We start from the raw sequence: 57,671 nt of genomic DNA on the forward strand, positions 1-57,671 counted from the left end.
AATCACAGGCAACTCTTGGCATAAGCCTTCGTCAAATATCCCTGTTACTACAAGCCGACCCGCATGTATTTAATCGCAAGGAGACGTTAGAGCAGGACGGCACTTGGCCTTTGCTCAAAGACCTTGAGGCCAAGGGATTCGTGGAAATCCATGAGCCGCATACGCTGCCAGACGGCGATACAAATATGCTGGGTGCTTCAGTCGTTCAGTATCGCGCAACAGTTAAAGGACTAGCAGTAGTCGCCGCCATCAACACTAAGTAACCTAACATTTCGTTCAAGGCGGACGGCTTCGCCAGTCGTTCAGTATCGCGCAACAGTTAAAGGACTAGCAGTAGTCGCCGCCATCAACACTAAGTAACCTAACATTTCGTTCAAGGCGGACGGCTTCGCCGCCGCTTAACTCCAGCGTTAGGCCTCAAGTGAGGGATGCCAAAACATGAGAAAGATTCTCAACGCGTGTGTGGCCATTGTTGTTGCGATGTTCGTGTTGCCCGCAGTAGGTGCGGACGCACCCGTCGCCGCATCGCCAGCACGCACGCTGGTACTACCTGCTTCACTTTTTCCCGCGGGAGATGCTCTTCAAGAGCTGAAAGTAACGGTAGCTTGTGGGTACATATCTGGCTTGCGCGATATCCCAGAGCTTTGGGACATAAAAATGGGCTTTGATATTCCTTCCGTGCAGCTGTTTCACGCCACTGTCCGGTTAGGGTCTGCTGCAACCGAAGGGTTGGGTTCTTGGGCGAGTTCCATCCGAATTGTGTCAATCGAAAATGACTGCTTCTCTGTAAAAGTTGTGGCGTCCGGACGCGACCAGGAGTATCGCTGGTCGGGTGCTCAGCTCCATTGGACGCGTTGATGCCTAACATCTCGTTCAAGGCGGACGGCTTCGCCGCCGCTTAACTCCAGCGTTAGACATCGCAATGACTTTATCGCCAAAAACGAAAGCTAAAAGGCGCGTCATGTGGTTCGTGGCCCTTCTGCTTGGCTTGGGGATCGTCATCGCTATATGTAACGATCGCTCCGTCATTGGCCTTAGCGTCGTCATTGTTGCAATTCTTGGCGTCCCTTTCCTCCTGCTCTCGCTCATCGACCTAGGCAAGGCACTCAGAGACGAAAGCGGCGGGAATTTCCGTGCAACAAAGTCAACATGGCTGCTGGCTCGGCTTCAGGCGGTTTTCGGGGCCGTATGTATGGCGGCTGCAGCGTTTACTCTGTATCAAAATATTCCCGCATGGTTTGCAAGTCCCTTAGGTTTTCATGGCGTCTTGCTAGCGGTGTGGATTTTTAGCGCGGTGTTGCTTGTCGTCGTCGGCTTCTTTTACATCTACTCTGCGTTTGCACGCCCTCACAGGGGCCAGTCTAGCGAGGGCGATGTCTAACATCTCGTTCAAGGCGGGCGGCTGCGCCGCCGCTTAACTCCAGCGTTAGGGCGCTCATGAAATTTTCGAGGCACTTAGTAAAAGCTGAATTGGTGGCGCTCGCCTCACTGGTTGTGGTTACCGTGGTTCTGGCTATTTACGCGGGAATTTGGACGTCACTGCACCCCAGCCCCGAATTCAGCGTTACCGACTCAGTCGAAGTTGTTTTCGGCTACATGCTGGCCATGGGTTGCGTTCCGGTTGCTGTATTTGTAGCTCCGCTATATTCAACCTTGCTGTACAACGGCTGGGCGTCCTGGCCAGTGGCCTTTGTCGTCGGTGCTATACCGGGAGCAGTTCTCCTCTTTTTTTCAATTTTCTTTGGGCTCGTATCATTGGCTTGCGGTGCAGTCGTCGCGCTGGTAACTCACGCGATTTGCACGTCAGATCCTAGCTACTCGTCCAAGCGATAGTTCCTTCGCTTTAGTGGGCACCCTGAGCTAACTCTTCAGGGGTGCCCCATGCCCATGCCATGTCCGCGAACCACCGCCCGCTACAGTCAGGCATTCAAGGCGACTGCCATGCACTTGGGTGAGCTCCCCGGCCTGCGGCGGCACACGTTCGATGGGGCGGCGAGTTGTTCGTGTGTGCGGGCTGAATGTTGTCGGGCCTATCGGAGAATCCCATGCTGCAGATGCGTCCGAATTGCGAGTGCTGCAACTGCGACCTGCCGGCGGATGCCGGTGGGGCGATGATCTGTTCGTTCGAGTGCACGTTCTGCACGTCGTGCGTGGAGACGGTGCTGCACGGGACGTGCCCGAATTGCGGCGGCGGTTTCAGCCCGCGCCCGCCGCGTGCGGCGGAGCTGCTCGGCAAGTACCCGCCGTCGGCGGAGCGCGTGTACAAGCCGGGTGGCTGCGCGAAGGCCGGTTGAGTCCGGCGCTCACAGCAGGCGCAGCAACTCCTTCATCAGCGGCAGCCGGCGCACGCGCACGGCGCTGGCGCGGAATACCGCGTTGGCCAGGGCGGGGGCGGCGGTGGGCATGGCGAGGAAGCTGGCGCCGGCCGGTGCGCGGTCGTCGGCGACGGTGATGACTTCGACGTCGTTCGGCAGCTGCGCCATGCTGGCCAGCGGGTAATCCTTGTAGTTGCGCTGCTGTACCTGGCCGCCCTTGATGGTGATCGCCGCATTCAGCGCGATGGACAGCGCGTCCAGCGTGGCACCGGCCACCTGGCCTTCCAGTCCCAGCGGGTTGATCACGCGACCGACGTCGACGGCGCAGACGACACGCTGGATGACCAGCTGCTCGCCCTGCATCGCCACCTCGATCGCGTGCGCCACGTAGGCGCCGTCGACGTGCCAGCAGGCGATGCCGAGGCCGTTGACGGTGCGCAGCCAGTTCTTCCATTCGACGCGGTCGGCGACCAGCTTGAGCACGTTGGCCAGGCGGCCGGTGTCCAGCGTGCCGCCGCTGCCCAGCGGCAGCTGGCGCGGTTCGCCGAGGATGCGCAGGCGCGTCTTCAGCGGGTCCTCGCGCATCTGGTGCGCGATCTCGTCGATGAAGCTTTCCACCGCGAACGCGTTGCTGAGGTGCGGCATGCCGCGGGCGGGGCCGCGCGGGATCGCCGACTCCAGCGCGTACCAGTCGCTGCGGTAGTTCGGCACCAGCGCGGCGGGCAGCTGGTCGGCCTGCAGTTCGGACGTCCACAGGCGGTCGTCCGGCAAGCCGCGATGGGTCAGTGCCGAAGCGCTGGCCATGCGCTGGTTCCAGGCCAGTAGCTGGCGCTTGCGGTCGATGATCGCGCTGATCTGGTGCACGCTGCCGGCGCGGTAGTAGTCGTGGCCGAAGTCCTGTTCGCGCGTCCACAGCAGGCGCACCGGCTTGTTGACGGCCTTGGCCAGCATCACCGCTTCGGCGACGTAGTCGTGATCGAGCCGGCGACCGTAGCCGCCGCCGACGCGCGGCACGCGGATGTCGATCTGGTCGGGACCGAGGCCGGTCAGGCGCTGCACCACGGCCCAGGCTTTCTGCGGCGCCTGGGTCGGCACGACCAGGCTGGCGCGATCCTTGTCCAGCCGCACCAGGCAGTTCATCGGTTCGGCGGTGGCGTGTGCCAGCCACGGCTGGATGTAGGTGGCGTCGAGCCGGCGCGCGGCTTTCCGGCCGGCGGCGTCGACGTCGCCGTCGTTGCGCACGCGGCTGGTGGGGGCGGTGTCGCCGGCGAGCAGGGCGAGCGCCTCCTGCTCCAGCGTGGCGCTGTTCTCGCTGCCGCTGGCGCCGGGTTTCCATTCGAGCTTGAGTTTGTCGCGACCCTGCAGCGCGGCCCAGGTGTTCTCGGCCAGCACCGCCACGGCCGGGGCGATCGCCGTGTTGCCCGGCGACTGGCCGGGCTCGGGTTTCAGTTGCACCACTTTCAGCACGCCCTGGACGGCGAGCGTGTCGGTGGTGTCGATGCGCGCCAGCGTGCCGTCCGGCCACGGGCAGTGCGCCAGCACGGCGACCCATGCGTCGCCGTAGTGGTGGTCGATCGCGTAGCGGGTCTGGCCGGTGACGATCGCGCGTGCGTCGACGTCGCCGGCGCTCTGGCCGATCAGCTTGTAGTCGGCCGCATTCTTCAGCGGCGGCAGGTTGGCGGGCAGGGCGATCTTGCTGGCGTCCGCGACCAGGCTGCCGTAGCCGAAGCGGCGGCCGTCCGGCGCGATCACCGTGCCGGCGTCGCAACGCAGGCGGCTGGCCGGTACGCCGAGTCGGCGTGCCGCTGCCTGCAGCAGCAGCCAGCGCGCCACCGCGCCGACCTGGCGCAGGTCGTTCCACGCGGCGGGGATCGAGCCGCCGCTGCCGCCGAGCTGGCGGCCGTAGGTCCAGCGTGGCTTGCCGTTGTCGTTGCCCACGCCGAGACCGAGCGGCGTCACGCGGACATTTTTCCAGTCGGCGTCGAGTTCCTCGGCGATGATCCGCGGCAGCGCGGTGGCCACGCCGGTGCCGGTGTCCGGGTCGCGCGCGCCGATCAGCACGTTGCCGTCGGCGTCGATGCGCACGTAGGCGCCCAGGTCGTAGAGGTTGTCGCCGAGCAGGGCCGGCGGCAGCGGCGCGTCGGCGGCGTCGGCGAAACGGATGCCGACGACCAGCGTGCCGGCGGTGCCGGCGAGTACCTGCAGGAAGCGGCGGCGCGAAAGACGGATGCCGTTGCCGTTCATGGCCGGCCCGCCTTGCCGGCGGCGGCGCGCTTGATCGCGCGGCGCACGCGGGCCTGGCAGCCGCAGCGGCACAGGTTCGGCAACTGGTCGATGTCGCCGTCGTTGGGGTGGGGCTTGTGCAGCAGCAGGTCGACTCCGGCGATCAGCCAGCCCGGCGTGCAGTAGCCGCAGCCGATCGCGTCTTCGTCGATGAAGGCCTGCTGCAACGGATGCAGGCTGCCGTCGTTGGCAGCCAGGCCTTCCACCGTGGTCACCGCCTTGCCGGCCAGCTTGGCGATCGGCACGGTGATCGCGGAGACCGCCTTGCCGTCGAGCAGCACCAGGTCGGCGCCGTTCCCGCCATGCTCGCCGCCGTACTTGGTGCCGGTCAGCTGCAGCACGTCGCGCAGGTACCACAGCAGCGGCATCTGCGGGTCGCCGATGTGGCGGAAGCGCTCGCCGTTGACCTGCAGGTCGATGCCGTCACGTACCTTCTCGGCCACGATGCCGCTTTCCGGACTGATCGGCAGAACCTGGGCTTGCACGGGCGCCATCCATCATCTCCTTGAAGTCGATCCGCACATTGTGGCATTGCTGCCGCCCGCTTAGGGCAGCGTGCGGCTGAACAGGCGGCGCCAGACCGCGTAGACAGGCACGCCGGCGGCCATGATCAGCAGGCCGATGCCGGTGTTGCGCGGGTTGTCGCGCAGCGACAGCACCACTACCACGGTCACCGCGGCGATGAACAGCAGCGGCAGCCACGGGTAGCCGGGCACGCGGAAGCCGCCGGAGGCGCGGTCGTGGCGGCGATACCAGAACAGCGTACCCACGCCGACCGCGCAGGCCAGCCAGTCGCCGAACGTGGCGTAGTCCAGCAACTGGCCATAGCTGCCCGACAGCGCCAGCACGATCGCCCAGCCGGAGAGCAGCAGCAGCGCGGTGTTCGGCGTGCGCCAGCGCGGATGCAGCCGCGCCACCGCGCGGAAGAACAACCCGTCCTCGCCCATCACCTGCAGCACCCGCGCGCCGGCGACCAGGGTGATGTTGCAAAAGCCCAGGGTGGAGATCGCCACGCCCAGCGCGATCACTTTCGCGCCGACCGGACCAGCCACCTGCTGCATCACGTCCGCCGCCGGCGCGCTACTGGCGGCGAGCCCGGCGTGGCCGAGCACGGCGAGGTAGGCCACGTTGACCAGTGCGTAGGCGCCGATCACCACCAGCATGCCCAGGGTCAGCGCGCGCGGCAGCGTGCGCTGCGGGTCGCGCACTTCGCCGGCCAGGTTGTTGAGGTAGGTGAAGCCGGAATACGCGAACAGCACCGGCAGCGCCGCGCCCATGAAGCCGACGCCGCTGCGCGCCGGATCGGCGGCCAGCACCTGGCCGTGCCCGGCGCCGGCGAGGAACAGACCGCACACCACCAGCACCGCCACCGCCAACAGCTTGAGCAGGGCAAACAGGTTCTGGATCTGCGCGCCGAGGCGGATGCCGAACAGGTTGATGCCGCCGACGAAGACCAGCGCGCCGACGGTCAACGGCAGCGCCCAGGCCGGCGGCAGCCCGAACAGCGCGGCGGCGTAGCTGGCGAAGATCGTCGCCACTGCCGCGCTGGAGCCGGAATAGATCACCAGCAGCATGGTCCAGCCGAACAGGAAGCCGGCCAGTGGCCCGAACGCCTCGCGCAGGTAGACGTAGGTGCCGCCGGCACGCGGCCGGCGTGCGCCCAGCTCCGCGTAGCAGAGTGCACCGATCAGGGTGAGCACGCCGGCGGCCACCCACATCAACAGCAGCGCCAGCCCTGACTCGGTGCGCTGCGCCACGATGCCGGGGTTGAGGAAGATGCCGCCGCCGATGATGCCGCCGACCACGATCAGGGCGGCGTCCCACGGGCGCAGGCTGCGCACGTAGCCGGGAGAAGTGTCGTTCATGCAGGGGAGGCCGCTGGCGGAAGGAGCCGTAGCTTGGCGGGCGCCGCGTGGACGGACAAGCCCGGAGCCTGTTGGAACAAGCACTCAGTCCAGCTGAAGCTCGCCGCGGATGCCCACGGCACAGGCACCGCCGATGCTGATGCTGCCGTCCATCGTGTCGCGCACCACCTCGACGCAGCCGTCGCGGCCCACCTCGCGGCCCTGGCTGGCGCGATAGCGCAGTCCGTAACCGGCGGGGTCGCCGATGTCGGCGAGGAAGGCCATGATCGCGGCGTTGGCGCTGCCGGTGACCGGATCCTCGGGGATGCCGTCGGCCGGGCAGAACGCGCGCACCGCCATGCTCGCCTCGCCCGCGCGCTGCCGGCCGAACACGCTGACACCGACCGCGCCGGTGGCTTGGCAGAGCGCGCCGATTGCGGCCAGGTCGGGTTGCAGCTGGCGCACCGCGGCCTCCTCGCGCAGGTCGCAGACGAACCACAGCGGCCCGTTGTCGACCAGACGCAACTGGCTTTCCGCGAGCTCGGCATGCACGGCCCGACCGAGCAGGACGCGCTGGTGCGCCGCCACGGCTTGCAGTTCGGCTTGCGGCGCCTGCACGTGAATGATCCGCCCGCTGCCGCTGCCCTCGATGCGCACCGGCAGCAGCCCGGCCGCACACTCCTGCAGCAGTTGCCGTTTGTCCGACGGCACCAGCCCGGACTCGATCGCGGCATACGCGCTGCCCACGCTGGGGTGGCCGGCGAACGGCAGTTCCTGGCGCGGGGTGAAGATGCGCACGCGGTAGTCCGCCGCGGCGCTGGTCGGTGGCAGCAGGAAGGTGGTTTCGGAAAGATTGGTCCAGCGCGCGAACGCCTGCATCGTGGCGTCGTCGAGGCCGTCGCCGTCGACCACCACGGCCAGCGGATTGCCCAGCAGCGGCTTGCCGGAGAACACGTCGAGCTGGATGAAGCGGCGGCTGCGGGGCATGGCCATTTCCGGGCGGGCAACCGCGCGACGATCGCACCGGCGGGCGTTCCCGGCAAGTGGCCGGGCCGCGCGTGCGACAGAGCGCGCCGGCGCGGTTTTCGGGGGGTGGGGCGATTTACGGCACAATAAGAGGGTTGCGCGCCGTGAACAGCCGTTCGCCGGCGCCTGAATTCCCGAGTCGAAGCCGCCTGTCCAGACCCATGACCACCATCAAGCAAGAAGACCTGATCCAGTCCGTCGCCGATGCGCTGCAATACATCAGCTATTACCACCCGGTCGACTACATCAAGAGCCTCGCCGACGCGTACGAGCGCGAAGAAAGCCCCGCCGCGAAGGATGCGATGGCGCAGATCCTGATCAACTCGCGCATGGCCGCCGAAGGCCATCGGCCGTTGTGCCAGGACACCGGCATCGTCACCGTGTTCCTGAAAGTGGGCATGAACGTGCGCTGGGACGACGCCACGATGGGTCTGGAGGACATGGCCAACGAAGGCGTGCGCCGCGCCTACCTGAACCCGGACAACAAGCTGCGCGCCAGCGTGCTGGCCGACCCCGCCGGCAAGCGCATCAACACGAAGGACAACACGCCGTCGGTGGTCAACATGTCGATCGTGCCCGGCGACACCGTCGAGGTGATCGTGGCCGCGAAGGGCGGCGGCTCCGAGGCGAAGTCGAAATTCGTGATGCTCAACCCGTCCGACTCGATCGTCGACTGGGTGCTGAAGACCGTGCCCACGATGGGCGCCGGCTGGTGCCCGCCGGGCATGCTCGGCATCGGCATCGGCGGCACCGCCGAGAAGGCGATGCTGATGGCGAAGGAAGCGCTGATGGAGTCGATCGACATCCAGGAGCTGATCGCGCGCGGCCCGGCCACTCGCGTCGAGGAATTGCGCATCGAACTGTTCGAGAAGGTCAACGCGCTCGGCATCGGTGCGCAGGGCCTGGGCGGCCTCACCACCGTGCTCGACGTCAAGGTGAAGGATTTCCCAACCCACGCGGCGAACCTGCCGGTGGCGCTGATCCCGAACTGCGCCGCGACCCGCCACGCACACTTCGTGCTGGACGGCAGCGGCCCGGTGATGCTGGATCCGCCGTCGCTGGAAGACTGGCCGAAGCTCACCTACGATGCGTCGAAAGGCCGCCGGGTGAACCTCGACACGGTGACACGCGAAGACGTGGCGAGCTGGAAACCGGGCGAGACCCTGCTGCTCAACGGCAAGCTGCTCACCGGCCGCGACGCCGCGCACAAGCGCATGGTCGAGATGCTCAACAGGGGCGAGCCGCTGCCGGTGGATTTCAACGGCCGCTTCATCTACTACGTCGGCCCGGTCGACCCGGTGCGCGAGGAGGTCGTCGGCCCGGCCGGCCCCACCACCGCCACCCGCATGGACAAGTTCACCGAACAGGTGCTCAGCGAAACCGGCCTGCTCGGCATGGTCGGCAAGGCCGAACGCGGCCCCGCCGCGATCGAGGCGATCAAGAAACACCGGTCGGTGTACCTGATGGCCGTCGGTGGCGCCGCGTATCTGGTGTCGAAGGCGATCAAGGCTTCGCGCGTCGTCGGCTTCGCCGACTTGGGCATGGAAGCGATCTACGAATTCACCGTCGAGGACATGCCGGTCACCGTGGCGGTCGACTCGGGTGGTAGCTCGGTGCACCAGACCGGTCCGCGCGAGTGGCAGGCAAGGATCGGCAAGATCCCTGTAGTTATCCAATAACGATGTGCGCGCAGCGCACGCCTTCGCCTCCTCCCCCTGTGGGGGAGGATTGAGGAGGGGAGGTCAAGTTGACCCTGACTCTCAACAAAGCCACGCGCGTCATCCCTGCGAAAGCAGGGATCCAGTGACTTTGATCCTCCGAGTGCAAGGCACTGGATTCCGGCTTTCGCCGGAATGACGAGCTTGAGACAACGTCTCCATCACTGAATCAAGAACAGCAGTCTAGACGTCCAAACGAATAGCCATCGCAAAACCATTTGCAATTCCAATGCCGCAGCGCAACACTGACCGGATATCCACCCCCTGACAGCGAACCCCCGTGACCTCGCCAATCTCCGCGCCGTTGCCTCCCGACGCTCCCTGGATCGTGATGAAGTTCGGCGGCACCAGCGTCGCCACGCTGCCGCGCTGGCAGAACATCCGTGAGCTGGTCGCCAGCCGCCGCGCGGAAGGCGCGCGCGTGCTGGTCGTCGTTTCCGCGCTGACCGGTGTTACCGACGCGCTGAAACAACTGTGCGGCGAAGGCGAGCAGGACAAGCGCAAGGCGGCGGCCGGCGCGATCGCGCAACGCCACTACGACCTGCTGGAACACATGCAGCTGGCGTTGCCGGACACGCTCGGCGAGCGGCTGGGCGAGCTGGCCCGGCTGGCCGAGGCCGGCCCCGCTGCGCGCGGCGAACTGGCCTGGCAGGCGCAGGTGCAGGCGCACGGCGAACTGATGTCCAGCGCGCTCGGCGCGGCCTTCCTCAGCCACAGCGGCCTGCCCACGCAGTGGCTGGACGCGCGCGACTGCCTGTTGGCGGTGGCGCTGCCGAACCAGAACGAACGCACCCGACTGCTGTCGGCGATGGTCGAGGCGAAGCCCGACCCGGCGCTGAACGCACGCCTGGCCGCACTCGGCGAGGTGTTCATCACCCAGGGCTTCATCGCGCGCGAAACGCATGGCCGCACCGTGCTGCTCGGGCGCGGCGGCTCGGATACCTCGGCCGCGTACTTCGGCGCGCTGCTGAAGGCGGCGCGGGTGGAGATCTGGACCGACGTGGCCGGCATGTTCACCGCCAACCCGCGCCAGGTGCCGGGCGCACGCCTGCTGCAGCGGCTGGATTACGAGGAGGCGCAGGAAATCGCCTCCACCGGCGCCAAGGTGCTGCACCCGCGCTGCCTGTCGCCGCTGCGCGAGCCGCGCGTGCCTCTGCTGATCAAGGACACCAACCGTCCCGAGCTGGAAGGCACCGTGATCGGCCCGGAGGTGCGCGCACACGCGCCCAGCGTCAAGGCGATCAGCGCGCGCAAGGGCATCACCCTGGTCTCGATGGAATCGGTGGGCATGTGGCAGCAGGTCGGCTTCCTCGCCGACGTGTTCGCGCATTTCAAGACGCACGGCCTGTCGGTGGACCTGATCGGTTCGGCCGAGACCAACGTCACTGTGTCGCTCGACCCCACCGAGAACCTGCTCGACTCCGACGCGATCGCCGCACTGGCCAGCGACCTGGCCAAGGTGTGCCGGGTCAAGGTGATCGCGCCGTGCGCGGCGATCACCCTGGTCGGTCGCGGCATGCGCTCGCTGCTGCATACGCTGTCCGGCGTGCTGGCCGAGTTCGGCCAGTTGCGCGTGCACATGATTTCGCAGTCGTCGAACAACTTGAACCTCACCTTCGTGGTGGACGAGGAAGTAGTCGACCGGCTGCTGGCACACCTGCACGACCTGCTGGTGGCTGCCGGCGCCCTGCGCACCGACGACAGTGCCTTGTTCGGCCCCAGCTGGCAGGCCTTGTACGGCACCGGCGAAGTGCCCGGCGCCGTGCCGGCGTGGTGGCGCGAGGCGCAGCGGCAACGCCTGCTGGAACTGGCGGCCGAGGCCACGCCGCGCTACGTCTACCACCTGCCCACGGTGCGCCAGCAGGCGCGCGAACTGAAATCGCTGGCGGCGGTGGATCGGCTGCACTACGCGGTGAAGGCGAACACCCATCCGGCGATCCTGCGCGCGCTGGCGGCGGAGGGTTTCGCGTTCGAGTGCGTGTCGCCGGGCGAATTGAAAGCGGTCGGCGCGGTGGTGGCGGAATCGGTGCCGCTGCTGTTCACGCCGAACTTCGCGCCGCGCGAGGATTACGTCTACGCGCTGGGTACCCGCGCCACCATCACGCTCGACGCGCTGCACCCGTTGCAGCACTGGGGCGAACTGTTCCGCGGCCGCGAGATCGTGCTGCGGATCGACCTGGGCCGCGGCCTGGGCCATCACGAGAAGGTGCGCACCGGCGGCAGCGGCAGCAAGTTCGGCCTGCCGCTGGACCAGCTGCCGCTGTTCCTGCAGCTGGCCGAAACGCATGGCGTCAGCGTGCGCGGCCTGCATGCGCACCTGGGCTCGGGTGTGCTGGATGCCGCGCATTGGGGCGAGGTGTATGCGCAACTGGCCAGCCTGGCCGAGCGTATCGGCAGCGTGGTGTTGCTCAACATCGGCGGCGGCCTCGGCGTGCCGGCGCACCCGGGCGAAGCGCCGCTGGACATCGCCGCGCTCGACCGCGCGCTGCGCGAGGTCAAGGCGGTCTATCCGCAGTACCAGTTGTGGATGGAGCCGGGTCGTTACCTGGTGGCCGATGCCGGCGTGCTGCTGACGCGGGTGACCCAGCAGAAGGACAAGGGTGGTTTCCGCTATCTCGGCGTGGACACCGGCATGAACAGCCTGATCCGTCCCGCGCTGTACGACGCCTGGCACAAGATCGTCAACCTCAGCCGGCTCGGCGAACCGGCCACCGCGCTGTACCAGGTGGTCGGCCCGATCTGCGAGAGCGGCGACGTGCTGGGCACCGACCGCCGCCTGCAGGAGGCGCAGGAGGGCGACGTGATGCTGATCGCGCAGACGGGCGCCTATGGCAAGGTGATGTCCTCGCACTACAACCTGCGCGACGAGGCCGATGAAGTGGTGATCGACACCTGATTTAGAACGCGCCTGTTCAAGGGTGCGAACAGGGCGAAGGTCGCGGGATCGTCGTCTGGCCCGCTCTTTGCCCGCCGAAAGCCATCGAGCTGGCACTGCTCGAAGCTAGAATCAGCCTGTTCGCTCCCGTGATGCGGGCGATGGAGAACGATGTGAGCAACACGATCCAACCGCGCCTGACCCAGGTATTCCGCTTCGTGCGTTGCAGCTACGCCGATGGCGTGGCCGAGCTGGCGTACGCGTTCGACGACGGCGAGGAACTGGTCGAGCGGATCCGTTTTCCGCATGCGCCAGCGGTACCGGCTGCACGCGCGGCGGCGTTCGACGCCGCCTTGAAACTGCTGCACCTGATCGCCGGCGTCAGCTACTACAAGGCCGGCGTGCCGCCGCGGATCGAGCTGGCCGATGGTCCGCTCGACGACGCCACCGCCGAGCTGCTGGATCAGCTGTACCTGCACGGCCTGGCCGAGTTCGCCTATCGCAACGGGCTGGATCTGCGTGGGCGGATTTCGTTCCCACGTGGCGGTGTGGCGCCGGTGGTCGGCGCACTGGATCTGCCAAAACGCACCCTGGTGCCGATCGGCGGCGGCAAGGATTCGCTGGTCGCGGTGGAGGCGATCAAGTCGATCGGCGGCGAGGCGACCGCGGTGTGGGTCGGCAATTCCGCGCTGATCGCGGCCTGCGCCGAGCGCACCGGCCTGCCCACCTTGAACATCCAGCGTGAGCTGGCGCCGGGCCTGTTCGAGCTTAACCGGCTCGGCGCGTGGAACGGGCACATCCCGGTGACCGCGGTGAACTCGGCGATCCTCGCCGTGGCCGCGATTCTGTACGGCTACGATTCGATCGCGTTCGCCAACGAGCGTTCCGCCTCGGCCGCCACGCTGGAGTACGACGGCCAGCAGGTGAACCACCAGTGGAGCAAGAGCCTCGCGTTCGAGCGCCTGCTCGGCGACTGGCTGCACACGCATGTGGCCGCCGATCTCGACTACTGCTCGGTGCTGCGGCCGTACTCGGAACTGGCGATCACCCGCGCGTTCGCGAAGCTGACGCCGTACTTCGACGTGTTCTCCAGCTGCAACCGCAACTTCAAGCTGCTCGGCCCGAAGCCGGTGGACCGCTGGTGCGGGCAGTGCCCGAAATGCCACTTCGTGTTCCTCGCGCTGGCGCCGTTCCTGCCCAAGCCACGGCTGCTGACGATCTTCGGGCGCAACCTGCTCGATGACGAGACGCAGGCCGCCGGCTTCGACGCGCTGCTGGAATACCAGGACCACAAGCCGTTCGAGTGCGTGGGCGAGGGTGCCGAGGCGCGCGCCGCGATGGTCGCGCTGAGCCAGCGGCCGGAATGGCAGGAAGATGCGCTGGTCGAGCGCTTCCGCAACGAGATCCTGCCGCAGCTCGATGTCGCGCAACTGGCGCTGGAGCCGTGGCTGCAACCGTCGCCCGAACACCGCGTGCCGGCGCGATTGCAGGCTGCGCTGGCGGCGATCGGTTGATGCGCCTCGCCGATCTGGCCGGCCGCCGTGTCGCGGTGTGGGGTTTCGGTCGCGAGGGACGGGCGGCGATCCACGCGCTGCGTCGGCATGCCGGCGAACAGCCGCTCACCTTGTTCTGCAGCGCGGCCGAAGTCGACGCGGCGCGCGCGTTCGATGCCGCGCTGGAAATCGTCGCCGGCGAACCGGACGCCACGAGACTGAGCCGCTTCGACGTGGTGGTGAAATCGCCGGGGATTTCCGCGTACAAGCCGGCGCTGCTGGCCGCGCAGGCGCAGGGCACGCAGTTCACCTCCGGCACCGCGCTGTGGTTCGGCGAGAATCCCGACGCACGCGTGATCGCCGTCACCGGCACCAAGGGCAAGAGCACCACCAGCGCGCTGATCGCGCATCTGTCGCGCGCGCTGGGTATACGCACCGCGCTGGCCGGCAATATTGGCCTGCCGCTGCTGGAACTGCTCGGCCAGCAGGCGGACCTGTGGGTGATCGAACTGTCCAGCTTCCAGACCGGCGAGGCCGGGCCGCTGGAGCTGGGCGTGATCACCAGCCTGTACGAAGAACACCTGGACTGGCACGGTTCGCGCGAGCGCTACGTGGCCGACAAGCTGAAACTGGCCGATGCCGCGCGCACGCTGCTGGTCAATGCGTTGCAACCGGCATTGCTGGAACGCACGCAGAATCACTCGCAGCGGCTGCTGTTCGGCACGCCGGAAGGCTGGCACGTCAGTGACGGCTTCATCTGCCGCGGTGAGCAGGCGGTTTTCCCGGTCGCGCAACTGGCCGCACCGGGCCTGCACAACGCACTCAACGCCTGCGCCGCGCTCGCTGCACTGGAAGCCGTCGGCATGGATGCGCTGGCGGCCGCGCCCGCGCTGGCGCGCTTCCGCCCGCTGCCGCACCGCCTGCAGCCGCTGGGCGCGCACGATGGCTGGCACTGGGTCAACGACTCGATCAGTACCACGCCGTTGGCCACGCTGGCCGCATTGGAAAGCCTGCACGGCCGCGCGGTCACAGTGCTGGTCGGCGGCCACGACCGCGGCCTGGACTGGGCGCCGTTCGTCGATGCCATGCACAGTGCGCCTGCCCACGCGATCGTCTGCATGGGAAGCAACGGCGGCCGTATCGAGACCGCCTTGCTCGTCGCCGGCGTGGCTTGCCCAATCATGCATGTCGCGGATCTGGCCAGCGCTGTAGCCGAGGCGAAGACGCATACCCCGCATGACGGCGTGATCCTGCTCTCTCCCGGCGCGCCCAGCTTCGACCAGTTCAAGGACTACGCCGAACGCGGCCGCCGCTTCGCGGCGCTGGCTGGTTTCGACGTCACGATTACCGGCATCGAAGGTCTGGGCATCGGCTGATCTCGCATGAGTGCATCGGGCGATACGGTGATCGCCAGCGCGTAGCGGGCAGGCGCGATGGAGCGATCTGCGCGGGCGAACTCGCTTCGAATGGGCGTCGCCGCTTTTATGCGCGATTCGAGAGCGTGGAGCGGTAGCCTGGCGGTTTCAGCGCGCGTAGCGTGCACGCGGCTCGTTCACGCGTTTTTTGGCATCGAGGCTGATGTGCTGGCGCAGCCAGGCGGCGAACTCGGCCTCGGACAGGCTGCCTTCGGCGAGGGCGATCATGCTGACGTACTTGTCCTCGTCGCTGGCGACGAGGTTGGCGCCGTTGAGGGTGAGGAAGACGCGGTAGCAGACATGCGCCGTGCGCTTGTTGCCGTCGACGAAGGGGTGGTTGCGGGCCAGGCCGAAGGCGAGGCTGGCGGCGAGGTCGGCGAGATCCGGCGGTGGGTCGCCGTAGGCGTGGCTTTGCTGCGGGCGGGCGAGTGCGGAATCCAGCAGATTCTCGTCGCGCACGCCGATGCCACCGCCGTGTTCGGCCAGCTGGCGTTCGTGGATGGCGATGGCGAGCGGCCTTTCGATCCAGATGATCATGGCCATGACCTATTGCGCCAGCTTGCGCAGTACGTTGCGATCCTTGCGCATGACTTCCTCGGCCACTTCCATCTGCTTGGCCAGGGTAGGGTCGTAGGTGGTGAGGCGGATGCCGTCGGGGGTTTCCAGCGCGAACAGTTCGTCGCCTTTTTCCAGGCGCAGACGGGCCAGCAGTTCGCGCGGCAGGATGACGCCGGCAGAGTTGCCGATGGTGGTGATCTTCAGTTTCATGGCGGCCTCCAGGGCAAGTTATAACGTATGTTATACGTTATTGCCTGCCCTGGAGGCAATGCGTTTTGAAAAGGTGCCGGGGGCAATAGCTGGCGCAGCAGCCTCAAGCGTCAGGCTTGTTCCTGCGCCATCGCCACCGCGGAATCCCTTACCAGATCTTCACCCGCTCCTGCGGTGCCAGATACAGCTTTTCGCCGGGCTTCACCCCGAACGCCGGGTACCACGGGTCGAGGTTGCGCACGGTTTGTGCGCGGAAGTCGGCGGGGGCGTGCACGTCGGTGGCGAGGCGTTGGCGCTGGGCGGCGTCGCGGATCTTCGAGCGCCAGGCCTGGCCGTAGGCGAGGAAGAAGCGCTGGTCGCCGCTGAGGCCGTCGATCACCGGTGCCGGCTTGCCGCCGAGCGACTTGTGATAGGCCAGGTAGGCGATGGTCAGGCCGGAGACGTCGGCGATGTTTTCGCCCAGCGTCTGTTCGCCGTTGACGTGCAGGCCGGGCAGCGCCTCGTACTGGTCGAACTGTTTCGCCAGCTGCTTGCCGGCGGCCTTGAAGTGGGCCAGGTCTTCCGGCGTCCACCAGTTCGCGAGGCGGCCTTCGGCGTCGAATTCGGCGCCCATATTGTCGAAGCTGTGGCTGATCTCGTGGCCGATCACCGAACCGATCGCGCCGTAGTTGGTGGCGGCGTCGACGTTCAGGTCGAAGAACGGCGGCTGCAGGATCGCGGCGGGGAAGTTCAGCGCGTTCTGCAGTGGCAGGTTCACGGCGTTGACGGTCTGCGGGGTCATCCACCATTCGGCGCGATCGACCGGCTGGCCCAGCTTGGCGCGCTGGTGTTCGTACTCGAACTTTTCTGCGCGGCGCTGGTTGCCGAGTGCGTCGTCAGCGCGGATGTCCAGCGTGGCGTAATCGCGCCAGGTATCCGGATAGCCGACGCCGACGCGTATCGTGGCGAGCTTGGCCTTGGCTTTTTCGCGCGTGGCCGGCGTCATCCAGCCGAGCGTGTCGATGCGTTGATCGAACGCAGCGAGCAGGTTCTTCACCAGTTGCTCCACTTCCGCCCTGGACGAAGCCGGGAAGTAATGCTTCACGTAGAGCTGGCCCACGGCGTCGCCGAGGTCGTTGCTGGTGGCGCCCACCGCGCGCTTCCAGCGCGGCCGTTGCTCGGGCGTACCCTGCAGGGTGCGGCCGTGAAAGTCGAAGCCGAGGTCGGCGTAGGCCTTGGGCAGCAGGCCCGCACTCTGATCCAGGGTGTGGAAGAGCAGCAGGTCCTTCCAGGCCTGTAGTGGCTCGCTGGCGGTCAGTGCGGACAGGCCGGTAACCGCGGTCGGTTGCCACACGTCGATCTGCGGCTGGCCGTCCAGGCCGGCGGCCTTGAAATACGCGGCCCAGTCCAGCCCCGGCGCCTTCTGCGTGAAGTCGGTCGTGCGCCACAGGTTGTTCGCCTTGTGCACGTCCTCGCTGTCGAGCAGGCTCGCCTGCGCCGTGGCGATCTTCGTCTCCAGGTCGAGGATGGTCTTGGCCTTCGCCTCCGCGTCGGCCATGCCGGCCTGCTTCAGCAGCGCGCCGATGTAGGTCCGGTACTTGGCGCGGGTCGCGACCATGTGCGCGTCGTCGGACAGGTAGTAGTCGCGGCTGGGCATGACCAGGCCGCCCTGCAGCAGGTAGGCGAAGTTGCGCGAGGGATCTTCCAGGCCCTGCGTCACAAACAGGCCGAACAGATTTGCGGTGTGGTAGTTGGTGGCGTTGACCGGATCGACGTCGGCGCGCAGGCGGCTGCCCAGTACGCGTGCCAGGTCGGCGCGCGAGGCGATCGCGTCGATCTGCGCCAGCTCCGGCTTGAGCGGGACCAGGCCGTGCTGCTCGATCGCGGTGGTGTCCATCCAGGCGGCGTAGTAGTCGGCGATCTTGCGCGCGTTGCTGCCGGCGGCCGGGTGGCTGGCGCCGGCGTTGCGGATCAGCTCGGCGGTGTTCTTCTCGGCCTGCTCGAACACCTTGAGGAAGGTGCCGGTGCTGGAGCGGTCGGCAGGAATCTGCGCCGTCTTTAGCCAGCCGCCGTTGGCGTAGCGAAAGAAGTCGTCGCCCGGTTTCACGCCATGGTCGATCCCGGCCAGGTCGATGCCGGAAGGCTGGCTCGCCGGCGTCGCCGCCCATGCCGCCGGACTGCACAGGATCGCCGCCGTCAGTACCCATCGCATGCGTTGCATGGTCGTTCCTTTGCGCTTGGAAGCGCCCACGATAGTCCGCCATCCCGGCCTTGTGTGCATGACCTATGGGCTATCACCCGCGTTCGCCGACGCCTGCGCAATCATTTCTCGATGCGGTAGTTGAAGCTGGCGCGGCTGAACTCGGTGGCCTGCTGTGCCTCGAAGTTCCAGCGCTTGCTGAGGCGGTAGCGCAGGGTGATCACCTCGCCCGGCTCGAACAGGCCCACGCCGTAGCTGAGGTACAGCCGCGGCGACAGGTACTTGCCCACGGTGAACGCCGAGCTGCCGCCGAGCGCCTCGTTGCTGGACACGCCGACGTCGTCCACGCCCAGCTTCGAGCCGATGCTCTTGGCCAGCAGGTCGCCGGCGGCCGAGCCGAGCGCTTGCGCGGCGGCGCCCACCATGTCGCCTTCGCCGCCCTTCACCTGCGACAGCGGCTTGCCGGTGACCAGGTAGGACAGCGCGTCGGACTGCTCCATCACCGGGTTGGAGAACACGGTGAGGATCGGTCGCTGCGCGGTGCCGGAGACCAGCAGGCCGACTTCCTGGCCTTCGTCGATGGTGGCGTTCGGGTTGAGCTTGCGCACGGCGCGGATGTTGAGGCCCGGGTTGTCGATCGGCGTGCTGGCGAACAGCAGCTGGCCGCGCTGGATCTGCAGGTTCTGGCCGTAGGCACGATAGGTGCCGTTCACCGCGATCTGGCCCTGGCCCGTGGTGGCGCGGCCGGGGCGCTCGACCACCGTGAGCACGCCGCTGACGCGGCCGTCCAGACCCATGCCGACGACGTGTGTCTTGCGGCCGAGATCCACCTTGACCAGGGCGCGGATCGGCAGCTTGCTGGCCGCCTGTTGCTGCTGCTTCTCATCGACCACCACCACGTCGGGCGAGGCCTGGGTGGCGCCGGCGCCGGGCAATTTTTCGGCATTCACGTCGGCGCTGTCGATGCTGAGCGCGCCGCCGATGTCGATGCCGTTGGCGTCCTGTGTCACGGTGAGGTCGGGCGAGATCACCACCTTGGCCGCGGGGATGTCGGCGGCGGTGAACTGGCTGCCCTTGAGCGTGAGGCTGGTCCGGGCGTCGGCACCGAGGGCGGCGCTGCCGTCGATCGCCACGCTGCCCTTGCCCGATTGCACGCTGCCGCGGATCAGGAACTGCCGCGCGTCGGTGGTGCTGACCGTGAGCTGGCCCTCGCTCAGTTTGAGTCCGGCCGACGGCACCTCGGCGGCGAAGCCGCGCACGTTCGCCTGGCCGGTGACCGCGGGTTGCTTCAGCGTGCCGGCGAAGCGGAAATTGCCGTCGACGCCGCCCTTGACGCCGGCCACTTCGCTGCTGAACAGCTCGACGAAGGCGAGGTTGTTCAGGCGCAGGTCGAGCTGGCCACCCAGCGTCTGCTGCGCGCCGCTCATCGTGACCTGACCGTCGATGCGGCCGCCGTCGTCGAGCCCGCCGTGCACGGCGATGCGCTGGCCGGTGGGCACAAGGTCGGCGTCCACGCGCAACTGCTCGTAGCGCAGCAGCGGTTCGTCGGCGCGGTCGGTGTAGCTGACGCTGCCATGCGCGGAGCTGAGCGAGGCGTTGCCGCTGAGCGCGCCGGCGGCGCTGCGGCGGATCTTGCCGCTGCCCTCGATGACGCCATCGGCGCGCATCGGCAGGTCGGCGTTGCCGGTGGCGTTCAGCAGCAACGCCAGCGGCAGTGCCTGCAACCGGTAACTGGCGTCGAGGTTGCCCGGCTTGTCCCGTTTCGCGGCCGCGCACAATTGCGGGTCGCCGGCGCTCAGGCACAGCTCGGACAGGCTCATCGCGCCATCGTTGTAGCTCAGTCGCGACGGCTGCAGCAGGCGCCAGCCGGGCATGCCCTGCGGTTCGAGGTTGAGGGTGGACAGCGTGCCGTTCCAGGCCGATCCCTTCAACGCGCCGTGCAGGGCGAGCTCGCCGGAAAGCTGGGTACCGCGGGCATCCACGCGCAATTGATGGTCGCCCTGGCTGCCTTCGGCCAGCAGGTTGATATGCTGGAACAGCAGGCCCTGCAGGTACACGTTGCCGGTTTGCAGATCGAGTTTTCCGGCCGGATGGCTGATGTCGGGAATGCCCACGATCAGTCGCAGCGTATCCGCCTTCTGTTGCTGCCAGGCCAGTGTCTGGCCGTGCAGCTGGCCGTTGATGGCAAGCTTCGGTAGCCGGCCGCGGATGTTGAAATGGCCGTCCAGACGGCCGCTTGCATCCGGTAACCAGTCGCCCAGCGAGGCGATCGCCAGTTGCAAGTCGGCATCGTTGCTGGCGCCGGGGCGGGCATCCAGTTTCACCGTGCTGCCGCCGGAGGCGAGATCGAGCTGGCCGTCGACCACTTCGTCCGGCGACAGGTGCAGCTTGCCGTGGCCGCTGACCGCGCGCTCGCGCAGCTTGCCCGCCAGCCGGCGGATCTCCAGCGTGGCGTCGGGGCCGTCTTTCGGCAGGCTGCCGCTGCTGGCGACGTCGAAATCCAGGGCACCGTTCCAACCGGCGAACAGCTGGCCGGGGTCGAACCTATCGGCGGTCGCTTCGGCCTGCCACGCCAGGTTCGGCTGCAGGGTCAGCGTGCCGTGCGCCTGCAAGCCGCCTTGTGCCTGTTTCAGTTGCAGCGTGTGCAGGGTGATCAGCTGCGCGGTACCGTCCAGGTTCAGCGCCAGCTTCGCGAGCTTGCCCGGCGGACCGATGTCGACGTCGCCTTCGACATGGTATTTGTCGGCGCTGCCGCTGGCCTTGATGTCGCCGCGGCTGGCCAGCGCCTGGCCGGCCAGATCCGGTGGCAGCAGCAGGTCGTTCCAGCGGATGTTCAGTGCGGCGCTGAGTGGCTTGGCGGCGAGTTGCACGGTGCCGCTGGCTTCCACGCTGCCCTTGATCTGCGGCGAACCGAGCTTGAGTTGCTGCAGGGTCAGCGTGTCGTAATCGTGGCTGAATTGCGCGCGCAGCGGTTGCAGCAGCAACTGGTAGTCGTTGAGATCGAGCCGGCCATCGAGCGTGCCGCCGTAGCGGTCGCCATGGCCTTGCACGGCCATCGCCAGTGCCTTCAGCGAGCTGCCGCCGAGCAGCGGTTTCGGGTCGAAGCGCGGCGCGTCGAGCCGGCCGGTCCAGGCGTGGTCGCCGGACTGGATCAGGTCCATTTGCAATCGGGCCACGGCCGGCGCAGTGAGCTTGAGGTCGAGCTGCGCGCGCTTGCCATCGCTGCGTGCGTCGAGGCTGCCGGCGTAGCGGGTCTCGCCGATTTTCCAGGCAAAGGCGGCCTTGCCGTTGCCCTGGTAACGCGTGCCGATCGCCAGCTTGCCATCCAGGTTGGCGTGGCCGTCGGGCGCCTGCAGCACGAGCTGGCGCAGTTCGATGCCGCGGCCGGTCCAGCTGCCGGCCAGGTCGAACTGATTGGAGGCGAACAGCGGCTGGCCGTCCTGCGTCAGCTTCACCGTGCCCACGTGCACGCGGTCGAGGATCAGTTCGATCGGCGGCTGCAGCGAGAAGCTGCCGGGGCGGGAGGTGTCATCCGGTGCGGACTTCGGCAGGGCGACCTCGACGCCATCGACGTCCAGCGCGAGCACATGCAGGCGTTTGGTCAGCAAGGGCCAGAAGCGCAGATCCAGATGCGCCTTTGCCACGGTCGCCACGGTGCCCTTGCCGTCGTCGTAGCGGATACCGGCCAGGTCGAGCGGGCCGAGCAGACGGCCTTGCGCCTGTTGCACATGCAACGCGCCGTCGGTGGCGGCCTGCGCCCACGCCAGCGCAAAGCGCAGGCCGGAACCGGTACCGAGCAGCCACCACAGTGTCGCCGCCACGAGTAGCAGCAGTGCGGCGAATGCGATGGCGATGCGCTTGAACCACTTCATGAATCCGATGCCTTCCGTTTTTCCTCAGTGATTGCGTTTTTTGCTTTTCGGGATCCCATCTTTTACTCAAAGTTGCAAAAGGGCAGTCCTGCCCTTTTGCAACTCGCCGAGTCCGTTGCACGGACCCGGCTCCGCCGCATCGACCACGCCGTGGTCGATGCGCGTGCGATCCATCCGTGGATCGCCTGTGAGCAGCCGCCTGCGGCGACCGCTCACAGATCCGGTCCGATCACCAGATGCAGCTGGATGCCGTGCGCGCGGTCGTCGTGGATCGGCGTGCCCAGGTCGACGCGGATCATGCCCACCGGCGAGCGCCAGCGCAGGCCGAGGCCGGCGCCGATCTTCGGGCGGTAGTCGGTGCCGCTGAACGCGTTGCCGGTGTCGACGAAGGCGGCCATGCCCCAGTTGCGCGTGAAGTAGTGTTCGACCTCGGTGCTGGCGACCAGCAGGTTGTGGCCGCCGATGACGCGGTCGGCGCTGTTGCGCGGGCCGATCGCTTGGTAGCCGTAGCCGCGCACCGAGCGGTCGCCGCCGGCGAAGAAGCGCAGTTGCGGCGGCAGCGCGGCGAAGTCGTTGGTCCAGGTCGTGCCGGCGCTGCCGCGCAGGATCAGCCGGTTGCGGCTGCGCGTGCCGAACGCGCGGATCCATTTCGCGTCGGCGATGACCTGGCTGAAGCTGGCGTCGGACAGCAGGCTGCCGGCGGTGCTGCGCGCGGCCACGCTGAGCAGCCAGCCGCGCCGCACGAAGTCGGGGTTGTCGGCCTGCTTGCGCGTCAGCGCGGCCTCGCCGAACACCAGCGTGCTTTGCCCGCGTTCGATGCCCGGCGTGTTGTCCGGCTCGCCGCCGCGCTTGCCCACGGTGAACGTGCCGGACAGCGCATGCACGCCCAGGGTGCGGGTCCAGCCGTGCCACTGGCGGGTCTCGTTGCCGACCAGTTCCAGCGTGCGCGATTGCGAGGTGGCGGTGTTCGCGTCGCGGAAGTTCGCGCCGACGTTGTAGCTGCGCTGGTTGTCGCCGGGCAGCGGAATCGAGTACAGCGTGGACAGCGTCTTCAGCTTCTGCGCCACCACCAGTTCGTTCTTCCACTTGTGCCCGCGCCGGTTGACCCAGCGCCGCTCCATCCCGCCGCGCACGCCGAAGCCGGTGTCGGTGCCGATGAACGGGCCGCCGGTGTAGATCGTGCGCTTGGCCGGCGCCAGCTGCACGCTGATGTCGACCACGCCGCCCTTCGCCGCGTCCATGTCCGGCAGCACGTTGACTACCGCGAAATAGTCCGCGCCGTTCAGTGCCTGCTGCAGTTCCAGCAGCTGGTTCTGCGAAAAGTAGTCGCCGGATTTGAACGGCACGTAGCGGTCGAGGAAGCCGTCGTTGAACTGCGAGCCGTCGAAGTGCACCTGGCCGTAGCGGTAGCGCGGGCCTGCCTGCCACGCCAGCTTGATCGCCGCGCTGTGGTCGGCGCGGGTGACTTCGACCCGGTGGGTGAGCAGGCGGGCGTCGAGGAAACCGTTGGCGGTGAGCTGCGCGCTCAGCGCGTCGCGCGCCGCGTCGTAGGCGCCGTGGTTCAGCGGCTTGCCCTTGAGCCGTTCGAGCGCGCGTTTCGCGCGGCGCAGCGGGGCGAGCTGCGCCGCCTCCTTGTCCAGTTGCACGTCGACCGCGGTGACCTTGACCGGCTCGCCCGGCTGCACGTGCAGGGTCACCTGCCAGTCCTTGCCGACTTGTTGCAGGTCGCCGGTGACGCTGGCGTCGTAGTAGCCGTACGGCTCCAGCGCGGACTTTACCTGGCCGGGCGCGCGCTCGTACAGGCGCCGCACCTGCGCATCGCTGACTTCACGGGTCGCGTATTGCGACAGCTCCACGCCGGCGATGGCCGCCGTCTTCAGCGGATCCTCGACGCCATCGACCGTCAGCCGCACGCCGGCATGGGCTTGTGATGCCAGCAGCAACAGCAGCAAAAGGCTCAGGCGTCGGCGGGGGCGGCGCATGCGTGGGGTTCCATCCTCTGGGGCGTCTACACGGGGCGAGGGAAGCTTACCCAAGTCGTTGTTGGCTGGGTATGAATGCCGCTCATTACCTTGGCACCAGGGCCAAAGCGTCGTGCTTGATTTGTTGACATCGCCGAGGCGATATCAACCGGCCTTGTCGCCCGCCTTGTGCGCGATCCATGCGCCGGTCACCGCCGAGACGTACGGGATCGACTGCGCGGCGAGGATGAACATCCACAAGGTGCCTTCGATGTAGCGCGTGCCGTAGCCTTCGGCCATGCCGACGATGCACAGCATCAGCGCCAGCGCCATCAGCAGCTCCTCGCGCACCGGCGCGAACGCGGCGAAGTTGCTGCCGCCCAGGCGCCGGCTCTTGGCGGTGACCACGAACGAGGTTTTCTCGCGGGTCAGCCCGTGCAGGATGCCGCGCGCGATCGCGTGCGACAGGCCCATGCTGGCCAGCGAGGCCATCAAGGTGTCGTACCAGCTGCACGGCACGCGGGCGCGGTACAGCACGATGCCGAAGATCGCCTTGGCGAAGAAGAAGCCGATCACCGGGATCAGGAACAGCTGCATCGGCAGGCTGAAGTACTGCGGGAAGGCGACCATGCCGGCGGTCCAGAACAGCGCCATCAGGGTGAACACCAGGTGCAGCGCATCGGCGAACCAGCTGAACCAGCCGGTGAGGAAGTGGAAGCGCTGGCCGGCCGACAGCGGCCCCTTCTTCGTCATCCAGCTCCAGCGGCCCTTGAGGATCTGCATCGCGCCGAACGCCCAGCGGTAGCGCTGGCTCTTGTACGCCTTGAAGTCGGCCGGGGTCAGGCCCTTACCCATCAGTTCGTCGACGTAGACCAGCTCGTAGCCGGCGTGCATCAGGCGCAGGCCCAGCTCGGCGTCCTCGCAGATGGTCCACTCGGACCAGCCGCCGGTGCCTTCCAGCGCGCTGCGCCGGACCATTGTCATGGTGCCGTGCTGGATGATCGCGTTGCGCTCGTTGCGATGGTGCATGCCGATGCGGAAGAAGCCGTCGTATTCCCACGCGGTCATCCGGCGGAACGTGTTGTGCGCGAACTCGCGGTGCGCCTGCGGGCACTGCACCACCGCCACCTTCGCGTCATGGAAGTAACCGGTCAGCGTGGCCAGCCAGTCGGCACGCACTTCGTAGTCGGCGTCGATCACCGCCACCACGTCGGCCCGCGGGTCGGTTTCCTTCAAACCGAAGTTCAGCGCGCCGGCCTTGTAGCCGGGCCACGGTGCCAGGTGGAAGAAGCGGAAGCGCTTGCCCAGTTTTTCGCAGTACGCCTGCACCGGTTGCCACACCGCCGGGTCCTTGGTGTTGTTGTCGATCACCAGCACTTCGAAGTTGGCGTAGTCGAGTGCCGCCAGCGAATCGAGCGTGATGATCACCATCTCCGGCGGCTCGTTGTAGCAGGCCAGGTGGATCGACACGAACGGCTGCTTCTCGGGCGGATCGGGTTTCAGCATGCCGGCATGGCGCATCCACTCGCGCCGCCACAGCACCTCGGTGAACTCGAAGCCGTTGATCAGCAGGATCGCCAGGATCGCGATCTGCGCCGGGAACAGCAGCGTGAGCATGGTCCAGTCGATCCAGCTCAGGTAGAAGTTGAACGGCAGCGTGGCCGACCAGGTGATCAGCCCGCAGGCCAGCTGGATCAGCATGCAGAAGAACAGCCGCCCCATCAGCTTGAAGCGGCTGAAGCGGCGGGCGAAGAGGATCATCGGCAGCAGTGCCAGCAGGCTTGCTGCGATCGCCTTCCACGGCCACGCGGTGTCTTCGGTGACCGGGCCGGTCAGCGGGAACTTCATCTGGCGGTCGGCGTTGAACATGCCCCAGTACGCGCCGGTGCGGCCCTCGCCCAGGTTTTCCTTCCACGGCTGATCGAACGCTTCGAGCAGGAAGTAATCGATGTGCTGAGCCTTGGCCGCGTTCATCCAGTCGCGGATGAAGATCGCCTCGTTGGAGACCGAGGGGTCGGCGTACTCGTGGCGGTCGCCGTTCGACGGCCAGCCGATCTCGCCGACCACGACGGGCTTGTCCGGATAGCGCTGGCGGATCTGCTGGTAGGCACCGAGCGCGGCGGGCACGGCGTCCTTGCGCGCGATGCCGTTCCAGAACGGAAACAAGTGGATGGTGACGAAATCCACGTGCTGAGCCAGTTCGGGATACTTCAGCCAGATGTAGTCCGGCTCGGCGATCGATACCGGCTGGTGCACGGCGGCGCGCACCCGATCCAGGTAAAGCATCATCTGCTCGGGCGGCAGATCGTTGCGGAACAGCACCTCGTTGCCCACGATGACGCGGGTGATCGTATCGGGGTAGGCGCGCGCCTTGGCGATCAGCAGCTCGATCTCGCGCTCGTTGTTGTCCAGGCGCTTGTCGATCTCGGCGCCGGCCATCACCTTCAGGCCTTCCTTCTGCGCCAGCCGGTACAGCTGCGGGTTCTGCTGCATCGTATAGGTGCGCACCCGGTCGGTGTACCGATGCAGCAGCTTCAGGTCGGCAGCGATGTCGTCGCTGCTGGGATAATCCTGCTTGAACGGGCTCTGGTAGCGCTGGAAGACCGACAGCGAGAAACCACCGATCTTGCCGTGCCAGTCGTCCGGGCCATGCGGCAGGTTGCCGTACCACCACAGCCCGATGTTCATCGCGGCCACGATCAGGGCGAGCACGATCGCCGTGAGCAGCGGGTACCGGCTGTTGTGGTTTGCTGCGGTGGCGCTCAAAAAAATCCCCGGAGGAAGCCTGCGCAACAGGCGGTAAAGCCCGAGGAGCTTAACCAATCCATGGCATCGGGCTCAATAAAGATCGTCGGGCGCGGTCAGCGCAAGGTCAGCCGGGGCGGTAGTTTCGGGTGGGCAGGGCTCGCTGGCTGCGGTAGCGGGAGCGGCGAGCCGGGAGCCGATGGTGACCCTCCGCCGGGCAGTCGGCAGGTCTTTTGGGCTAGAGTCGTGCCGGTTGCCCGCGCCGAATCGACGGCGTCGCGGCGACCGCTCGGTCTCGGGGGCCAGGCGTTTCCTGTTTGGGGTCACTTTTGCGACAGCTTACCTGGCGGTTCCTGCTACTCACCTTCGTTTTTCTCACCTTGAGCCGGTTTGGTCTTTGCCTGTGGCTGTGGCCGCGGGTGCAGCCGACGGACGGTCTGTGGCCGGTCCTTTTCGGCGGCTGGCGCATCGACCTGTGCCTGCTGGCGATGGTCTGCGCATGGCCGGCCCTGCTGTCGCCGTGGCTGGGTCACCGGCGTTGGCCCACGCGCATCGCGGCTTGGTGGTATCGGTTGTGGTGGCTGCTGTTCGTGCTGCTGGAGGTGTCGACGCCGCAGTTCATCCTCGAATACGACACCCGCCCGAACCGCCTGTACGTCGAGTACCTCAACAGTCCGCATGAGGTGTCGGCGATGCTGTGGCACGGCTACAAGGGCGTGCTGCTGGTCGGGCTGGTCGCGCTGGCGCTGCTGGGCTGGCTCGGTTTCCGGCTGCTGCGCACTCACCTGGTCGATGCGCGGATGAAGTTCCGGCTGCGACCGCTGGTGACGGCGGCGGCGTTCGTGGTGCTGTTTCTGGCTGCGCGCGGCACGCTCGACCATCGGCCGCTGAACGCTTCGGTGGTGGCGTTCAGCGACGACAGCATGGTGAATTCGCTGCCGCTGAACTCGCTCTACAACGTGATCAACGCGATCCGCGGCATGAGCAACGAGCGTTCGGCAGCGACGGTCTACGGCCCGATGCCGGAGCCGGAGATGCAGCGCCTCGTGCGCCAGGCGGCCGGCCTGGACGGGCCGATGCTGGACCCGCAACACCCCAGCATGCATCGCCAGCAGGCCGCGGCGAAACCGGCAAAACCGCTGAACCTGGTGATCATCCTGGAGGAGAGCCTGGGTGCGCAGTACATCGGCACGCTGGGCGGGGACAAGCTTTCGCCGCAGTTCGATGCGCTGGCGAAAGAGGGCTGGCTGCTGGCGCGGGCCTATGCCACCGGCACGCGCTCGGTGCGCGGACTGGAGGCGGTCAATACCGGCTTTCTGCCGACCCCGGCCGAGGCGGTGCTGAAATTGCCGCGCAGCCAGCACGGCTTCTTTACCCTGGCCGGCCTGCTGGGCGAATTCGGTTATCGCTCGCGCTTCATCTACGGCGGCGAGGCGCACTTCGACAACATGAAGTCGTTCTTCCTCGGCAATGGCTTCGACGAGGTGGTCGATCAGCCGAAGTTCGAGGTGAAGCCGACCTTCGTCGGCTCGTGGGGTGCTTCCGACGAGGACATGTTCAACGAACTGCACCATCGGCTGATGCAGGATGGCGACAAGCGCCAGTTCACGCTGGCCTTCAGCGTGTCCAACCACACGCCGTGGGAATATCCCGCCGGGCGCATCCAGGCCAGCACGCCGGCGGCCAGCGTGCAGAACACCGCGCGTTACGCCGACTGGGCGATCGGCCAGTTCTTCGCCCGCGCGAAGCAGTCGCCGTACTGGGATCACACCGTATTCCTGATCGTGGCCGACCACGATTCGCGCGTGTTCGGCGCCAGCCTGGTGCCGGTGCGGCACTTCCATATTCCGGCGCTGATCCTCGGTGCCGGCGTGCCGGTGCAGCGGGACGAACACATCGTCAGCCAGATCGATCTGGCGCCGACGCTGCTGTCGCTGATCGGCATCAGCAGCGTGCACCCGATGCTGGGCGCCGACCTCACCGTGCACTATCCCGACCGCGCCATCATGCAGTACGGCGATAACTACGGTTATCTCCAGCGCGACCAGTTGCTGGTGCTGCAGCCGGGACAGCCGGCCGAGCAGTTCCACTACCAGGCGGACGGCGAAACGCTCACGCCGGTGCCGGTGGATCCCGCCCTGGACCGGCTGGCGCTGGCCCATGCGCTGTGGTCGAGCTGGGCGTATTTCAACCAGCGCTACGTGCTGCCGCCCAAGGCCATGCAACCCGCGCCGGCGCCAGCCGCGAGCGTGTCCAGGCCGGTGGAACCGGTGCCATGTTGCGTGACGCGCCAGCTGTAAACGAAGAAACCCGGCGCGATGCCGGGTTTCCTCATGGTGTTGCCGGCGGCGCTCAACGCAGCAGCGAGCGCAGCATCCACGCCGTCTTCTCGTGCTCCTTCAGGCGTCCGGTGACCATGTCGGCGGTGCCGTCGTCGCCGGCGGCATTGGCGGCCTTGAGCACGTCGCGGGCGGTAGCGGCGGCGACTTCGTGGCCTTCGACCAGCTGACCCACCATCTCCTTCCATTCCGGCACGCCGGACTCTTCCTTGATCGAGCTGAGCTTGGCGAACTGGCTGTAGGAGCCGGGGGCGAACACGTCCAGCGTGCGGATGCGCTCGGCGACCTCGTCGGCGGCCAGCCACAGTTCGTTGTACTGGGTCTCGAACATGATGTGCAGGCTGTTGAACTGCGGGCCGGTGACGTTCCAGTGGAAGCTGTGGGTTTTCAGGTACAGCGAATAGGTGTCGGCCAGCAGCTTGGACAGATGCTTGGCGACCTGCTCGCGATCTTTTTTGGCGATACCGATGGAAATGGCCATGTGCTGCTCCTTCCTGTGATGGGTTGACGGCGTGGGCAAACAGTAGCGGGTCGGTCGGTGACGGTGAAATGAATCCTTCCGATGCGGCCGATAGCCGGGGGCTATCAAGTCGGCGGGTCGCCAGCGGCTATCATGTGCGGTCCGATGAACGATGCTCACCCGCCCGCTACCGATCCCGCCGCCGATCCCGGCCTGCGCAAGCTGCGCCGGCAACTGGATGCGGTGTCCAGCCGCGACTTCGGTCGCCTGCTGGGTCGCTGGCGTGCGTTGTCGCGCCGGCCGGACGAGAACAAGTTGGGGGCGCTGGTCGCGGATATCGAGCGCTCCGCGGCCAAACGCCGCGCCCGGGTGGCTGCCAAGCCGCCGATCCGGCTGGACGAGTCGCTGCCGATCAGCGCGCGCGGCGAAGACATCGTCAAGCTGATCCGCGAACACCAGGTGGTGGTGATCGCCGGCGAGACCGGCTCGGGCAAGACCACCCAGCTGCCGAAACTGTGCCTGGCCGCCGGCCGCGGCGAGGCCGGCATGATCGGCTGCACCCAGCCGCGCCGGCTGGCCGCGCGCTCGGTGGCGCGCCGCGTGGCCGAGGAACTGGGCACGCCGCTGGGCGAGATCGTGGGTTTCCAGGTGCGCTTCAACGATCAGGTGTCCGAGCGCAGCCTGATCAAGTTCATGACCGACGGCATCCTGCTGGCCGAGACCCAGGGCGACCCGTGGCTCTCCGCGTACGACACCATCATCATCGACGAGGCGCACGAGCGCAGCCTCAACATCGACTTCCTGCTCGGCTACCTCAAGCGGCTGGCGCTGAAGCGGCCGGAGCTGAAGATCATCGTCACTTCGGCGACGATCGACACGGCACGCTTTGCCGAGCACTTCGACGGCGCGCCGGTGGTCGAGGTGGAGGGGCGCGCATATCCGGTGGAGCTGCGCTGGCGTTCGCTGGACGAGATCGCCGCGCGGCAGGGGCGTGGCAAGGACATGCAGCAGGGCAGCGCCGAACACATCGCCGCCGTGCTCGACGAGATCACCCACGACGACCCGCGCGGCGACGTGCTGGTATTCCTGCCCGGCGAGCGCGAGATCCGCGACGCGCACCAGTTGCTGTCGCGTCGGCAGTACCGCGAGACCGAGATCATGCCGCTGTACGCGCGGCTTTCCGCCGGCGACCAGGACCGCGTGTTCAAGCCCGGCGTGAAGCGCCGCGTGGTGCTGGCCACCAACGTGGCCGAGACCTCGCTCACCGTGCCGCGCATCCGCTACGTGGTCGACACCGGCACCGCGCGGGTGAAGCGCTACAGCCAGCGCAGCCAGCTCGAGCGGCTGCACGTGGAACCGGTCTCGCAGGCCGCCGCCGACCAGCGCAAGGGACGCTGCGGCCGTGTGGGGCCGGGCGTCTGCTATCGGCTGTACGACGAGGCCGACTTCGCCGGCCGCGCCGCGTTCACCGATCCGGAACTGCTGCGCTCGTCGCTGGCCAACGTGATCCTGCGCATGCTGGCGCTGCAGCTGGGCGAGGTGGACGAGTTCCCGTTCCTGGAGGCGCCCGACCCGCGCGTGGTCGCCGACGGCTTCCGCCGGCTCACCGAAATTTCCGCGATCGACGACGCGCGCAAGCTCACGCCGATCGGCCGCACCCTGGCGCGGTTGCCGATCGACGTGCAACTGGCACGCATGCTGGTGGAAGGCGAGAAGCTGCACAGCCTGCGCGAACTGCTCACCATCGTGTCCTTCCTCAGTATCCAGGATCCGCGCGAGCGCCCGGGCGATGCGCGCCAGCAGGCCGACGCCGCGCACGCCGTGTTCGCCGACCCGAAGTCCGACTTCGTCGGCGTGCTGAACCTGTGGCGCGCCTATCACGACGCGCACGAGGAACTGACCCAGTCGAAGCTGCGCGACTGGTGCTCGCGGCATTTCCTCAGCTTCATGCGCATGCGCGAATGGCGCGAGCTGCATCGGCAGTTGCTGCTGGTGGTGCAGGAGCTTGGTTGGAAGCTGGATATTTCATCTCCCGTGGGGGACGAAGTGCGGAATGCAGGATCTGCTCCTCCCCCTGCTCGCAGGGGGAGGCTGGGAGGGGGTGAAGCTTTTCGCTCTGTTGCACAAAGTCAAAAGCGAACCCCACCCCAGCCCTCCCCTGCAAGCAGGGGAGGGAGTCAGGACGATGACACTGCTGCGCGTCTCTACGAATCCGTGCATCGCGCCTTGCTCTCCGGCCTGCCCACCCAGGTCGGCCGCAAGGACGAGAAGGGCGTCTACCAGAGCACGCGCGAACGCAAGTTCCAGGTATTTCCCGGTTCGGCCTTGTCCAAGGCGCCGCCGAACTGGCTGTTTTCCGCGCAGATCCTCGACGTGGGCGGGCGCGTGTGGGGCATGGCGAATGCGCGCGTGGAACCGCTGTGGATCGAGCAGCAGGCGGCGCACCTGCTGCGCACGAGTTGCCGCGACGCGCATTGGTCGAAGAAACGCGGCTGCGTGGTGGCGTACGAACAGGTCAGCCTGTTCGGCCTGGTGCTGGTGGAGAAGCGGCCGGTCACGTTCCAGCCACAGGATCCCGCGTTGGCCCACGCGATCTTCCTGCGCGAGGCGCTGGTGCGCGGAGACATCGACAGCCGCGTCGATTTCGTGCGCGCTAACCAGCTCGTGCTGGAGGAGGCGCTCGGTATCGAGGCGAAGCAGCGTCGCGAAGGCCTGATCCGCCATGAGGACGATCTGGTCGCCTTCTTCGAAGGCAAACTGCCCGAGGAGATCGCCAGCAGCCGCGCGCTGGATGCGTGGTACCGCAAGGCGCGCCCGGCCGAGCAGGCCGCGCTGCGCTGGTCGCTGGACGATGTGCTGGTCGGCGGTGCGGGGCTGGACGCGAAGGCGTTTCCCGCTGCACTCGAAATCCCACCGCAAAGGTACAAGCTCGAATACCGCTTCGTCCCCGGCGACGAAGCCGATGGCGTCACCCTGCACCTGCCGCTGGCGATGTTGAATGCGCTGCCGCCCGCCCGCTGCGAATGGCTGGTGCCGGGCCTGCTCGCCGACAAGGTGGCCGAACTGATCCGCGGCCTGCCGAAGGCGCTGCGGCGCAACTTCGTGCCGGCGCCGGATTTTGCGCGCGCCTTCGTCGAGGCCGAGTCGCCGCGCGACGAACCGCTGGCGAAAGCTTTGGCCACGTTCCTGAAACGCGCCACTGGCGTCGACCTTGCCGCGAGCGAATTCACCGCTGTCGAACTGCCACCGCACTTGCTGATGCGCTATCGCCTGCACGACGAGCGCGGCAAGACGCTGGCCAGCAGCCGCGACCTGGCTGCGCTGCGCGGTCAATGGGAAGGCCAGGCGCGCGAGGCGTTCTCGCGCAAGACCGACATCGAGCTGACCCGCGAGGACGTGGCCAGCTGGGATTTCGAGGAGATCCCGGCGCAGGTGCGTTCCGACGGTGGCCTCACCGCGTTCCCGGCGCTGGTCGACCTGGGCGAGACGGTGGCGCTGCGCGTGTTCGAGCGCAGCGACGAGGCGCGCGCGGCACATCGGCAAGGCGTGGTGCGGCTGCTGCGCAATGCGCTGGCCAGCGACGCCAAACAGGCGCGTCGGCGGCTGCCGCTCGGCAACGCGCTGGCCTTGCAGTACGCGCCGCTTGGCGGCGTGGACGGGCTGCGCGAGGACCTGCTCGAAGGCGGCTTCGGCGACCTGCTCGAACAACATGAGCTGGACGTGCGCACTGCCGCTGCGTTCGAGAAGCTGCGCACACAGTTTTCGCGCGAGCTGTTCGGCGCCGGTGTCGAACGGCTGGAACTGGCCGAACCCGTGATCGAAGCGCAGGCCGAACTGAAGCCGTGGCTGCAGCCGCCGCTGCTGGGCTTCGCCCGCGCCAGCTACGACGACCTGCGCGAACAGTTCGACGCGCTGCTGACGCCGGGCTTCCTGCGCGAGCTGCCGGCGGCGCGGCTGGCGCATTACCCGCGCTATCTGAAGGCGATGCGCCTGCGCGGCGAGCGGTTGCGGCAGGACCCGGCGAAGGACCAGCAGCGCATGCTGCAAGTGATGCCGTATTGGCGCGCGTACCTGCAGCAGCGCGCCGCCGGTGCCGATGCGGCGGACCTGGCCGAGCTGCGCTGGTTGATCGAGGAATGGCGCGTATCGCTGTTCGCGCAGGAACTGAAGACCGCCGAACCGGTCTCGGCGAAGCGGCTGGCGAAAGCGCTGGCGGCGCTGGGCTGAACCTTCCGGTCAGCGCACGCGTTTGACGTGGGCAGAATCGTTGCAGCCGTCCACATACATCAGCCAGTTGCCGAGCATCGACGGCTTGACCTTGGCCGCAGGGTTGTCCGAGCTCATGCACGAAGGCGTGTCCGTGCCGACCTGCTCCCACACCTGGCCGTTGTCCAGCGTGAACTGGCTGTGGCCATGCCAGCCGTCGAAATGGCCGGCGATATGCGCGTTGATCTTGCTGCGCTTTTGCGTCTCGGGATAGAACACCGGCTTGCCGCTGGCGTCGACCATCTTGGTGACGGCCTTGCCGTGCTTGCGCAGCCAGTCGTCGAGGTTCTGCAGTTCCTGCGGCGACAGCTTGTCCAGCCCGGCCGCCTTGAATTCGGTGCTGCTCATGCGCTGCTGCAGGTCGTCGGCCTGCTGTGCCTGCACGGACAGGCAGCACAGCGGCAGCGCCAGCAGCAACGACCGGATCAGGTGACGCGGACGGATCGGCATGGGTGCATCCTTCAGGCAGGGAAACGGGCGGGACGATTCTGCGCGATAAACCGCTCCCCGGCCAGACACCGCGGTGGCCGTGGCCGCTGGTTCATGATGCGAATCCGTGAGGCGGCATGCCGCGGGCGAACGCCGATTCTGCGCGGTAAGCTGGTCGTGCGCCAGGCGTTGGCGGAACGTGCCAACCGGTGACGGCGGATGCAATGCGTGCCGTAGCGCCGGCCGACGAGGAAGATCGCTTCATGGTTCAAACCGTTTTCATTGCCGCCACCAGCTTGCAACCATGGCGCGACCGTGCCGGCACGTTGCCGCCGGTGCTGGCCGATGCGCTGGATGCCTGCGCCACCCGTGTGGTGAATCAGGCCGAGTGCACCGACGTGCTGGATCTGCTCGGCGTGCTCGGTTGCGATGCGCAAACCCAGGCGGCGGCGGTGTGGTTCGAGCTGGCGCGGGTCGACCCCGCGTTGTGGGCGGAGCGCCGCGCGAAGCTGCCGGCCGAATTGCAGCGGCTGGTCGATGGTCAGCAGGCGGCCGAGCAGGTGTGGGCGCTGCATGCGCAGCGGCCGCCGCAGGGTGCGGCCGAGGGTCTGCGCCGGTTGTTGCTGGCGATCGTGCGCGACCTGCGCGTGGTGTTCGTGCTGCTGGCGCGGCAGCTGGCGCGGATGCGCGCGGTGGCGAGCGCGCCGGAGGGCGAGCGCCAGGCGCTGGCGCGGCTGACCCGCGACATCCACGCGCCGCTGGCGAACCGGCTCGGCATCTGGCAGCTGAAGTGGGAGCTGGAAGACCTGGCGTTCCGCTACCTGCAGCCGGACACCTACCGCCGCATCGCGAACCTGCTCGACGAGCGCCGCACCGATCGCGAGGTGTTCATCCGCGACTCGCTGGACGAACTGCAGCGCGCGCTGGAAGCGGCCGGCATCCACGCCGAGCTGGCCGGGCGGCCGAAGCACATCTATTCGATCTGGAAGAAGATGCAGCGCAAGTCGCTGGACTTCTCCGACCTGTACGACATCCGCGCGGTGCGCGTGCTGGTCGACAACATCACCGACTGCTATGCCGCGCTGGGCGTGGTGCATTCGCTGTGGCCGCACCTGCCTGGCGAGTTCGACGACTACATCGCGCGGCCCAAGGCGAACGGCTACCAGTCGCTGCACACCGCGGTGCTGGGGCCATCCGGCAAGACCCTGGAAGTGCAGATCCGCACCCACGAGATGCACCGCGCGAACGAACTGGGCGTGGCCGCGCACTGGCGTTACAAGGAAGGCGGCAGCAGCGACGCCGAGTTCGAGGCGAAGATCGCCTGGATGCGCAAGCTGCTGGAGCCACGCGGCGAGGACGACAGTGCGCTGGCCGCCGAACTGCAGACCGAACTGCTGGAAGACCGCGTCTACCTGCTGACCCCGAAGGGCGAGGTGTTCGACCTGGCGCGCGGCGCCACCGTGCTGGATTTCGCCTACCTGGTGCACACCGAGGTGGGCCATCGCTGCCGCGGCGCCAAGGTCAACGGCCGCATCGTGCCGCTGACGTTCCAGCCGCAAAGCGGCGACCGGGTGGAGATCCTCACCGCCAAGGTGGCCGAGCCCAGCCGCGACTGGCTGTCGCCGCACCACGGCTACCTCAACACCGCGCGGGCGAAGGACAAGGTGCGCGCGTGGTTCCGCCGGATCGCCCACGACGCGAACCTCGCCGTGGGCCGCAGCATGTTCGAGCGCGAGCTGAAGCGGCTCGCTCTGTCGAACGCGGACGTGGGCAAGCTGCCGACTCACTTCCACCTGAAGAACCAGGACGAGCTGCTGATCGCGCTGGCGCTGGGCGAAATCACCCCCGGCCAGATCGCCCGCGTGCTGCAGGAAGCGGCGCAGCCGCCGGAACCGGCGGTCACCCAGTCCAGCGCGCCGGTAGCCTCGCGCCACGCCACGCTCGACCACAGTGCGCTCAGCATCGAGGGCATCGGCAACCTGCTGACCACGCTGGCGCGTTGCTGCCAGCCGCTGCCCGGCGACCCGGTGCGCGGCTTCATCACCAAGGGGCGCGGCGTCTCGGTGCATCGCACCGACTGCGGCAGCCTGGCACGGCTGGCGCGGCGCGACCCGGACCGGGTGATCGAGGTGAGCTGGGGCAGCGCCGCCGCGCAGGCGTACGAGGTCGACATCGAACTGCGCGGCTACGATCGCAAGGGCCTGCAGAAGGACGTCACCAGCGTCGTCAGCAATGCCGGCACCCACATCATCGCCTCGTCCAGCCGGCTGTTCGTGCACACCGGCGAGGTGGAAATGCGCTTCACCCTGCGGGTGCGCGATTTCGAACAGCTGTCGACCCTGCTCGGCAAGCTGCTGGCGCTGCCGAACGTGATCGACGTGCGCCGGGTCGGCGTCGGCTGAATGACCGCGCAATGCCCGCCGGTGGGCGAGCCGGTGGCTGGCGGCCCGATGTTAAGCTGCGTCGACTCCCTTCACAGCCACGGATCATGAGCGGACGCCGAGACCAGCACGACGCACATCCACCGATTCGCACCGAGCCCACCCTGGGTGATCTCGATCGACTGGATGCCCCGCGCGCGCCGGCCGCGGACGGCCTGCCGCAGGTATCGGTCGAACCGCGTCGCCCGCATGGCAGGGCCGCCGCACCGCCGCGGCGCAAACGTCGTCGTGGCTGGGTCGTTCCGTTTTTGCTGCTGCTGGCGCTCGCAGCGGTCGGCACACTCTGGCTCAGCCAGAACCGCCTGCGCGGGATGCTGCCGCGCACCGACTTCAACACGGTGCTGACGCAGGCGCAGCAGGCCTTGCAGGATGGCCGTCTGGACGGCCAGGACGGCACCAGCGCGCGCGAACTGTTCCAGGCCGCCGCGGCGCTGGAGCCGGACAACGATCGTGCACGCGATGGCCTGCGCCAGGTCGGCCAGGCCGAGTTGGCGCAGGCCGATGCCGCGCTGCAGGCAGGGCAGATTGCACAGGCTGTGCAGCAGGCGGCGGTGGCCCGCGAACTGCTCGGCGGCGGCAGCGACATCGACCGGCTTGATCGCGCGATCGCCGGCGCGCGCGCCGCGCAGGTGCATACGGTGGACCTGGTCGACCAGGCGCAGCAGGCGCTGGCCGCCGGCAAGCTGGATGGTCCCGAGGGCGCCGGCGCGCTGTATCAGCGCGTGCTGCGCGCCGATCCCGACAATGCGGTGGCGGCACACGGGCTCGACCAGGTCGGCTACGCACTGGCGGTGCAGGCGCGCACGGCGCTGGACGCGAAGGACGGCACGACGGCCGACGCGCGCATCGAGCAACTGGCCGTGCTGCAGCCGAACAACGGTGCGCTGCCGGCGCTGCGCGCGCTGCAGGCGCAGACGCGCAAGCAGGACAACAGCGCACTGGAGGCGGCGCTCAAGGCCGGCCAGGATGCGCTGCGCGCCGGGCGCATCGACGGCAGCGGCGACGACACCGCGCTGGTCCACTTCCAGGCCGCGCTCAAGCTCGATCCGGACAACGCCCAGGCGCGCGCCGGGCTTGGCAAGGTGGCGCAGGCGCTGACCGTGCAGGCGAATGCCGCGCTCGACGACGGCGACACGGCGCAGGCGGCGAAGCTGCTCGACCGGGCGGCGGAGCTGGCGCCGAAATCGGCCGACCTCGCCGCGACGCGGGCGCGCCTGGACAAGGCGCCGCCGGCTGCGGCCGCGCCGACGGCCGCGGAGGAGGCGCCCGTAGCGGCCGTCTTGTCGCCGCAGCAGGGCGCGGCGGTGGCGCAGCTGGTGCAGCGCGCGCAGGTGGCCACGAACAACGGCGACATCATGATGCCGCCCGGCGACAGCGCGTACGACCTGTACCGCAGCGCGCTGGCGATCGACGGCAACAACGAGGCGGCGCTGCATGGGTTGCAGGCCTTGCCCGGCCAGGTCGAGCAGCAATTCAACCAGGCGCTCGCCGCCGGCAACCTGGGCAAGGCCGGCGACATGCTGGCGAACCTGGCCGAACTGGCGCCGGGCGATGCCGCGCAGGGCGCGTTGGGCAACCGGCTGGCCAGCGCGTGGCTGGACCAGGCCGAGCAACAGCTGGCGCGCGGCGACCGCATCGGCGCCAGCCAGTCGTTGCAGCGCGCGCGCAAGCTGTCCCCCTCCAACCCGCGCGTGCTGGACCTTGGCGTCCGCCTGCAGGGCGGCGGATGAGCGCGGCATGACGGTACTGGTGTTCGGCGGCAGCAGCCAGATCGGCCATTTCCTGTTGCCGCGTCTGCTCGCCAGCGGCGAGTCGGTGCTGGCTCTGAGCCGGCAGCCGCGACCTGCGCAAGCTGGCGTGGAATGGCTGCAGGGAACCTTGCCCGACCGCGTGCCGGCGTTGCCGCCGTTGTCGGCGATCATCAGTTTCGGCCCGTTGCAGGGGCTGGCCGACTGGCTGGCGCAGGCCACCCTGGCCGACGCACCGCGAGTGATCGCCACCAGCTCGATGAGCGCCGAAACCAAACGCGATTCCAGTGTGCCGGCCGAACGCAACCTTGCGCGCCAGCTGCGCGACGGCGAAGCCGCGCTGGCCACCGCCTGCGAGCGGCACGGCTGCGCCTGGACCGTGCTGCGGCCGACCCTGGTCTACGGCGCCGGCCTGGACAAGAGCCTCACCCCGATCGCCCGCCGCGCGATGCGGCTGCGAGTGTTTCCGCTGCCGTCCGGGCGCGGCCTGCGCCAGCCGGTGCACGCGGACGACATCGCGCAGGCGGTGCTGGCCGCGCTGGAATGCCCGGCCGTGGCCGGCCGGATCCTGCCGATCGGCGGCGGCGAACGGCTGCGCTCCGGCGAGATGTTCGCGCGGGTGCGCAACAGCCTGTCGCGCAGCACCGTGCCCTTGCCGTTGCCGGGCTGGCTGTTGCGGCTGAGCCAGCGCGCGCTGCCGCCGTTGCGCGGCCCGCTGAGCCGGCTCGACAGCGACCTGATCGCCGACAACGGCGACTTGCAACGTCTGCTCGGCATTCGTCCGCGACCGTTCCGCCCCGACCCCGCGATGTGGGTATCGCCGCGCTAGCCGTGCGTCGCTGCCCGCGTTTCGCCCCGAAACCGCCCGCCGTGTTCATATGCCCGCCGGGTAGCAGGCCCTATGATCGAACCACTCGATAGCCGGATTTCCCCACGTTGGCCTTGATGACCCGTACTCGCTCGTTTGCGCGCCGCTGCTGGCCGTGGCTGCGCATCCCGTTCTGGATCGGCATGGGCCTGCTGTTCGGCTTCGTGCTGCCGTACACGCTGGTGTTGAACAAGCGGGTGCAGGATCGCTTCAACGAGCTGGTGTTCGCGGTGCCCACCAAGGTCTACGCGCGGCCCTTGCCGCTGGCCACCGGTACGCCGATGACGAGCGCGGCGCTGGAGCTGGAACTGACCTTCGCCGGCTACAGCAACGACGGCAAGGGCCAGGTCGCCGGCAGCTGGGTGAAGCAGGGCGCGCGCTACACGATCGCCTCGCGCGGCTACGCCGGCCCGGACGGCGGCGAGCTGCCCAAGCGCATCCGCGTCACGCTGAGCCGGGGCATGGTGCAGTCGGTGCAGGACGCAGCCAGCGGCAAGCCGATTGAACTGGCCCACCTGGACCCGGCGCGCATCGCCACGCTGTACGGTGCCAGCCAGGAAGAGCGCCGCTTCGTGCGCCTGGCCGACGTGCCGCCGCTGATGGTCAGCGGCCTGCAGGCGGTCGAGGACCGCGACTTCAACCATCACATCGGCATCGACGTCAGCGCGATCGCGCGCGCCGCGTTCGCCAACCTGCGTGCCGGGCATACCGTGCAGGGCGGCTCCACGCTGACCCAGCAGCTGGTGCGCAACCTGTTCCTCAGCCGCGACCAGAACCTCACGCGCAAGATCAACGAGGCGCTGATGTCGCTGCTGCTGGAGGCGCACTACAGCAAGGGGCGCATCCTCGAGGCCTACGTCAACGACGTCTTCCTCGGCCAGCAGGGCGGCCAGGCGGTGCACGGTTTCGCGGCGGCGTCGGAGTTCTACTTCGGGCGCCGGCTGGAAGACCTGCGGCCGCAGGAGATCGCGCTGCTGGTGGGCATGGTGAAGGGGCCAAGCTACTACGACCCGCGCCGCTCGCCGCAGCGTGCGCTGACCCGGCGCAACCTGGTGCTGCAGGAATTCTTCGAGACCAACCTGATCAACGCCGGCCAGCTCAATGCCGCGCAGGCGGCGCCGCTGGACATCGTCAAGAACGGCCAGCTGCCGCACAACCGCTTCCCCGCCTTCATGGACCTGGTGCGCAAGCAGATCACCGCCGACTTCGACGAGCAGGCGCTGCGCGAGGGCAACTTGTCGATCTTCACCACGCTCGATCCGGCCGCGCAGCTGTACACCGAGCAGGCGATCACCAGCGCGCTGAAAGGCCTCGGCAAGCGCGGCGACGGCGTGCAGGCGGCGGCGGTGGTGACCAGCGCGCAGACCGGTAGCGTGCTGGCCGTGGTCGGCAGCAAGATGCCGGGCGATCCGGGCTTCAACCGCGCGCTGGATGCGCGCCGGCCGATCGGCTCGACGATCAAGCCGTTCGTCTACCTGGTCGCGCTGACCCAGCCGGAGCGCTGGAACCTGGCCAGCATGATGGACGACAGCCCGGTCAGCCTGCGCCAGCCCGACGGCAGTTACTGGACGCCGCAGAACGACGACCACCGCAGCCACGATCCGCTGATCATGGTCGACGCGCTGGCGCACTCGTGGAACCTGGCGACGATCCATCTGGGGCTGCAGGTAGGCCTGCCGCGAATCCAGGCGTTCCTGAAATCGTTCGGCATCGGCGACATCAATCCCAGCCCGTCGCTCTTGATCGGCGCGCTCGACCTGGCGCCGCTGCAGCTGACCCAGCTGTACCAGTACCTCGCCGCCGACGGTCATGCGCTGCCGCTGGTGGCGGTGCGCGGCGTGCTCGACGGCAACGGCCGCACGATCAAGCGCTACCAGGTGCAGGGCGGTCGCGGCGAATACCAGGAAGCGGTGCGCCTGACCACCTGGGCGATGCAGCAGGTGGCCGAGTACGGCACCGCCAGCGCGCTGGGCAATTCCGCGCTGGCCTCGCTGCACGCCGCCGGCAAGACCGGCACCAGCAACGACATGCGCGACAGCTGGTTCGCCGGCTTCACCGGCGAGCACCTGGCAGTGTTCTGGATGGGCCGCGACGACAACAAGCCGACCACCCTGTTCGGCGCCAGCGGCGGCCTGCGCGCGTGGCGCGACCTGTTCGCCAAGCTGCCGAGCCGACCGTTGTCGGCTGCGCCCGGCGAGGGGCTGGAGATGGCCTGGATCAACCCGACCAGCGGCAAGCGCACCGAATCGCAATGCGAAGGCGCGCAGCAGGTGCCGGTGATCGCCGGCACCTTGTCGGCCGATACCGAAGGCTGTTTCTGGCAAAGCCTGTTCGGCGGCAGCGACAACCCACCTTCCACCGGAGCGGCTTCCCCCGCGCCCGACGTACCGAGCGGAAACTGATCATGCAGTACTTGAGCAAACGTTTTTTCCCGCTGCTGCTGGCGACGGGCCTGCTGGCCGGCTGCGGCATGTTCGCCACCACGCCGCCACCGGCCGCGCAGCCACCGCTGCCGACGTATGACCAGGTCGCCGCGATCCGCGCCGCCGGCGATCGCGAGAAATCCATCATCGCCGTGAATCCGCTGCGTGACCCTGGCATCGGCGCACTGCAGGACGCCGCCAGGCGCGACGAACAGACCGGCAAATACGTCGACGCCGCGGCCATGCTGGACCAGGCGCTGAAGCTCAGCCCGGATTCGCCCGACCTGCTGCAGGAACGCGCCGAAATGGCGGTGCGCCTGAAGGATTTTTCCGCGGCCGAAAAACTGGCCCACAAGTCCTGGTCGCTTGGCCCCAGGCTGGGCCCGCTGTGCGCGCGCAACTGGCAGACCATCGTGGAGATGCGCCTGCAGGCGCGCGATGCGAACGGCGCCGCCACGGCACGCAAGTGGGTGGGGCAGTGCCACAAGGCCGGGATTCCACGCTACTGAGCGACCCGCCGCGCGTCATGGCGGGACATATCGGGCAAGCGCTTGCCAGAACGATCCGAGCAGTTGTTCGTCGGCGACCGGATCGGCGCGCCGTTTCAGAACAGCGCCGCCAACACCAGCACGATGCCGACGATGCTCGCCGCCCAGATCAGGGTGCGCAGGTAGGGAATGCCGGCGGCATATACCGGCACGTAGGCCAGCCGGGCCCAGAAGTAGAGCTGGGCGCCGAGCACGGTCATGTTGTCGTGGCGCTGCAGCAGGTGCGCGGCCAGCACCACGGCGACGAACAGCGGAAAGGTTTCCAGGAAATTCGCGCGGGCGCGATCCAGTCGGCCGCCGATGCCGCTGAGCGGTGGCTTCACTTCGTCGCGCGCGCTGGCGGCCCAGCCCAGTCCGCGCTGGCCGACCGAGCAGGTCGCGGCGAGCGCGATCTGCACCAGTCCCAGCACGACGCTCCACACCAGCATGCACAATTCGGTCGTCATGATGCGTCTCCCCCGTGGCGGTGCCGGCGCATGGTGAACCATGGCCGGCGCCGCTGCCAGTAGCCGCGGCGAACGCTATGCCGCGCGTCTGGCGCGGACGCGGGAGAGGAACTGCTCGACCCGTTCCAGCGGGATGCGGTCGCCGGCATCGCGTCCGTAGTACGCCTCGATGATGCGGCCGTGCTCGTTGATCAGGAAGTCGGCCGGCATCAGGTTGCCGGTGTTGAGGCCGGCCAGGCCGACCAGGCGCATGCCCTTGAGCAGGGTCGGCACGCGCGTCACGATCGCTTTCAGCTTGCGCCACAGCGAACGCTCGATGCCGTAGAGCTCGTGTGCGCTCGACGTGGGATCGGCGGCGATCTGGAACGGGCGCGGCCGGTGTCCGGCGAAGCGCAGCACGTCCGCCTGCGAGGCGCTGAACACGGCGACAATGTCCAGTCCGCGCGCGGCCAGTTCCGCGTGCTGGTTGGTCAGCTCGTAGATGCGGAAATTGCAGAATGGGCAGGCAGCATCGCGGAAGAACGACAGCAGGGTGAGCCGGCCGCGGCTGCTGGTCATGATCGGCTGGCCATGGATATCGACCAGGTCGAGCGCGGGGGCCAGCTCGGGTGCGAACAGTCTCACGTCGGTTCTCCTTCGGTAGGCGGGCGCATGGCTGCCCAGTTGATGCGCCGGCGTTGGTCGAGGTTCCCGTTGCCGCTTTGTCGCACGCTGCCGCTCCGCCATACTTGGCGGATGAACGACCTCGATGACACCGAGTCCGACGACGTCGGCGCCCTGCTCGGTGCCGACGGTCCGTTCGCGCGCGAGCTGCCGAACTTCGCGCCGCGGCTCGCCCAGCAGGCGATGGCGCGCGCGGTGCAGCAGGCGATCGCCGGGCGCGACACGCTGATCGCCGAGGCCGGCACCGGCACCGGCAAGACGTTCGCGTACCTGGTACCGGCGCTGCTGTCGGGCGAGCGGGTGATCATCTCCACCGGCACCAAGACGCTGCAGGACCAGCTGTATTTCCGCGACCTGCCGAAGGTGCGCTCGGTGCTCGGTGCGCGCTTGAAGACGGCGCTGCTGAAGGGGCGCGCGAACTACCTGTGCCTGTACCGGCTCGACCAGACCGTGCGCGAAGGCGCCACCTTCGAGCGCGCGCAGGCGGCGCAGCTGGCGACGATCCGCGCGTGGTCGGCGCGCACCCGCCGCGGCGACCGCATGGAGCTGGCCGAGGTGCCGGAGGAATCGCCGCTGTGGCCGCGCGTCACTTCCACGCCGGAAAACTGCCTTGGCGTGGAGTGTCCGTTCTTCGACGATTGCCACGTGGTGAAGGCGCGGCGCGAGGCGCTGGAAGCCGACGTGGTGGTGGTCAATCATCACCTGCTGTTCGCCGACCTGGCGCTGAAGCAGGAAGGCTTCGGCGAGATCCTGCCGGGCGCCGCGGCGTTCATCCTCGACGAGGCGCACCAGATCCCCGAGCTGGCCGGGCAGTTTTTCTCGCAGAGCATCAGCGCGCGCCAGCTCACCGACATGGCCAAGGATGTACTGACCGAATGCAACGGCATCACCGGCGCGATCGGCCTGCTGCTGGAGCCGGTGGAAGCGCTGCAGGAGGCGCTGCGCAAGCTGCGCCTGGCGCTGGACGCGCTGCCCGCGCGCGGCGCATTCCAGTTGCTGGAGGATCGTGCCGACGTGCGCACCTCGCTGCACGACTTGCGCGAACTGCTCGCCACGCTGGCCGAACTGCTCGCCTCGCAGGCCGAACGCTCGCGCGGCTTCGCCAACCTGCACGAGCGCGCCGAGCTGTTCACCGAACGGCTGGATCGCATCGTCGAATCGCACGGCGATCATGACGTGCGCTGGTACGAAACCTTCCCGCGCGGCTTCGCGCTGTATGCCACGCCGCTGGATCTCGCCGTGCCGATGCGCGGCCTGCGCGAACGCACTCAGGCGGCGTGGATCCACACTTCGGCCACGCTGTCGGTGGCCGGCAACTTCGACCACTTCGCGCGCCAGCTCGGCCTCGACGAGCCGCAGACGCTGAGCCTGGAAAGCCCGTTCGACTACGCGCACCAGGGCCTGTGCTACCTGCCGTCCGGACTGTCCGATCCGAACGCCCGCGACTACACCGAGCAGGTGATCGAGACCGTACTGCCGGTGCTGCACGCCTCCAACGGCCGCGCGTTTCTGCTGTTCACCTCGCATCGCGCATTGCGCCGCGCGGCCGAACTGCTGCAGGACAAGGTGCCGTGGCCGCTGTTCGTGCAGGGCACCGCCCCGCGCCCAAGACTGCTGGAGGAATTCCGCGCCAGCGGCCACGGCGTGCTGCTCGGCGCGGCCAGTTTCTGGGAAGGCGTCGACGTGGTCGGCGAGGCGCTCAGCGTGGTGGTGATCGACAAGTTGCCGTTTGCCGCTCCCGACGATCCGGTGCTGATGGCGCGGCTCGCCGCGCTCGAACAATCCGGCATCAACCCGTTCATGGGCTGGCAGGTGCCCAGCGCCGTGATCGCGCTGAAGCAGGGCGCCGGCCGCCTGATCCGCGACATGCACGATCGCGGTGTGCTGGTGCTGTGCGACCCGCGCCTGACCGGCAAGGGTTATGGCAAGCTTTTCCTCGCCAGCCTGCCGCCGATGCCGCGCACGCGCGAACTGGCGGATGTACAGGCGTTCTTCGATACTGCAGAAGCCCGTTCGTCCCTGGATCAGGTCCAGGGCAGGCTCTGAGCGTAGCGCAGCCCGCCGGCAAACCCGATCGAGAGAGGACAGCAACATGGCCAAGGTCACCGGACTCGGCGGCATCTTCTTCAAATCGCGCGATCCCGCCGCACTGTCGGCGTGGTACGCGGAACACCTCGGCCTCAACGCCGAGGAATGGGGCGGCACCCGCTTCGACGAAAACGAACAGCGTCCCGGCTACACCCTGTGGTCGCCGTTTGCCGCCGACACCGGTTATTTCGGACCCGGCACACAGCCCTACATGATCAACTTCCGCGTCGACGATCTCGACGCGCTGCTGGCGCAGTTGCGCACCGCTGGCGTCGAGGTGGACGAGCGCATCGAGCAGAGCGAGTTCGGTCGCTTCGGCTGGATCGTCGACCCCGAAGGCACGCGCATCGAGTTGTGGCAGCCGCCCGCGTAGCAACGCGATTCCGTCGTGCCGTGAAGCCAGATCCGGCGACGCTCAGGCCACCGCGATCTCGACCGTCACGTGCACCAGTTCCTCGTGGACGGCCAATTGCCGGCGGACTTCCTCGGCGCTAATGGCCGAGGTGGCAACCAGCCCGAGGATGCAGGCGTAGCTGTTGCGGCCGACACGCCAGACATGCAGGTCGCTGACGGCCGCCGCCGCGAAATGCTCTTTCACCACGTCGCGGATTTCCTCGACCACCGGCAGGTCCATTTCGGCGTCCAGAAGAATCCTGCCGGACTCGCGCAGCAGGCCGAAAGCCCAGCGCGCCACCAGGATCGAACCCACGATGCCCATGACCGGATCGAGCCAGGCGGCGCCGTAAAGCTTGCCGCCGACCAGCGCGACGATGGCGAGCACGGAGGTTGCCGCGTCCGCGATAACGTGCAGGTAGGCCGCGCGCAGGTTCACGTCGTGGTGATGGTGATGGTCGTGCCCGTGCCCGTGGCCATGCTGGTGACTGTGCTCTCCCTTCAACAGCCATGCGCACAACAGGTTGACGCCCAGGCCGATCACCGCGATCAGGATGGCCTCGTCATAGTGGATCGCGGCAGGCGCGAACAGCCGTTCGACCGACTGGACCATCATCAGTGCGGCGACGACGGCGAGCAGCAAGGCACTGCTGTAGCCACCGAGTATTTCGATCTTCCACGTGCCGAAGGCGAACCGCCGGTCCTTCGCGTAGCGCCTGGCGAACACGTAGGCCATGACGGACAGCCCCATCGCCAGCGCATGCGAACTCATGTGCCAGCCATCGGCCAGCAGGGCCATCGAGTTCAGCCAGTAGCCGCCCACGATTTCCACGACCATCATGGCTGCCGTGATGAACACCACGCGCCGGGTGTTGCGCTCCGCCTTCGCATCGACGTGGTTGAACTGGTGGCTGTGGGTGAATAGCGAGATGTCGGGGACGGGCATGATTCGTTCTCTGGCTATATACTCCCCCATAGTATATGACCGTCAGGCCACCGCCATGTCGCACATCCAGGAAAACCGGAAGAAACTGGTCGCCCGGGTTCGCCGCATCGGCGGCCAGGTGGCTTCGCTTGAACGCGCCATCGCAGGCGACGAAGAATGCGGCGCCGTGCTGCAACAGCTGGCCGCCGTGCGCGGCGCGGTCAATGGCCTGATCCTCCAGGTGATGGAAGGGCACCTGCGCTCCCACGTGGCCGATACCGGCAACACGAAGCAGCAGGACGAGCTGCTGCCGGTGCTTGCCGTGCTGAAGAGCTACCTCAAGTAGCTGCCGGTCGGGCTGTCGGCAGGAGGTCGCGGTCGATGCCCGAAGGCACTCGCATCCAGCCGCGGCACCCGTCAAAGTAGCGGAGGTCTTCGTCGCAGCGGAGCAAAGCCGTGAGCCGAACATCGAATCGCGATCGACAGCCGGCGCCCGATCCCGGCGAACCCGAACGGGTCACGCCATCCGGGCTATTGCCCGTGCTGGAAGCACTGCGCCGGCGCGAGCCGATCTTCCACCGCCCCGAATTCGGCAGCACTCGCGCCGACTTCGAACGCATGGCTGCCACCGACTTCTGGGAAATCGGCGCCTCCGGCCGGCGCTACAGCCGCGCCCATGTCCTCGACGTGCTGGAACACCGCGCCCCCGACCCCGCCGAACACACCTGGAAAACCCGCGACTTCCATTGCCGCGAACTCGGGCCGGATACCTACCTGCTCACCTACACCCTGGAGCAGGGCGAGCGGGTGAGCCGGCGCAGCACGATCTGGCGGCGCAATGGCGACGAGTGGGTGATCGTGTTTCATCAGGGGACGCTGGTGAGGGTACTTTAGGGATCGCCTTTGGCCGGTTGCCCGACGCCTGCCCGCGGCAGCGGTCAACTCGAAGCGTGGTTGTTCGAGATGCCCTTAATGGATAGTGACCGCATCAGTCGAGCGGCGCGCCGAAGCGGTCCGTGCGCGGCAGGTAGTGATGTTCCGGGTCAAGCGAGGCAACCACGTGGCGGGCGCGGCCGACGATCTCTTCACGCGGGAAGAAACCGAAGTAGCGCGAATCCATGCTGTTGTCGCGGTCGTCGCCGAGCAGCAGGTAGTGGCCGGATGGCACACTTACCGGGCCGAAGTTGCTGGCCGGGCTGGGGCGGTAGTCGGACAGGCGGATCGCGTGGTTCATCGCACCGTAGTGTTCGATGGCGTAGTGCGCCGGATCGCGCAGGTCGTCGTGGATGCCGGTGTAGCTGCCAGTGGCGTAGCGGGCGGCGTGGCCGTTGATGAAGATCGTGTTGCCGCGCATCGCCACCTGGTCGCCGGGCAGGCCGATCACGCGTTTTACCAGACGCTCGCGCGCGGCCTGCGAATCCAGCACCACGATGTCGCCGCGCTGCGGGTCGGCCAGGTGCAGCAGCGAGACGTGGGTCAGCGGCAGGCGCACGTCGTAGGCCAGCTTGTCGACCAGGATGCGGTCGCCGATGCGGATGGTTGGCTGCATCGAGCCGGTCGGCACCACGTTCCAGTCGGCCACCGCGCTGCGGAACACGATCATGCACAGCATGAAGGTGATGAAGCCCTTGTTGCGGGCCAGGAATCTCGCGATCGCGTGCATGGCATTCCCCTGTCCGGGTCGGTCGGCTTGCCCGTCCTGCAGTGACCGCGCCGGCGGCGCGAAGTTTCGCTGTCATCCGCACGTCATCTTGCGGCCTGCGGGCCGGCCGCGCTTGCCCGCGTTGCCGCCGTTGGGACTGTTGTGATCGACACTCCGGATCAAGGGAGTGCTTGGGACATGGGCAAGTGGACACAAACGGTAACCGCCAAGGTGCTGGGCGTCGGCGTGCTGGCGTTGCTGATGACGATACCGCTGATGCAGGTACGCGAGCTGGTGGGCGAACGACAGCAATTGCGGGAGGGAGCGATCGCACAGATCGCGCAGGGCTGGGGCGGTGCCCAGGTGCTGGGCGGCCCGGTGCTGGTGGTGCCCACGGTGCGCCAGGTGCCGGTGGCGGAAAATCAACCGCCGCAGTGGCGCACCGGCAGCGAGAGCATGCTGGCCGATGCATTGAAGCTGGACGTGGCGATGGCGGTGGAGACGCGCAGCTACGGCATCTATGCCGCGCCGGTGTTCGTCGCCACGGTGAAACTCGACGGCCAGTTCCGCGCGCAGGACCTGGCCCAGTTCCGCCGCGCCAGCAGCGCGTCGTGGCAGGGCGACAAGGCCGAACTGCGTCTGCCGATCGGCGACCTGCGCGGGCTGCAGGAGGTGAGCGAGCTGCGCATCAACGGCCAGCCGGCGCGTTTCGAGTCGTCGGCCGAGCGGCTCGGCCCGTGGCCGAACGTGGTGGTGCCGATCGACCTGGATGCGCTGGGCGGGCAGCCGATCGACGTGCAGATCACGCTGAAGCTCGCCGGCACCGAGGCGCTGCAACTGCTGCCGCTGGCGCGCAGCACCGACGTGACGATGCGCGCGCCGTGGAACGATCCCAGCTTCGTCGGCGCGGCCTTGCCGCTGGAACACAAGATCGACGCACAGGGCTTCAGCGCGCACTGGCATCTGCTCGATCTCAACCGCAGCTACGGCCAGCACTGGAACGATGGCGACCATGAGATGGACAAGGCACTGCAGGCCTCCACCTTCGGCGTGCAGTTGTACCAGCCGGTCGACGTGTACCAGCGCAACGTGCGCGCGGGGAAGTACGGGCTGCTGTTCATCGCGATGACCTTCGTGGCGTTCTTCCTGTTCGAAGTGCTCAAGCGGCTGCGTGTGCATCCGGTGCAATACCTGCTGGTGGGTGCGGCACTCGCCACGTTCTACGTGGTGCTGCTGGCGCTGTCCGAGCAGATCGGCTTCGGCCCGGCATATGCGCTGGCCGCGACTGCAGTGGCCGTATTGGTGGGCGGCTACGCGATGGCGGTGCTGCGTGCGCGGCGTGCCGGGTTGCTGCTGGGCGGCGTGCTGGGGCTGATCTACGCGATGCTGTACGGGCTGATCGCGGCCGAGCAGTACGCGCTCTTGATCGGTGCGCTGGTGCTGCTGGCGATGGTGGGCTTGATGATGTACCTGACCCGCCGCATCGACTGGTATGCGTACGTACCGACGTCGTCCGAACCGACCGAGCCGCCAGCCGCTATCATGGACAAATCATGAACCTGCTCGCGATCGAAACCGCCACCGAAGCCTGCTCCGTCGCCTTGATCCACGGCGACGAACTGATCGCCCGCAGCGAGATCGCACCGCGCCGGCATACCGAGCTGGTATTGCCGATGGCCGACGACCTGCTGGCCGAAGCCGGCATCGGCCGCCATGCACTGGATGCGATCGCCGTGGGCCGCGGCCCCGGTGCGTTTACCGGCGTGCGCCTGGGCGTGTCGCTGGCGCAGGGCATGGCGCTGGCGCTGGACCTGCCGGTGATCACCATCTCCTCGCTGGCCGCACTGGCGCTGGAGGCGCCGGAGGAAGAAGGCACCGCGATCCTCGCCGTGATCGACGCGCGCATGGGCGAGATCTACGCCGCCTGCTATCGCCGCGACGACAGCGGCGGCCTGATCGCGCTGGACGACGAACGCATCTGCACCGCCGAGTCGCTGCTGCTACCCGAAGCCGGCGCCTGGCAAGTGGTCGGCAGCGGCTGGGCCACCTACGCCACCGCGCTGAGCCAGCGCCTCACCGGCACGTTGCACTCAGCGGATGGCATGCGCTATCCGCAGGCCGCCCACGTCGCCGAGCTGGCGTTGCGCGAGTTCAAGGCCGGCCACCTGCAGGCGCCGGAGCTGGCGCTGCCGGTGTATCTGCGCGACAAGGTGGCGTTGACCTTGGTGGAGCAGGGCAGGGCGTGAGCTGACTGTCTCTTGCTACGCAAGAGTGGGCGCTGTTCTTTGATGTCAGGTTCATTTTGTTGAAATGTCTGCATTCAACAACCCACAGTAGACATGCAAAGAATTAGAGGTCGGGGGGCGCGAATGCCGCAAACAAATCAGTTGCAACAAAATAGCTTTGCCTTTTCATGGTGCTTTCCGGTCATTTCAGCCCTCGGAGCGACGGCGCTATGCCTCGGCATAGTGACCCTGTTTACTGCGCGAAAAAACTCCGTTGTCAGCGCGCTGCCCCATCTCGCGGCTTGGTCGACGGATTGGCTTCTCTTCAACGCGGGCATATTCCTATTGTTTGCCTCCAGCGTAATTTTAGGTGTCAAAGTTCAACACAATCGAACGATTGGGCTTGCGTGGATCAAGGTTGACGGGTCGGCTATGGAGTCGCGAACTCGAGAATTCACGATGTTGAAGCCATCGAGTTCCAAGATTCTAGCTGTCCTCCTCAATCTTCTACTGCTTGGCATTGGGTTGCCTGCTTTTGCAGTTGTAACGTTCCTGATGAAGCCGAGTGGGTATATGGTTTTTGTTGTCTGCTTCTTCTTCTTAACGGGATTCATCATCCTGAAAAATGCCGCGGACTCGCTATCATGCCGCGTCCAAATGTTTGATGATGAAATCCGATTTTCGAGCTATTTTCGTGCAAAAGCATTTCCTGCCTTGGAGATTCGATCGGCAAAGTACAGTCGTTACAGAGGCACTACATCATTGACTGTTTTGGGCGACCGATCATGGTTCACGGTGTCGAGTGATAGCTTCGACTCAGGCCAATTGGACGCCATCCGCAAATTTTGTGACCGAGCGGCGAACTTGTACCCCGACTGGTCTTCTCAGACAGAAGTTGGTGTGCGCAAATAGCTGCTTTCGAAAGCGGGATATTTAAGAATCACGCAGTTTGCAGTTTGCGCATGAGCCATGCAGAGAACCCGGTTTCATATCTGCCCAATCGCCAGCTGCACCAGCAAGCTGCTCACTGCCACCGCGACCCATACGCCCAGCCCCAGCAGGATCGGCCGTGCGCCGCTGGCGGCCATCTTGCGCAGGTTGGCGGACAGGCCGATGGCGGTGAGCGCCACGATGATCAGGAATTCGGCCAGCATGTGCAGCACGGGCTGGACCGCGGTGGGAATCAGGCCGGCGGTGCGCACGGCTGAGGCGACCAGGAACCACAGAATGAACCACGGAAAGATGCGGGCGAGGCTGAAGTGGCCGACGCTGCCGGCTTCTGCCTGCTTGCGTTTCTCGCGGGCGGCGACGACGAAGGCGAGCACCAGGCAGACCGGGATGATCAGGGTGGCGCGGGTCAGCTTGACGATGGTGGCGTAGTCGCCGGCGGCGTGGCTGTAGCTGTAGCCGGCGGCGACCACCGACGAGGTGTCGTTGATCGCGGTGCCGGCCCACAAGCCGAAGCCCAGGTCGGACAGGTTCATCAGGTGGCCGAGCAGCGGAAACAGCAGCACGGCGATCACGTTGAACAGGAAAATGGTGGAGATCGCGAACGCGGTGTCGTGGTCGTCCGCGCGGATGATCGGCGTTGCCGCGGCGATCGCCGAACCGCCGCAGATCGCGGTGCCCACGCCGATCAGCACCATCAGCTTGTCGTGCACGCCGAGCCAGCGGCCGAGCCCCCAGGCGGCGAGGAAGGCCACGCTCATCGTCACCAGGGTCACCGACAGCGATTCGAGGCCGGTCTTCGCCACCTGGCTCAGGCTGAGCCCGAAGCCCAGCGCGATGATCGACCACTGCAGCACCTTCTTGCCGGCGAACGCGATGCCGGGGTTGTAGCGCTCGCCCGGCGACAGCAAGTTGCGCACCACGATACCCAGCACGATGCCGATCACCGGGCCGCCGATCAGCGGCGCCCAGCGCCCCAGCAGCAGCGCCAGCAGGCCGATCGCCACCGCCAGCAGCAAGCCGGGGGCGCGTTGTCGAACCAACGAGGGGGTGATGGCGAGGGATGGCGTGTTCATGCATGGGCTCCGGCAATCGCGCCATTGTCCGCTCGTGCATCAATCAGGAAAATTTGGAATATATGATAGGACGTATAAGATAGTTTGATGATCAACATCAGCCCGCGCCAGTTGGACGTGTTCGTGCAGATTGCGCTGCACGGCAGCGTGCGTGCCGCCGCCGAGCGGCTGCACCTGACCCAGCCGGCGGCCAGCATGGCGTTGGCGGAGATGGAGCGGCAGCTGGATGCGCCGCTGTTCGACCGCGAACGCGGCCGTTTGCGCCTGAATGCGCGCGGGCGCGAACTGCTGCCGCTGGCGCAGGAGCTGCTGGAACGGCATGCCGAGTTCGGCCGGCGCGGCCGCGAGGAGGGCGCCGCGCTGGGTGGCGAGCTGCGCATCGGCGCCAGCAATACGGTGGGCAATTACCTGGTCGGCGAACTGCTCGGCGATTTCGTGCGCGCGCATCCGCAGGTGGCGATCCGCCTGCGCGTGGCGAATACCGAGACGATCGCCGCCGCCATGCTCGAGCACAGCCTGGACGTCGGCTGCGTCGAAGGGCCGGTGGCGCACCCGCTGCTGGAAGTGCGGCCGTGGCGCGACGACCTGCTGGTGGTATGCGCGCCGCCGGAACATCCACTGGCACGCCGGCGCAGCTTGAAGCCAGCCGATTTCGCCGGCGCGCGCTGGGTGCTGCGCGAGCCCGGCTCGGCCACGCGCGCCACCAGCGAGCGCGTGCTGGCGCAGTTGCCGCCCGGCGAAACCGTGCTGGAACTGGACCAGATCGAGGCGATCAAACAGGCCGTGGTGGCGGGGCTGGGCATCGCCTGCCTGCCGGCGGTGGCGGTCACCGATGCGCTGGCGACCGGGCGGCTGAAGGCGTTGAAGACGCCGTTCCTCGACCTGCGTCGCAAGCTCTCGTTGCTGCTGCACCGGCGGAAATACCGCGGTGCGCTGCTGGACGCGTTCCTCGAGGGGATCGACCTCGAGCGTGGGCGCTGAGCCGGCGGCAGGCCTCCCTGGCCTGCGCTTGCCACTTACTGTTTCATCGCCACGAACGACATGTGAGTGCCGTGCAATTTGTCGTCGACCGCGATGGTCATGCTCTTGCCATCGGGAGCGACGGTCATTTTCGCCACGCTGATGATCTTGCCGTCGCGCTTGTCGGTTTCCTGCATGACGTGCGAACTCAATTTCTTCACCGAGACGCTGGTCGCGCCGGGGTCGCCCCTGTACGGGACTTCGCTGCCGTCCATCTTCGCCGTATACGACTCGCCGGTTGGCGCGTTCATGCTGAACATGTCGCCATCGACCTTGTAGCTGCGGGTCAGCGCGTTGTCCGAGACGCTGCCGTAGCTCTGCGTGCGCCACGAGCCGGAAACCGCGTGCGCGCCGGCCGGTCCCTTCGCCACGCGCACCATGGTGCCGTTGCCGGTCACCGGGTCGGTGTTGTTGTTGCTGCTGTCGGTGAACTCGAAGCTCGCCGTCTTGCCGTCGGCGGCCACGGTCATGGTCGAGTCCGAGATGACCTTGCCGTTCTTCTTGTCGATCTCGTGGATCGCGTGGTCGTCGACGACGGTCACCGCCATCGTGTCGTAGTACGGATGGCCACTGACCGGCTGGTCGGTGCCGTCGGCCTTCACGCTGACCGGCGGAACGCAGGTCTTGCAGTGGTACCTGCCGTTCTGCAGCAGCAGGACGTCGGGCTTCTTCGGCATCTCGACCTTCTTCAGGTCGATCTTCCAGGTACCGTCGAAGGCGCTTTGCGCCGTGGCCGGCGAGGGCATCAGGCATGCCCCCAGCAACCCTCCCAGAAGTACAGCGACAAGTGACTTGTTCATGATGACACTCCCCATTGGCCGTGGATCGGTTTGATGGTGCGGAGTTGTCGTGCCGCAGTCCGGGCGGTGAAGAACGTGCACGCAGCGGTTTTCCCCTGAGCCGCTGACGATGCGCCCGGAAATGTAAAGCGCAGCGAAACGATTCGTGACGAAGGGGGATGAGCCCGCCGGAAGCAGGGGCTCAGTTCGGGGCGGCTGCGCCCACGATCTCGTTCAACATCGCCGCGGCCTGCTCGTGGGTATGCGCGCGCAGCAACTGCGCGGCGTGGCGGCGCAGGTGGGCGTGGTCGAGCGCGGCAAGGCGGTCGCGTACCTGCAGGATCTGCGCCGGGTGCATGCTGAATTCGTTGAGCCCGAGCAGCAGCAGCAGCGCGGTGAAGTTCACGTCGCCGGCGATCTCGCCGCACAGGCTGACCGGTTTCCCGGCGCGGCGGCCGGCGCTGAGCACGTGCGAGATCAGCCGCAGCAGCGCCGGCTGCAGCGGGTTGTAGATGTTTTCCAGCGCGTCGTTGCCGCGGTCGGCGGCGAGCACGTACTGGGCCAGGTCGTTGGTGCCGATGGCCAGGAAGTCGGCGTGCTCCAGCAGCGCGCGCACGTTGATCGCCGCCGCCGGCACCTCGATCATCGCGCCCAGCGGCAGTTTTTCCGGCAGGTCGATGTTCTCGCGCTTGAGGTCCTGCCGCGCCAGCTTGAACAGCGTGCGCACCGCGATCAGTTCGTCGGGCTGGGTCACCATCGGCACCAGCACGCGCACCGGGCCGTAGCAGGCGGCGCGCAGGATCGCGCGGATCTGCGTGGTGAACACGGCCGGGTAGCGCAGCGACAAGCGCACGCCGCGCACGCCGAGCGCCGGGTTGTCCTCGCCGCGCAGGGTGAGTCCGGCGGCATCGGCCTTGTCGGCGCCCAGGTCCAGCGTGCGGATGGTGACCGGCAGGCCGCCCATGCCCATCACCAGGTCGCGGTAGGCGATGAACTGTTCGTCTTCCGACGGCAGTCCCTTGTGCTTGAGGAACAGGAATTCGGTGCGGTACAGACCGACGCCGTCGGCGCCGCGGGCGCGCGCCATCGCCACGTCGGCCGCGGTTTCGGCGTTCGCCAGCAGGGCGATCTCGACGCCGTCGCGGGTGCGCGTAGGTGCGTTGGCCAGCTTGGCCAGGCGGCGGCCCTCGATTAACGCCTCGCGTTGCCAGGCGCGGTAGCGCGACAGGTCCTGCGCGGCCGGGTGCACGATCGCCTCGCCGCGTTCGGCGTCGAGCAGGATCAGGTCGTCGTCGTGGATGTTCGACAGCGCGTCGCGGGTGCCGACCAGCATCGGCAGGCCGAGGCTGCGCGCCAGGATCGCGCTGTGCGAATACGCGCTGCCGGAACTGGCGACCACGCCGAGCAGGCCGTTGCCGGCCAGCTGCGCCATGTCCGCCGGCGCGATGCTGTCGGCGATCAGGATCTCGCCCACGCGCGCGGCCAGCTTGCGTTCCTCCGGGCTGGTCTGCCGCTGCAGCGCGGAGATCACCCGATTGATCACCTGCTCGACGTCTTCCTTGCGGCTGCGCAGGTAGGGGTCGTCCATCGCCTCGAACACGGCGGACAGGCGATCGCGTTGTTTCTTCAGCGCCGCGCCGGGGCGGTAGTGGCCGATCCGCACCAGGTCGTCCAGCCCGCGCAGCAGTTCGGCGTCGTCCAGCAGCAGGCTGTGCGCGTCGATGAATTCGTTGACCTCGCGCGCCAGCGCGCCGTGCAGCTTGCCGCGCAGCTCGCGCAGTTCCTGCCGCGCGGTGTCCAGCGCCTGGTGCAGGCGCTGGAGCTCGACCTCGACTTCCTCTTCGGCCAGCGGCCGGGTGTCGACCGTGTAGCGACTGGGTTGCACCAGCCGCGCGCGGCCCAGCGCCATGCCATGGGCGGCGATGGTGCCGGGAAGGATGTGCCTCACGGGTGGCTCCTGGCGGAGCCGGGAGTCGGGAATCGGGAGCCGGGAATCGGTAGAAGCAGCGCGCGCACGGACTGGCGGTTCACCGCCAGCTTCATGCTGCCGGCTTTGCCGAATCCAGAATCCCGATTCCCGACTCCCATGCGAATCATGCTCCCTCGTCGAACTTGCGCTCGAACAGCGCGACCACCGCGGCCAGTGCGGACTCCTCGTCCGGCCCGTCGGCGCGGACAGTCAGCGGGCTGCCGAGGCCGGCGGCCAGCATCATCACGCCCATGATGCTTTGCGCGTTGACCTCACGCCCCTTGCTGACCAGCCACACGGTGGATTTGAAACCCTGCACCAGTTGTACCAGCTTGGCCGAGGCGCGGGCGTGCAGACCCAGCCGGTTGGTGATGACGATCTCCTTTTCAAGCATGGTCGATGAAGATTCCTCCGCGGCCACCGCTGGCCGCGATCTCGGCCAGTTCGTCCAGTGGTTTTTCCGCATAGTTGAGTACGCGCAGCAGCATCGGCAGGTTGAGGCCGGAGACGCAGCGAAGATGCACGCCGAGCGCGCCCAGCGACAAGCCGATATTGCACGGCGTGGCGCCGTACAGGTCGGCCAGGATCAGCACGCCGTCGCCGGTGTCGAGCTCGCGCGCGTGGTGCGCGGTGAGCGTGCGCATCACGTCGGGGTCGGCGCTGGGCGGCACTTCCACCGCGGCCACCTGTAGCGGCAGTTTCGGCATCACGTGGTGCGCGGCGGAGATCAGCGCGTGGCCGACCGCTTCGTGGGTCATCAGCAGCACGCCGACGCTCATGGCCGGCGACCCGAGGTGTTTGCAGGAGTCGTCATCGTCACTCCAGCTCGCGATGGAAGGTGAGCACGCCTTCGCGGTGGCCGCGATAGTGGGCGGCGAGCTTCTCGACCAGGTAGACCGAACGATGGCGGCCGCCGGTGCAGCCGATCGAGATGGTCACGTAGCTGCGGTCGTCCTGTTCGAAGCGCGGCAGCCAGGCGTCCAGCCAGCGTGCGGTGTCGATGAAGTATTCGCCGACCAGCGGCTCGGCGTCGAGGAATTCGCGCACCGGCGCATCCTTGCCCGACAGCGGACGCAGGTGCGGGTGCCAGTGCGGGTTCGGCAGGCAGCGCGCGTCGAACACGAAGTCCGCGTCCAGCGGCAGCCCGCGCTTGAACGCGAACGACTGGAACATCAGGGTCAGCCCCTCGGTGGCCTGCGCGTAGCCGGTGGCCACCAGCCGGCGCAGCTGGTGCACGTTGAGTTCGCTGGAGTCGATCACCTTCTCGGCGATCGCCATCAGCGGGCGCAGCAGCTTGCGCTCCTCGACGATCGCGTCGGCCAGCGACACGCCGCGGGTGGCCAGTGGATGGCGGCGGCGGGTTTCCGAATAGCGCTTGATCAGCACTTCGTCGCGGCAATCCAGAAAAATCAGGTGCACCTGCACGCCGGCCGCGGCCAGTTCCGACAGCACGGTCGGCATGTGCGCGAAATCGGAGCCGC

General features: G+C 67.5%; 45 protein-coding genes (1 of these 45 only partly in view). 23 read left to right on the plus strand and 22 right to left on the minus strand.

What is annotated here, in order from left to right:
* The 4 genes from ASG75_RS16480 to ASG75_RS12835 form a co-directional block, all read left to right on the plus strand.
* Nucleotides 1–263 (plus strand): hypothetical protein (locus ASG75_RS16480; RefSeq protein WP_162253110.1); only part of this gene is annotated, 263 nt, incomplete at its 5' end.
* A gap of 175 nt (nucleotides 264–438) precedes the next feature.
* The gene (locus ASG75_RS16365; protein WP_157616972.1) at nucleotides 439–858 is read left to right on the plus strand and encodes a hypothetical protein; all 420 of its coding nucleotides are present in this window, start codon (nucleotides 439–441) and stop codon (nucleotides 856–858) included.
* Nucleotides 859–961: 103 nt separating this feature from the next.
* On the plus strand, nucleotides 962–1,381 hold the full coding sequence (locus ASG75_RS12830; protein ID WP_056390043.1) for a hypothetical protein: 420 nt from the start codon (nucleotides 962–964) through the stop codon (nucleotides 1,379–1,381).
* A 664-nt stretch (nucleotides 1,382–2,045) separates the two neighbouring features.
* Nucleotides 2,046–2,294 carry a DUF1272 domain-containing protein gene (locus ASG75_RS12835; protein WP_056390046.1) on the plus strand — a complete coding sequence of 83 codons (249 nt, stop codon included), beginning with the start codon at nucleotides 2,046–2,048 and terminating at the stop codon, nucleotides 2,292–2,294.
* 9 nt (nucleotides 2,295–2,303) lie between these two features.
* Here ASG75_RS12835 and ASG75_RS12840 read toward each other — a convergent pair whose 3' ends face one another.
* The 4 genes from ASG75_RS12840 to ASG75_RS12855 form a co-directional block, all read right to left on the minus strand.
* Complete coding sequence (locus ASG75_RS12840; protein WP_056390665.1) at nucleotides 2,304–4,559, minus strand: molybdopterin cofactor-binding domain-containing protein; 2,256 nt, start codon at nucleotides 4,557–4,559, stop codon at nucleotides 2,304–2,306.
* Nucleotides 4,556–5,092: a (2Fe-2S)-binding protein gene (locus ASG75_RS12845; protein WP_056390048.1), complete on the minus strand. Its 537-nt coding sequence runs from the start codon at nucleotides 5,090–5,092 to the stop codon at nucleotides 4,556–4,558. The genes ASG75_RS12840 and ASG75_RS12845 overlap by 4 nt, the downstream gene beginning before the upstream one ends.
* A 51-nt stretch (nucleotides 5,093–5,143) precedes the next feature.
* Nucleotides 5,144–6,463 (minus strand): amino acid permease, encoded by a 1,320-nt coding sequence (locus ASG75_RS12850; RefSeq protein ID WP_056390050.1) that lies wholly within the window; start codon nucleotides 6,461–6,463, stop codon nucleotides 5,144–5,146.
* Nucleotides 6,464–6,547: 84 nt separating this feature from the next.
* Nucleotides 6,548–7,429: a PhzF family phenazine biosynthesis protein gene (locus ASG75_RS12855; RefSeq protein ID WP_056390668.1), complete on the minus strand. Its 882-nt coding sequence runs from the start codon at nucleotides 7,427–7,429 to the stop codon at nucleotides 6,548–6,550.
* 200 nt (nucleotides 7,430–7,629) lie between these two features.
* On the opposite strand from ASG75_RS12855, the gene ASG75_RS12860 reads away from it, so the two are divergent.
* From ASG75_RS12860 to murD, 4 genes are all read left to right on the plus strand, one after another.
* Nucleotides 7,630–9,147 (plus strand): fumarate hydratase, encoded by a 1,518-nt coding sequence (locus tag ASG75_RS12860; RefSeq protein WP_056390052.1) that lies wholly within the window; start codon nucleotides 7,630–7,632, stop codon nucleotides 9,145–9,147.
* A gap of 370 nt (nucleotides 9,148–9,517) precedes the next feature.
* Nucleotides 9,518–12,082, plus strand: coding sequence for a bifunctional aspartate kinase/diaminopimelate decarboxylase (locus ASG75_RS12865; RefSeq protein WP_056390058.1), 2,565 nt, complete (start codon nucleotides 9,518–9,520; stop codon nucleotides 12,080–12,082).
* A 152-nt stretch (nucleotides 12,083–12,234) separates the two neighbouring features.
* Nucleotides 12,235–13,575, plus strand: a complete 1,341-nt coding sequence (gene murL / locus ASG75_RS12870; RefSeq protein ID WP_056390671.1) for a UDP-N-acetyl-alpha-D-muramoyl-L-alanyl-L-glutamate epimerase — start codon at nucleotides 12,235–12,237, stop codon at nucleotides 13,573–13,575.
* Nucleotides 13,575–14,930: a UDP-N-acetylmuramoyl-L-alanine--D-glutamate ligase gene (gene murD / locus ASG75_RS12875; protein WP_056390067.1), complete on the plus strand. Its 1,356-nt coding sequence runs from the start codon at nucleotides 13,575–13,577 to the stop codon at nucleotides 14,928–14,930. Before murL ends, murD begins: the two co-directional genes overlap by 1 nt.
* Before the next feature lie 147 nt (nucleotides 14,931–15,077).
* Here the strand turns inward: murD and ASG75_RS12880 are convergent, their stop codons facing one another.
* The 6 genes from ASG75_RS12880 to ASG75_RS12905 all read right to left on the minus strand — a co-directional run bounded on the left by ASG75_RS12880 (nucleotide 15,078) and on the right by ASG75_RS12905 (nucleotide 26,515).
* Nucleotides 15,078–15,506, minus strand: coding sequence for a type II toxin-antitoxin system death-on-curing family toxin (locus ASG75_RS12880; RefSeq protein WP_056390674.1), 429 nt, complete (start codon nucleotides 15,504–15,506; stop codon nucleotides 15,078–15,080).
* A gap of 9 nt (nucleotides 15,507–15,515) precedes the next feature.
* Nucleotides 15,516–15,737: an AbrB/MazE/SpoVT family DNA-binding domain-containing protein gene (locus tag ASG75_RS12885; RefSeq protein WP_056390071.1), complete on the minus strand. Its 222-nt coding sequence runs from the start codon at nucleotides 15,735–15,737 to the stop codon at nucleotides 15,516–15,518.
* A 148-nt stretch (nucleotides 15,738–15,885) separates the two neighbouring features.
* Nucleotides 15,886–17,937 (minus strand): M13 family metallopeptidase, encoded by a 2,052-nt coding sequence (locus ASG75_RS12890; protein ID WP_056390073.1) that lies wholly within the window; start codon nucleotides 17,935–17,937, stop codon nucleotides 15,886–15,888.
* A 101-nt stretch (nucleotides 17,938–18,038) separates the two neighbouring features.
* Nucleotides 18,039–21,788 (minus strand): translocation/assembly module TamB domain-containing protein, encoded by a 3,750-nt coding sequence (locus ASG75_RS12895; RefSeq protein WP_056390075.1) that lies wholly within the window; start codon nucleotides 21,786–21,788, stop codon nucleotides 18,039–18,041.
* A 212-nt stretch (nucleotides 21,789–22,000) separates the two neighbouring features.
* On the minus strand, nucleotides 22,001–23,770 hold the full coding sequence (locus tag ASG75_RS12900; RefSeq protein WP_056390078.1) for an autotransporter assembly complex family protein: 1,770 nt from the start codon (nucleotides 23,768–23,770) through the stop codon (nucleotides 22,001–22,003).
* A gap of 144 nt (nucleotides 23,771–23,914) precedes the next feature.
* A complete protein-coding gene (locus tag ASG75_RS12905; protein ID WP_056390080.1) occupies nucleotides 23,915–26,515 on the minus strand; it encodes a glycosyltransferase family 2 protein in 2,601 nt (866 codons plus the stop codon).
* A gap of 398 nt (nucleotides 26,516–26,913) precedes the next feature.
* Here ASG75_RS12905 and ASG75_RS12910 point away from each other — a divergent pair, with 398 nt between their 5' ends.
* Nucleotides 26,914–28,794, plus strand: a complete 1,881-nt coding sequence (locus tag ASG75_RS12910; protein ID WP_235580232.1) for an LTA synthase family protein — start codon at nucleotides 26,914–26,916, stop codon at nucleotides 28,792–28,794.
* A gap of 52 nt (nucleotides 28,795–28,846) precedes the next feature.
* Here the strand turns inward: ASG75_RS12910 and ASG75_RS12915 are convergent, their stop codons facing one another.
* Complete coding sequence (locus ASG75_RS12915; RefSeq protein WP_056390088.1) at nucleotides 28,847–29,314, minus strand: Dps family protein; 468 nt, start codon at nucleotides 29,312–29,314, stop codon at nucleotides 28,847–28,849.
* Between the two features lie 144 nt (nucleotides 29,315–29,458).
* Here ASG75_RS12915 and hrpA point away from each other — a divergent pair, with 144 nt between their 5' ends.
* The gene (gene hrpA / locus ASG75_RS12920; protein WP_056390094.1) at nucleotides 29,459–33,520 is read left to right on the plus strand and encodes an ATP-dependent RNA helicase HrpA; all 4,062 of its coding nucleotides are present in this window, start codon (nucleotides 29,459–29,461) and stop codon (nucleotides 33,518–33,520) included.
* A gap of 9 nt (nucleotides 33,521–33,529) precedes the next feature.
* Here the strand turns inward: hrpA and ASG75_RS12925 are convergent, their stop codons facing one another.
* A complete protein-coding gene (locus ASG75_RS12925; protein WP_056390102.1) occupies nucleotides 33,530–34,009 on the minus strand; it encodes a hypothetical protein in 480 nt (159 codons plus the stop codon).
* A 242-nt stretch (nucleotides 34,010–34,251) separates the two neighbouring features.
* Between ASG75_RS12925 and ASG75_RS12930 the strand changes: the two genes are divergently transcribed.
* The 5 genes from ASG75_RS12930 (at nucleotide 34,252) to ASG75_RS12950 (ending at nucleotide 41,977) form a co-directional block, all read left to right on the plus strand.
* Nucleotides 34,252–36,390: a bifunctional (p)ppGpp synthetase/guanosine-3',5'-bis(diphosphate) 3'-pyrophosphohydrolase gene (locus ASG75_RS12930; RefSeq protein ID WP_056390676.1), complete on the plus strand. Its 2,139-nt coding sequence runs from the start codon at nucleotides 34,252–34,254 to the stop codon at nucleotides 36,388–36,390.
* 86 nt (nucleotides 36,391–36,476) lie between these two features.
* Nucleotides 36,477–38,159 (plus strand): hypothetical protein, encoded by a 1,683-nt coding sequence (locus ASG75_RS12935; protein ID WP_056390104.1) that lies wholly within the window; start codon nucleotides 36,477–36,479, stop codon nucleotides 38,157–38,159.
* 7 nt (nucleotides 38,160–38,166) lie between these two features.
* Nucleotides 38,167–39,006, plus strand: coding sequence for an NAD-dependent epimerase/dehydratase family protein (locus ASG75_RS12940; protein WP_056390108.1), 840 nt, complete (start codon nucleotides 38,167–38,169; stop codon nucleotides 39,004–39,006).
* 107 nt (nucleotides 39,007–39,113) lie between these two features.
* Nucleotides 39,114–41,447, plus strand: coding sequence for a penicillin-binding protein 1B (gene mrcB, locus ASG75_RS12945; protein ID WP_056390112.1), 2,334 nt, complete (start codon nucleotides 39,114–39,116; stop codon nucleotides 41,445–41,447).
* Between the two features lie 2 nt (nucleotides 41,448–41,449).
* Nucleotides 41,450–41,977: a tetratricopeptide repeat protein gene (locus ASG75_RS12950; RefSeq protein ID WP_056390114.1), complete on the plus strand. Its 528-nt coding sequence runs from the start codon at nucleotides 41,450–41,452 to the stop codon at nucleotides 41,975–41,977.
* 95 nt (nucleotides 41,978–42,072) lie between these two features.
* Here the strand turns inward: ASG75_RS12950 and ASG75_RS12955 are convergent, their stop codons facing one another.
* Both ASG75_RS12955 and ASG75_RS12960 read right to left on the minus strand, forming a co-directional pair.
* A complete protein-coding gene (locus ASG75_RS12955) occupies nucleotides 42,073–42,462 on the minus strand; it encodes an MAPEG family protein (protein ID WP_056390118.1) in 390 nt (129 codons plus the stop codon).
* A 75-nt stretch (nucleotides 42,463–42,537) separates the two neighbouring features.
* Nucleotides 42,538–43,086 (minus strand): redoxin domain-containing protein, encoded by a 549-nt coding sequence (locus tag ASG75_RS12960; protein ID WP_056390121.1) that lies wholly within the window; start codon nucleotides 43,084–43,086, stop codon nucleotides 42,538–42,540.
* Between the two features lie 111 nt (nucleotides 43,087–43,197).
* Between ASG75_RS12960 and ASG75_RS12965 the strand changes: the two genes are divergently transcribed.
* Entirely contained in the window at nucleotides 43,198–45,171 is a 1,974-nt protein-coding gene (locus tag ASG75_RS12965; RefSeq protein ID WP_056390124.1) for an ATP-dependent DNA helicase, read from the plus strand.
* A 46-nt stretch (nucleotides 45,172–45,217) separates the two neighbouring features.
* On the plus strand, nucleotides 45,218–45,586 hold the full coding sequence (locus ASG75_RS12970) for a VOC family protein (RefSeq protein WP_056390127.1): 369 nt from the start codon (nucleotides 45,218–45,220) through the stop codon (nucleotides 45,584–45,586).
* Nucleotides 45,587–45,628: 42 nt separating this feature from the next.
* Here ASG75_RS12970 and dmeF read toward each other — a convergent pair whose 3' ends face one another.
* Nucleotides 45,629–46,552, minus strand: a complete 924-nt coding sequence (gene dmeF / locus ASG75_RS12975; RefSeq protein ID WP_056390130.1) for a CDF family Co(II)/Ni(II) efflux transporter DmeF — start codon at nucleotides 46,550–46,552, stop codon at nucleotides 45,629–45,631.
* A gap of 55 nt (nucleotides 46,553–46,607) precedes the next feature.
* Here dmeF and ASG75_RS12980 point away from each other — a divergent pair, with 55 nt between their 5' ends.
* Nucleotides 46,608–46,877 (plus strand): metal/formaldehyde-sensitive transcriptional repressor, encoded by a 270-nt coding sequence (locus ASG75_RS12980; protein WP_056390132.1) that lies wholly within the window; start codon nucleotides 46,608–46,610, stop codon nucleotides 46,875–46,877.
* 110 nt (nucleotides 46,878–46,987) lie between these two features.
* Nucleotides 46,988–47,425, plus strand: coding sequence for a DUF4440 domain-containing protein (locus ASG75_RS12985; protein WP_082547608.1), 438 nt, complete (start codon nucleotides 46,988–46,990; stop codon nucleotides 47,423–47,425).
* Between the two features lie 94 nt (nucleotides 47,426–47,519).
* Here ASG75_RS12985 and lepB read toward each other — a convergent pair whose 3' ends face one another.
* Complete coding sequence (gene lepB, locus ASG75_RS12990; protein WP_056390139.1) at nucleotides 47,520–48,194, minus strand: signal peptidase I; 675 nt, start codon at nucleotides 48,192–48,194, stop codon at nucleotides 47,520–47,522.
* 177 nt (nucleotides 48,195–48,371) lie between these two features.
* Between lepB and creD the strand changes: the two genes are divergently transcribed.
* The 3 genes from creD to ASG75_RS16370 all read left to right on the plus strand — a co-directional run bounded on the left by creD (nucleotide 48,372) and on the right by ASG75_RS16370 (nucleotide 51,310).
* On the plus strand, nucleotides 48,372–49,730 hold the full coding sequence (gene creD / locus ASG75_RS12995) for a cell envelope integrity protein CreD (RefSeq protein ID WP_056390142.1): 1,359 nt from the start codon (nucleotides 48,372–48,374) through the stop codon (nucleotides 49,728–49,730).
* The gene (gene tsaB, locus ASG75_RS13000; RefSeq protein WP_056390145.1) at nucleotides 49,727–50,419 is read left to right on the plus strand and encodes a tRNA (adenosine(37)-N6)-threonylcarbamoyltransferase complex dimerization subunit type 1 TsaB; all 693 of its coding nucleotides are present in this window, start codon (nucleotides 49,727–49,729) and stop codon (nucleotides 50,417–50,419) included. Before creD ends, tsaB begins: the two co-directional genes overlap by 4 nt.
* 123 nt (nucleotides 50,420–50,542) lie before the next feature.
* Nucleotides 50,543–51,310, plus strand: coding sequence for a hypothetical protein (locus ASG75_RS16370; RefSeq protein ID WP_157616973.1), 768 nt, complete (start codon nucleotides 50,543–50,545; stop codon nucleotides 51,308–51,310).
* Between the two features lie 74 nt (nucleotides 51,311–51,384).
* Here the strand turns inward: ASG75_RS16370 and ASG75_RS13005 are convergent, their stop codons facing one another.
* A complete protein-coding gene (locus ASG75_RS13005; RefSeq protein ID WP_056390147.1) occupies nucleotides 51,385–52,422 on the minus strand; it encodes a YeiH family protein in 1,038 nt (345 codons plus the stop codon).
* A gap of 87 nt (nucleotides 52,423–52,509) precedes the next feature.
* On the opposite strand from ASG75_RS13005, the gene ASG75_RS13010 reads away from it, so the two are divergent.
* Entirely contained in the window at nucleotides 52,510–53,403 is an 894-nt protein-coding gene (locus tag ASG75_RS13010) for a LysR family transcriptional regulator (RefSeq protein ID WP_056390155.1), read from the plus strand.
* 35 nt (nucleotides 53,404–53,438) lie between these two features.
* Here the strand turns inward: ASG75_RS13010 and ASG75_RS13015 are convergent, their stop codons facing one another.
* The 5 genes from ASG75_RS13015 to rapZ all read right to left on the minus strand — a co-directional run.
* The gene (locus ASG75_RS13015) at nucleotides 53,439–54,242 is read right to left on the minus strand and encodes a hypothetical protein (protein ID WP_235580234.1); all 804 of its coding nucleotides are present in this window, start codon (nucleotides 54,240–54,242) and stop codon (nucleotides 53,439–53,441) included.
* 181 nt (nucleotides 54,243–54,423) lie between these two features.
* Nucleotides 54,424–56,169: a phosphoenolpyruvate--protein phosphotransferase gene (gene ptsP, locus ASG75_RS13020; RefSeq protein WP_056390160.1), complete on the minus strand. Its 1,746-nt coding sequence runs from the start codon at nucleotides 56,167–56,169 to the stop codon at nucleotides 54,424–54,426.
* A gap of 145 nt (nucleotides 56,170–56,314) precedes the next feature.
* Nucleotides 56,315–56,584 carry an HPr family phosphocarrier protein gene (locus ASG75_RS13025; RefSeq protein ID WP_056390163.1) on the minus strand — a complete coding sequence of 90 codons (270 nt, stop codon included), beginning with the start codon at nucleotides 56,582–56,584 and terminating at the stop codon, nucleotides 56,315–56,317.
* On the minus strand, nucleotides 56,577–56,969 hold the full coding sequence (locus ASG75_RS13030; RefSeq protein WP_056390166.1) for a PTS fructose IIA subunit family protein: 393 nt from the start codon (nucleotides 56,967–56,969) through the stop codon (nucleotides 56,577–56,579). The genes ASG75_RS13025 and ASG75_RS13030 overlap by 8 nt, the downstream gene beginning before the upstream one ends.
* 37 nt (nucleotides 56,970–57,006) lie before the next feature.
* Nucleotides 57,007–57,671, minus strand: partial view of an RNase adapter RapZ gene (gene rapZ / locus ASG75_RS13035; protein WP_056390169.1) — the 3' portion only. 241 nt of this gene lie beyond the right edge of the window; only the last 665 of its 906 coding nucleotides appear in the window; the start codon falls outside the window, past its right edge — the gene reads right to left on this strand; its stop codon occupies nucleotides 57,007–57,009.

This window comes from Rhodanobacter sp. Soil772 (assembly GCF_001428385.1).
Taxonomy (GTDB): domain Bacteria; phylum Pseudomonadota; class Gammaproteobacteria; order Xanthomonadales; family Rhodanobacteraceae; genus Rhodanobacter.

Excerpts from the sequence above, each read along its gene's own strand:
- ASG75_RS13030 (WP_056390166.1), bottom strand. The coding sequence starts at position 56,969 with ATGAGCGTCGGCGTGCTGCTGATGACCCACGAAGCGGTCGGCCACGCG.
- ASG75_RS12850 (WP_056390050.1), bottom strand. The coding sequence starts at position 6,463 with ATGAACGACACTTCTCCCGGCTACGTGCGCAGCCTGCGCCCGTGGGAC.
- ASG75_RS12890 (WP_056390073.1), bottom strand. The coding sequence starts at position 17,937 with ATGCAACGCATGCGATGGGTACTGACGGCGGCGATCCTGTGCAGTCCG.
- ASG75_RS12915 (WP_056390088.1), bottom strand. The coding sequence starts at position 29,314 with ATGGCCATTTCCATCGGTATCGCCAAAAAAGATCGCGAGCAGGTCGCC.
- hrpA (WP_056390094.1), top strand. The coding sequence starts at position 29,459 with ATGAACGATGCTCACCCGCCCGCTACCGATCCCGCCGCCGATCCCGGC.
- ASG75_RS12845 (WP_056390048.1), bottom strand. The coding sequence starts at position 5,092 with ATGGCGCCCGTGCAAGCCCAGGTTCTGCCGATCAGTCCGGAAAGCGGC.
- ASG75_RS12835 (WP_056390046.1), top strand. The coding sequence starts at position 2,046 with ATGCTGCAGATGCGTCCGAATTGCGAGTGCTGCAACTGCGACCTGCCG.
- ASG75_RS12955 (WP_056390118.1), bottom strand. The coding sequence starts at position 42,462 with ATGACGACCGAATTGTGCATGCTGGTGTGGAGCGTCGTGCTGGGACTG.
- ASG75_RS12895 (WP_056390075.1), bottom strand. The coding sequence starts at position 21,788 with ATGAAGTGGTTCAAGCGCATCGCCATCGCATTCGCCGCACTGCTGCTA.
- ASG75_RS12925 (WP_056390102.1), bottom strand. The coding sequence starts at position 34,009 with ATGCCGATCCGTCCGCGTCACCTGATCCGGTCGTTGCTGCTGGCGCTG.
- ASG75_RS12965 (WP_056390124.1), top strand. The coding sequence starts at position 43,198 with ATGAACGACCTCGATGACACCGAGTCCGACGACGTCGGCGCCCTGCTC.
- ASG75_RS12860 (WP_056390052.1), top strand. The coding sequence starts at position 7,630 with ATGACCACCATCAAGCAAGAAGACCTGATCCAGTCCGTCGCCGATGCG.
- ASG75_RS12940 (WP_056390108.1), top strand. The coding sequence starts at position 38,167 with ATGACGGTACTGGTGTTCGGCGGCAGCAGCCAGATCGGCCATTTCCTG.
- ASG75_RS16365 (WP_157616972.1), top strand. The coding sequence starts at position 439 with ATGAGAAAGATTCTCAACGCGTGTGTGGCCATTGTTGTTGCGATGTTC.
- dmeF (WP_056390130.1), bottom strand. The coding sequence starts at position 46,552 with ATGCCCGTCCCCGACATCTCGCTATTCACCCACAGCCACCAGTTCAAC.
- ASG75_RS16370 (WP_157616973.1), top strand. The coding sequence starts at position 50,543 with ATGCCGCAAACAAATCAGTTGCAACAAAATAGCTTTGCCTTTTCATGG.
- murD (WP_056390067.1), top strand. The coding sequence starts at position 13,575 with ATGCGCCTCGCCGATCTGGCCGGCCGCCGTGTCGCGGTGTGGGGTTTC.
- ASG75_RS12900 (WP_056390078.1), bottom strand. The coding sequence starts at position 23,770 with ATGCGCCGCCCCCGCCGACGCCTGAGCCTTTTGCTGCTGTTGCTGCTG.
- ASG75_RS13005 (WP_056390147.1), bottom strand. The coding sequence starts at position 52,422 with ATGAACACGCCATCCCTCGCCATCACCCCCTCGTTGGTTCGACAACGC.
- ASG75_RS12970 (WP_056390127.1), top strand. The coding sequence starts at position 45,218 with ATGGCCAAGGTCACCGGACTCGGCGGCATCTTCTTCAAATCGCGCGAT.
- ASG75_RS12880 (WP_056390674.1), bottom strand. The coding sequence starts at position 15,506 with ATGATCATCTGGATCGAAAGGCCGCTCGCCATCGCCATCCACGAACGC.
- ASG75_RS12830 (WP_056390043.1), top strand. The coding sequence starts at position 962 with ATGTGGTTCGTGGCCCTTCTGCTTGGCTTGGGGATCGTCATCGCTATA.
- ASG75_RS12930 (WP_056390676.1), top strand. The coding sequence starts at position 34,252 with ATGGTTCAAACCGTTTTCATTGCCGCCACCAGCTTGCAACCATGGCGC.
- ASG75_RS13025 (WP_056390163.1), bottom strand. The coding sequence starts at position 56,584 with ATGCTTGAAAAGGAGATCGTCATCACCAACCGGCTGGGTCTGCACGCC.
- ASG75_RS12980 (WP_056390132.1), top strand. The coding sequence starts at position 46,608 with ATGTCGCACATCCAGGAAAACCGGAAGAAACTGGTCGCCCGGGTTCGC.
- ASG75_RS12950 (WP_056390114.1), top strand. The coding sequence starts at position 41,450 with ATGCAGTACTTGAGCAAACGTTTTTTCCCGCTGCTGCTGGCGACGGGC.
- lepB (WP_056390139.1), bottom strand. The coding sequence starts at position 48,194 with ATGCACGCGATCGCGAGATTCCTGGCCCGCAACAAGGGCTTCATCACC.
- ASG75_RS13010 (WP_056390155.1), top strand. The coding sequence starts at position 52,510 with ATGATCAACATCAGCCCGCGCCAGTTGGACGTGTTCGTGCAGATTGCG.
- ASG75_RS12865 (WP_056390058.1), top strand. The coding sequence starts at position 9,518 with ATGAAGTTCGGCGGCACCAGCGTCGCCACGCTGCCGCGCTGGCAGAAC.
- ASG75_RS12885 (WP_056390071.1), bottom strand. The coding sequence starts at position 15,737 with ATGAAACTGAAGATCACCACCATCGGCAACTCTGCCGGCGTCATCCTG.
- ASG75_RS12935 (WP_056390104.1), top strand. The coding sequence starts at position 36,477 with ATGAGCGGACGCCGAGACCAGCACGACGCACATCCACCGATTCGCACC.
- ASG75_RS12855 (WP_056390668.1), bottom strand. The coding sequence starts at position 7,429 with ATGCCCCGCAGCCGCCGCTTCATCCAGCTCGACGTGTTCTCCGGCAAG.
- tsaB (WP_056390145.1), top strand. The coding sequence starts at position 49,727 with ATGAACCTGCTCGCGATCGAAACCGCCACCGAAGCCTGCTCCGTCGCC.
- ASG75_RS13015 (WP_235580234.1), bottom strand. The coding sequence starts at position 54,242 with ATGAACAAGTCACTTGTCGCTGTACTTCTGGGAGGGTTGCTGGGGGCA.
- creD (WP_056390142.1), top strand. The coding sequence starts at position 48,372 with ATGGGCAAGTGGACACAAACGGTAACCGCCAAGGTGCTGGGCGTCGGC.
- ASG75_RS12840 (WP_056390665.1), bottom strand. The coding sequence starts at position 4,559 with ATGAACGGCAACGGCATCCGTCTTTCGCGCCGCCGCTTCCTGCAGGTA.